This is a genomic window from Shewanella carassii, from assembly GCF_002777975.1.
GTDB classification, from domain to species: Bacteria; Pseudomonadota; Gammaproteobacteria; order Enterobacterales; family Shewanellaceae; genus Shewanella; species Shewanella carassii.
Genome location: NZ_NGVS01000014.1, coordinates 114,663 through 172,333 on the forward strand (window position 1 = coordinate 114,663; position 57,671 = coordinate 172,333).

General features: G+C 52.8%; 50 protein-coding genes and 1 riboswitch (2 of these 51 cut by a window edge). Of the genes, 33 read left to right on the forward strand and 17 right to left on the reverse strand.

Going from position 1 to position 57,671, the window contains the following annotated elements:
- From CBE72_RS09140 to CBE72_RS09160, 5 genes are all read left to right on the forward strand, one after another.
- On the forward strand, window positions 1–2,076 hold the 3' portion of the coding sequence (locus CBE72_RS09140) for a molybdopterin-dependent oxidoreductase (RefSeq protein ID WP_100143265.1). It extends 777 nt beyond the left edge of the window; 2,076 of the gene's 2,853 nt are visible here — the last part of the coding sequence; its start codon lies beyond the left edge, outside the window; the stop codon is at window positions 2,074–2,076.
- Window positions 2,077–2,105: 29 nt separating this feature from the next.
- Window positions 2,106–2,675 (forward strand): formate dehydrogenase FDH3 subunit beta, encoded by a 570-nt coding sequence (fdh3B, locus tag CBE72_RS09145; protein ID WP_100143266.1) that lies wholly within the window; start codon window positions 2,106–2,108, stop codon window positions 2,673–2,675.
- Window positions 2,676–2,728: 53 nt separating this feature from the next.
- Window positions 2,729–3,709, forward strand: a complete 981-nt coding sequence (locus CBE72_RS09150; RefSeq protein ID WP_100143267.1) for a formate dehydrogenase subunit gamma — start codon at window positions 2,729–2,731, stop codon at window positions 3,707–3,709.
- A 426-nt stretch (window positions 3,710–4,135) separates the two neighbouring features.
- On the forward strand, window positions 4,136–5,722 hold the full coding sequence (locus CBE72_RS09155; RefSeq protein WP_100143268.1) for a methyl-accepting chemotaxis protein: 1,587 nt from the start codon (window positions 4,136–4,138) through the stop codon (window positions 5,720–5,722).
- Window positions 5,723–5,975: 253 nt separating this feature from the next.
- Window positions 5,976–7,313, forward strand: a complete 1,338-nt coding sequence (locus CBE72_RS09160; protein ID WP_100143269.1) for a coproporphyrinogen III oxidase family protein — start codon at window positions 5,976–5,978, stop codon at window positions 7,311–7,313.
- Window positions 7,314–7,388: 75 nt separating this feature from the next.
- Here the strand turns inward: CBE72_RS09160 and CBE72_RS09165 are convergent, their stop codons facing one another.
- On the reverse strand, window positions 7,389–7,805 hold the full coding sequence (locus CBE72_RS09165; protein WP_100143270.1) for a GFA family protein: 417 nt from the start codon (window positions 7,803–7,805) through the stop codon (window positions 7,389–7,391).
- Between the two features lie 32 nt (window positions 7,806–7,837).
- Window positions 7,838–9,655, reverse strand: a complete 1,818-nt coding sequence (locus tag CBE72_RS09170; protein ID WP_100143271.1) for a M14 family metallopeptidase — start codon at window positions 9,653–9,655, stop codon at window positions 7,838–7,840.
- Between the two features lie 429 nt (window positions 9,656–10,084).
- Between CBE72_RS09170 and CBE72_RS09175 the strand changes: the two genes are divergently transcribed.
- The 6 genes from CBE72_RS09175 (at window position 10,085) to urdA (ending at window position 17,667) form a co-directional block, all read left to right on the forward strand.
- On the forward strand, window positions 10,085–11,737 hold the full coding sequence (locus tag CBE72_RS09175; RefSeq protein ID WP_100143272.1) for an HAL/PAL/TAL family ammonia-lyase: 1,653 nt from the start codon (window positions 10,085–10,087) through the stop codon (window positions 11,735–11,737).
- A 472-nt stretch (window positions 11,738–12,209) separates the two neighbouring features.
- On the forward strand, window positions 12,210–12,950 hold the full coding sequence (locus CBE72_RS09180) for a response regulator transcription factor (RefSeq protein WP_100143273.1): 741 nt from the start codon (window positions 12,210–12,212) through the stop codon (window positions 12,948–12,950).
- A 1-nt stretch (window position 12,951) separates the two neighbouring features.
- Window positions 12,952–13,614 carry a response regulator transcription factor gene (locus tag CBE72_RS09185; protein ID WP_100143274.1) on the forward strand — a complete coding sequence of 221 codons (663 nt, stop codon included), beginning with the start codon at window positions 12,952–12,954 and terminating at the stop codon, window positions 13,612–13,614.
- A 1-nt stretch (window position 13,615) separates the two neighbouring features.
- Entirely contained in the window at window positions 13,616–14,827 is a 1,212-nt protein-coding gene (locus CBE72_RS09190) for a sensor histidine kinase (protein WP_100143275.1), read from the forward strand.
- Window positions 14,828–15,105: 278 nt separating this feature from the next.
- Window positions 15,106–15,870 carry an outer membrane protein OmpK gene (locus tag CBE72_RS09195; RefSeq protein ID WP_100143276.1) on the forward strand — a complete coding sequence of 255 codons (765 nt, stop codon included), beginning with the start codon at window positions 15,106–15,108 and terminating at the stop codon, window positions 15,868–15,870.
- A 42-nt stretch (window positions 15,871–15,912) separates the two neighbouring features.
- Window positions 15,913–17,667, forward strand: a complete 1,755-nt coding sequence (urdA, locus tag CBE72_RS09200) for a urocanate reductase (protein ID WP_100143277.1) — start codon at window positions 15,913–15,915, stop codon at window positions 17,665–17,667.
- Between the two features lie 130 nt (window positions 17,668–17,797).
- Here urdA and mtnC read toward each other — a convergent pair whose 3' ends face one another.
- The 3 genes from mtnC to CBE72_RS09215 form a co-directional block, all read right to left on the reverse strand.
- Window positions 17,798–18,478 (reverse strand): acireductone synthase, encoded by a 681-nt coding sequence (gene mtnC / locus CBE72_RS09205; RefSeq protein WP_100143278.1) that lies wholly within the window; start codon window positions 18,476–18,478, stop codon window positions 17,798–17,800.
- 169 nt (window positions 18,479–18,647) lie between these two features.
- A complete protein-coding gene (locus tag CBE72_RS09210) occupies window positions 18,648–21,779 on the reverse strand; it encodes an efflux RND transporter permease subunit (RefSeq protein WP_100143279.1) in 3,132 nt (1,043 codons plus the stop codon).
- Between the two features lie 13 nt (window positions 21,780–21,792).
- Window positions 21,793–22,935 (reverse strand): efflux RND transporter periplasmic adaptor subunit, encoded by a 1,143-nt coding sequence (locus CBE72_RS09215; protein ID WP_100143280.1) that lies wholly within the window; start codon window positions 22,933–22,935, stop codon window positions 21,793–21,795.
- Window positions 22,936–23,406: 471 nt separating this feature from the next.
- Between CBE72_RS09215 and CBE72_RS09220 the strand changes: the two genes are divergently transcribed.
- Both CBE72_RS09220 and CBE72_RS09225 read left to right on the forward strand, forming a co-directional pair.
- Window positions 23,407–24,354, forward strand: coding sequence for a LysR family transcriptional regulator (locus CBE72_RS09220; RefSeq protein WP_100143281.1), 948 nt, complete (start codon window positions 23,407–23,409; stop codon window positions 24,352–24,354).
- Between the two features lie 139 nt (window positions 24,355–24,493).
- Window positions 24,494–25,231: a TorF family putative porin gene (locus CBE72_RS09225; RefSeq protein ID WP_054744273.1), complete on the forward strand. Its 738-nt coding sequence runs from the start codon at window positions 24,494–24,496 to the stop codon at window positions 25,229–25,231.
- A gap of 139 nt (window positions 25,232–25,370) precedes the next feature.
- Here CBE72_RS09225 and CBE72_RS09230 read toward each other — a convergent pair whose 3' ends face one another.
- Window positions 25,371–25,832 (reverse strand): GNAT family N-acetyltransferase, encoded by a 462-nt coding sequence (locus CBE72_RS09230; protein WP_100143282.1) that lies wholly within the window; start codon window positions 25,830–25,832, stop codon window positions 25,371–25,373.
- A gap of 86 nt (window positions 25,833–25,918) precedes the next feature.
- Window positions 25,919–26,578, reverse strand: a complete 660-nt coding sequence (locus CBE72_RS09235; protein ID WP_100143283.1) for a 7-cyano-7-deazaguanine/7-aminomethyl-7-deazaguanine transporter — start codon at window positions 26,576–26,578, stop codon at window positions 25,919–25,921.
- A 168-nt stretch (window positions 26,579–26,746) separates the two neighbouring features.
- Between CBE72_RS09235 and CBE72_RS09240 the strand changes: the two genes are divergently transcribed.
- The gene (locus CBE72_RS09240; RefSeq protein WP_100143284.1) at window positions 26,747–27,493 is read left to right on the forward strand and encodes a substrate-binding periplasmic protein; all 747 of its coding nucleotides are present in this window, start codon (window positions 26,747–26,749) and stop codon (window positions 27,491–27,493) included.
- Here the strand turns inward: CBE72_RS09240 and CBE72_RS09245 are convergent.
- Window positions 27,490–28,848, reverse strand: coding sequence for an isochorismate synthase (locus CBE72_RS09245; protein WP_100143285.1), 1,359 nt, complete (start codon window positions 28,846–28,848; stop codon window positions 27,490–27,492). The genes CBE72_RS09240 and CBE72_RS09245 overlap by 4 nt on opposite strands.
- 354 nt (window positions 28,849–29,202) lie before the next feature.
- Here CBE72_RS09245 and CBE72_RS09250 point away from each other — a divergent pair, with 354 nt between their 5' ends.
- From CBE72_RS09250 to CBE72_RS09285, 8 genes are all read left to right on the forward strand, one after another.
- The gene (locus CBE72_RS09250; RefSeq protein ID WP_100143286.1) at window positions 29,203–31,287 is read left to right on the forward strand and encodes a TonB-dependent receptor plug domain-containing protein; all 2,085 of its coding nucleotides are present in this window, start codon (window positions 29,203–29,205) and stop codon (window positions 31,285–31,287) included.
- 2 nt (window positions 31,288–31,289) lie between these two features.
- Entirely contained in the window at window positions 31,290–32,639 is a 1,350-nt protein-coding gene (locus CBE72_RS09255; protein WP_100143287.1) for an ATP-binding cassette domain-containing protein, read from the forward strand.
- A complete protein-coding gene (locus CBE72_RS09260) occupies window positions 32,629–33,312 on the forward strand; it encodes an energy-coupling factor transporter transmembrane component T (protein WP_229671979.1) in 684 nt (227 codons plus the stop codon). Before CBE72_RS09255 ends, CBE72_RS09260 begins: the two co-directional genes overlap by 11 nt.
- The gene (locus CBE72_RS09265) at window positions 33,299–33,853 is read left to right on the forward strand and encodes a core component of ECF transporter (RefSeq protein ID WP_100143289.1); all 555 of its coding nucleotides are present in this window, start codon (window positions 33,299–33,301) and stop codon (window positions 33,851–33,853) included. The genes CBE72_RS09260 and CBE72_RS09265 overlap by 14 nt, the downstream gene beginning before the upstream one ends.
- Window positions 33,854–33,866: 13 nt before the next feature.
- Window positions 33,867–34,598: a DNA-binding protein gene (locus CBE72_RS09270; protein ID WP_100143290.1), complete on the forward strand. Its 732-nt coding sequence runs from the start codon at window positions 33,867–33,869 to the stop codon at window positions 34,596–34,598.
- On the forward strand, window positions 34,599–34,814 hold the full coding sequence (locus CBE72_RS09275; RefSeq protein WP_100143291.1) for a hypothetical protein: 216 nt from the start codon (window positions 34,599–34,601) through the stop codon (window positions 34,812–34,814).
- A 448-nt stretch (window positions 34,815–35,262) separates the two neighbouring features.
- Window positions 35,263–36,444 carry a cyclic di-GMP phosphodiesterase gene (locus CBE72_RS09280; RefSeq protein WP_100143292.1) on the forward strand — a complete coding sequence of 394 codons (1,182 nt, stop codon included), beginning with the start codon at window positions 35,263–35,265 and terminating at the stop codon, window positions 36,442–36,444.
- 75 nt (window positions 36,445–36,519) lie between these two features.
- Complete coding sequence (locus tag CBE72_RS09285; RefSeq protein ID WP_100143293.1) at window positions 36,520–37,137, forward strand: paraquat-inducible protein A; 618 nt, start codon at window positions 36,520–36,522, stop codon at window positions 37,135–37,137.
- Here CBE72_RS09285 and CBE72_RS09290 read toward each other — a convergent pair.
- Genes CBE72_RS09290 through CBE72_RS09305 form a run of 4 tightly spaced genes read right to left on the reverse strand, consistent with a single transcriptional unit; the run spans window position 37,128 to window position 42,682 of the window.
- Window positions 37,128–37,433 (reverse strand): DUF3240 family protein, encoded by a 306-nt coding sequence (locus tag CBE72_RS09290; RefSeq protein WP_025009174.1) that lies wholly within the window; start codon window positions 37,431–37,433, stop codon window positions 37,128–37,130. The two genes, CBE72_RS09285 and CBE72_RS09290, sit on opposite strands and share 10 nt — an antisense overlap.
- The gene (locus CBE72_RS09295) at window positions 37,430–40,483 is read right to left on the reverse strand and encodes an efflux RND transporter permease subunit (protein WP_100143294.1); all 3,054 of its coding nucleotides are present in this window, start codon (window positions 40,481–40,483) and stop codon (window positions 37,430–37,432) included. The genes CBE72_RS09290 and CBE72_RS09295 overlap by 4 nt, the downstream gene beginning before the upstream one ends.
- A gap of 1 nt (window position 40,484) precedes the next feature.
- Window positions 40,485–41,507 (reverse strand): efflux RND transporter periplasmic adaptor subunit, encoded by a 1,023-nt coding sequence (locus tag CBE72_RS09300; RefSeq protein WP_100143295.1) that lies wholly within the window; start codon window positions 41,505–41,507, stop codon window positions 40,485–40,487.
- Window positions 41,504–42,682, reverse strand: coding sequence for a TolC family protein (locus CBE72_RS09305; protein ID WP_100143296.1), 1,179 nt, complete (start codon window positions 42,680–42,682; stop codon window positions 41,504–41,506). The genes CBE72_RS09300 and CBE72_RS09305 overlap by 4 nt, the downstream gene beginning before the upstream one ends.
- 150 nt (window positions 42,683–42,832) lie before the next feature.
- Here CBE72_RS09305 and CBE72_RS09310 point away from each other — a divergent pair, with 150 nt between their 5' ends.
- Complete coding sequence (locus tag CBE72_RS09310) at window positions 42,833–43,357, forward strand: helix-turn-helix transcriptional regulator (protein WP_054744282.1); 525 nt, start codon at window positions 42,833–42,835, stop codon at window positions 43,355–43,357.
- Window positions 43,358–43,761: 404 nt separating this feature from the next.
- Here the strand turns inward: CBE72_RS09310 and CBE72_RS09320 are convergent, their stop codons facing one another.
- Together CBE72_RS09320 and CBE72_RS09325 are read right to left on the reverse strand one after the other, a co-directional pair.
- On the reverse strand, window positions 43,762–44,685 hold the full coding sequence (locus CBE72_RS09320; protein ID WP_100143297.1) for a YeiH family protein: 924 nt from the start codon (window positions 44,683–44,685) through the stop codon (window positions 43,762–43,764).
- Window positions 44,686–44,912: 227 nt separating this feature from the next.
- Complete coding sequence (locus CBE72_RS09325) at window positions 44,913–45,467, reverse strand: aldolase/citrate lyase/malate synthase family protein (RefSeq protein WP_025009178.1); 555 nt, start codon at window positions 45,465–45,467, stop codon at window positions 44,913–44,915.
- 146 nt (window positions 45,468–45,613) lie between these two features.
- Here CBE72_RS09325 and CBE72_RS09330 point away from each other — a divergent pair, with 146 nt between their 5' ends.
- Window positions 45,614–47,152: a DUF3612 domain-containing protein gene (locus tag CBE72_RS09330; protein WP_100143298.1), complete on the forward strand. Its 1,539-nt coding sequence runs from the start codon at window positions 45,614–45,616 to the stop codon at window positions 47,150–47,152.
- 104 nt (window positions 47,153–47,256) lie between these two features.
- Here the strand turns inward: CBE72_RS09330 and CBE72_RS09335 are convergent, their stop codons facing one another.
- The 3 genes from CBE72_RS09335 to CBE72_RS09345 all read right to left on the reverse strand — a co-directional run bounded on the left by CBE72_RS09335 (window position 47,257) and on the right by CBE72_RS09345 (window position 51,548).
- Window positions 47,257–47,574 carry a hypothetical protein gene (locus CBE72_RS09335; protein WP_100143299.1) on the reverse strand — a complete coding sequence of 106 codons (318 nt, stop codon included), beginning with the start codon at window positions 47,572–47,574 and terminating at the stop codon, window positions 47,257–47,259.
- 151 nt (window positions 47,575–47,725) lie between these two features.
- Window positions 47,726–49,636: a methyl-accepting chemotaxis protein gene (locus CBE72_RS09340; RefSeq protein WP_100143300.1), complete on the reverse strand. Its 1,911-nt coding sequence runs from the start codon at window positions 49,634–49,636 to the stop codon at window positions 47,726–47,728.
- 262 nt (window positions 49,637–49,898) lie between these two features.
- The gene (locus tag CBE72_RS09345; protein ID WP_100143462.1) at window positions 49,899–51,548 is read right to left on the reverse strand and encodes an electron transfer flavoprotein-ubiquinone oxidoreductase; all 1,650 of its coding nucleotides are present in this window, start codon (window positions 51,546–51,548) and stop codon (window positions 49,899–49,901) included.
- Between the two features lie 232 nt (window positions 51,549–51,780).
- Window positions 51,781–51,916: riboswitch (molybdenum cofactor riboswitch) on the forward strand.
- Between CBE72_RS09345 and moaA the strand changes: the two genes are divergently transcribed.
- The 9 genes from moaA to CBE72_RS09390 all read left to right on the forward strand — a co-directional run.
- Window positions 51,904–52,884 carry a GTP 3',8-cyclase MoaA gene (gene moaA, locus CBE72_RS09350; protein ID WP_100143301.1) on the forward strand — a complete coding sequence of 327 codons (981 nt, stop codon included), beginning with the start codon at window positions 51,904–51,906 and terminating at the stop codon, window positions 52,882–52,884. (Overlaps the previous riboswitch by 13 nt.)
- Before the next feature lie 71 nt (window positions 52,885–52,955).
- The gene (gene moaB / locus CBE72_RS09355; protein ID WP_100143302.1) at window positions 52,956–53,486 is read left to right on the forward strand and encodes a molybdenum cofactor biosynthesis protein B; all 531 of its coding nucleotides are present in this window, start codon (window positions 52,956–52,958) and stop codon (window positions 53,484–53,486) included.
- Complete coding sequence (gene moaC, locus CBE72_RS09360; RefSeq protein WP_025889198.1) at window positions 53,479–53,955, forward strand: cyclic pyranopterin monophosphate synthase MoaC; 477 nt, start codon at window positions 53,479–53,481, stop codon at window positions 53,953–53,955. Before moaB ends, moaC begins: the two co-directional genes overlap by 8 nt.
- Window positions 53,956–53,959: 4 nt before the next feature.
- Window positions 53,960–54,208 (forward strand): molybdopterin synthase sulfur carrier subunit, encoded by a 249-nt coding sequence (gene moaD / locus CBE72_RS09365; protein WP_025889200.1) that lies wholly within the window; start codon window positions 53,960–53,962, stop codon window positions 54,206–54,208.
- Between the two features lies 1 nt (window position 54,209).
- Window positions 54,210–54,668, forward strand: a complete 459-nt coding sequence (gene moaE / locus CBE72_RS09370) for a molybdopterin synthase catalytic subunit MoaE (RefSeq protein WP_100143303.1) — start codon at window positions 54,210–54,212, stop codon at window positions 54,666–54,668.
- 12 nt (window positions 54,669–54,680) lie between these two features.
- The gene (gene modA / locus CBE72_RS09375; protein ID WP_100143304.1) at window positions 54,681–55,481 is read left to right on the forward strand and encodes a molybdate ABC transporter substrate-binding protein; all 801 of its coding nucleotides are present in this window, start codon (window positions 54,681–54,683) and stop codon (window positions 55,479–55,481) included.
- Window positions 55,482–56,147 (forward strand): molybdate ABC transporter permease subunit, encoded by a 666-nt coding sequence (gene modB, locus CBE72_RS09380; RefSeq protein ID WP_039034615.1) that lies wholly within the window; start codon window positions 55,482–55,484, stop codon window positions 56,145–56,147.
- Complete coding sequence (locus tag CBE72_RS09385) at window positions 56,144–57,238, forward strand: ABC transporter ATP-binding protein (protein WP_100143305.1); 1,095 nt, start codon at window positions 56,144–56,146, stop codon at window positions 57,236–57,238. The genes modB and CBE72_RS09385 overlap by 4 nt, the downstream gene beginning before the upstream one ends.
- A gap of 122 nt (window positions 57,239–57,360) precedes the next feature.
- On the forward strand, window positions 57,361–57,671 hold the 5' portion of the coding sequence (locus tag CBE72_RS09390) for a YgiW/YdeI family stress tolerance OB fold protein (RefSeq protein ID WP_100143306.1). The gene runs 52 nt beyond the window's last position; only the first 311 of its 363 coding nucleotides appear in the window; its start codon is at window positions 57,361–57,363; the stop codon falls past the right edge of the window.

Sequence of the window (57,671 nt, forward strand, 5' to 3'; positions counted from 1 at the left end):
TCCCGTACCGCAGCTCATGCCGATCTGCACTGTGCCATCCGTCCGGGTACCGACATTCCGTTTATCTACGGTATGTTGTGGCATATCTTCGAAAACGGTTGGGAAGATAAGACTTTCATCAAAGAACGTGTGTTCGAGATGGAAACTATCCGTGAAGAAGCCAAGAAGTTCCCACCTAAAGAAGTGGCCAATATTACCGGCTGTAGCGAAGAGTATCTGTACCAGGCCGCCAAGATGATGGCCGATAACCGTCCAGGCACTGTGATTTGGTGTATGGGTGGTACTCAGCACCACGTAGGTAATGCGAACACCCGCGCATACTGTATCCTGCAGTTGGCTCTGGGTAACATGGGTGTTTCCGGTGGTGGTACCAACATCTTCCGTGGTCACGATAACGTACAGGGCGCTACCGACTTGGGTCTGCTGTTCGATAACCTGCCAGGTTACTACGGCCTGACCACTGCGGCATGGCAACACTGGACCCATGTATGGGATCTGGATATGGAGTGGATGAAGAGCCGCTTCGATCAGGGTACTTACCTGGGCCGCGAACCTATGACGACTCCGGGTATTCCTTGCTCCCGTTGGCACGACGGTGTACTGGAAGACAAGCAGAAGCTGGCACAGAAAGACAACGTGCGTCTGGCCTTCTTCTGGGGTCAGTCTGTCAACACTGAAACCCGTCAGCGCGACGTGCGTGATGCACTGGACAAGATGGATACAGTTGTTGTTGTTGACCCATTCCCAACTATGGCCGGTGTTATGCACCGTCGTAAGGATGGCGTCTACCTGTTGCCTGCAGCGACTCAGTTTGAGACCCGTGGTTCCATCTCCAACTCAGGCCGTTCTATCCAATGGCGTGAACAGGTTATCGAGCCGCTGTTCGAGTCCAAGACAGATATCGAAATCATGTATCGTCTGGCGCAGAAACTGGGCTTTGCCGAGCAGTACACCAAGCGCATCAAGAAAGAGAATGGTCTGCCTCTGATCGAAGACATCACTCGCGAAATCAACCGCGGTATGTGGACTATCGGTATGTCCGGCCAGAGCCCTGAGCGTATTAAGGCTCACACCATGAACTGGGGTACTTTCTCCAACAAGACTCTGGAAGCCGAAGGTGGCCCATGCAAGGGCGAAACCTATGGTCTGCCTTGGCCATGTTGGGGTACACCTGAGATGAAGCATCCAGGTACCCAGATCCTCTATAACACAAGCAAGCACGTCAAAGACGGCGGCGGTAACTTCCGTGCCCGTTACGGCGTGGAATATCAAGGCAAGAACCTGCTGGCCGAAGGCTCCTTCTCCAAGGGCGCCGAAATCCAGGACGGTTATCCTGAGTTCTCCGACAAGCTGCTCAAGCAATTGGGCTGGTGGGATGAGCTGACTGCCGAAGAGAAAGCTGAAGCCGAAGGCAAGAACTGGAAGACCGACCTTTCCGGCGGTATTGTCCGGGTTGCCATCAAGCACGGCTGTATCCCATTCGGTAACGCCAAGGCCCGTTGTATCGTGTGGACCTTCCCCGATCAGGTGCCTGTGCACCGTGAGCCACTGTACACCTCCCGTCGTGATCTGGTCGCTAAGTACCCGACTTACGACGATATGCAAGTACACCGTCTGCCGACTCTGTACAAGTCTATCCAGGAGAAGGATGTCAGCGGTAAGTATCCTCTGGTACTGACTTCTGGTCGTCTGGTGGAGTACGAGGGTGGTGGTGAAGAATCACGTGCCAACCCATGGCTGGCCGAACTGCAACAGGAGATGTTCGTTGAGATCAACCCTGGTGATGCTGCCGACCGCGGTATCCGCGACGGCGAGAAGGTATGGCTGGAAGGCGCCGAAGGTGGCCGGATACTGGTTCAGGCCATGGTGACCCCAAGGGTTCAACCTGGTGTGACCTGGATGCCTTATCACTTCGCCGGGATCATGCACGGCGAGAGCCTGGAGCCCAACTATCCGGAAGGCACTGTGCCTTACGTATTGGGTGAATCCTGTAACACTGCGCTGACCTACGGTTATGACCCAGTGACTCAGATGCAGGAAACCAAGGCGTCGCTTTGTCAGATCGTCAAAGCATAAGTGCAGCTTAAGCGAGGAGAATTGCCACTATGGCTACAATGAAATTTCTGTGTGATACCAAGCGCTGCATCGAATGTAATGGCTGTGTCACCGCCTGTAAAAACGAAAACGACTCCGCTCTCGAGTGGGGTATCCAACGTCGCCGCGTGGTGACCATCAAGGATGGTCAGCCCGGCGAGGCCTCTATCTCTGTGGCTTGTATGCATTGCAGCGACGCGCCTTGTATGGCCGTATGTCCTGCCAACTGCTTCTACCGCACCGACGATGGCATAGTGCTGCACAACAAAGATACCTGTATCGGTTGTGGTTACTGTCTCTATGCCTGCCCATTCGGCGCGCCTCAGTTCCCGAAAAAGGGTGCCTTCGGTTCCCGCGGCAAGATGGACAAGTGTACCTTCTGTGCCGGTGGTCCTGAAGAAAACCATTCGGAAGCCGAGCGTCAGAAATACGGTGCCAACCGTATTGCTGAAGGTAAGTTGCCTATGTGCGCCGAGCTCTGTGCAACCAAGGCCCTGCTGGCCGGTGATGCGGAAGTGGTTTCCGGCATCTACCGCGAGCGTGTGGCTTATCGCGGTGCCGAAAACGGCGCCTGGAAGTAACAGACGGCACGAATATCCGGCCCGGCTTAGCCGGGTCGGTGAGAGAGGTTAATATGAACAAATGGTTCAAACACATAGGCTTGGCTATTGCGCTCATGTTCAGCGCCGTATGCTTCGCCAATGGTGCCGATGCACCTGTGGAACCACAAGCGAGCGATGCCCAGATCTGGGCTCAGCTCAAGGATGGGGCAACGGGGTATACCACGTCTCACAGCCAGTTCCACAACCAGCCGATCAATACCTATGATCTGCGGGTACTGGAGCTGCGCAGCGACTGGCTGGCTCCGGGGTTGATGTTGGCCCTGTTTGGCATGATCATCATCTTTGCTCTGTTTATCATGGTTAACGGTATTTCCAAGTTGCACCATGGTTTCTCCGGCAAGATGGTATATCGCTGGTCCAAGTTTGACGTGAGCATTCACTGGCTGGGGGCGATCCCCTGCTTGCTGCTGATCCTCACCGGCTTGGTACTGCTGGCCGGGCGTTTCTTCTTCCAACCTTATTTGGGGGAAGGCTTCTGGGCTTCACTGGTCAATGGCGCCAAGCAAGTGCACGACGTGATGGCGATTCCCTTCATGTTCGGTTGGGCGCTGATGACGCTGTTGTGGGCCAAGAACCAGCTACCTAAGATGTACGACGTCAAGTGGTTCATGGTGGTGGGCGGTTACATCAACTTCGGTCCTTTCAAGGGCAAACACCCTGATGCCGGCTTTGCCAACGCCGGTGAGAAGATGTGGTTCTGGGCCTTTGCCTTCTTTGGACTGATCATCTCAGCCTCAGGCATGTTGCTGTTGTTCCCCAACCTGTTTGAACCCAGCCGTACCCTGAGCCTGATCGCTCTGGTATTGCACTCAATCAGCGCCATCATCATCTGTGCCTTCTCCATAGTGCATATCTTCATGGCGACAGTTATGTCTGAGGGTGGTATGGAGTGTATGGTTTCCGGTTACTGTGATGAAAACTGGGCGACTCAACACCATAACCTGTGGTATGACGAGATTAAGGCCAACGGTACTCTGAAATACAGAGACTGAGGTCCATTCTTCCGCTGAAAAGCCGTGTCAGTCGACACGGCTTTTTATCAATAATGAAAAATACCTAAATGATTTTTTTATTTTTGATATTTAAACCTGGATTGAGATTCATTAATCATAAATACGAGGTGTATTTATATAATTAACTGTTTTTTATGGCTAATTTAAATCATCCCCAGTCATGCCCTCCGTTTTTTCGTCTAAAAATGTAACAAAGTTACAAATTAACCCCTCTTCACGGTTAACTTTTTTATTTTCTGCTCGCAAACATGGACATAAAAATAAAACAGTACTATGTTTTTTTTATGGGATGCACAGAGTGTGTCTGCATTTGGAGTGGATTGATTATTTAATCGCCATTAAGTAAGATCATTCTACAAACGTAACAAAGTTACGCATCTTTCCTTCATTCAATCAGATACCATCATGATCAATAATACTCGAACCAGTGTGTTATCAATGCTGCCGTCTTTGCTATCCAGTGTGCTACTGATAGTGATCGGCATCTTTGCATACCGTGCATTTTTTCAGCTCAACGATGTCAGCGAACGTCTGGTAAACAATAACAATTTGTCAGAGACTTTCGCCGGTGTTCGTGAGGAGTTTTACCAACTGAGATTGGCGTCTTTGGTACACAATACCGAGGGTGTGCGTAGCCACCAAGCCAATGTACATGGTTTGATAGCCAACCTTGCCAATTTTGATACCGGCTTTATGAGCAATGCCGATTCACGGATTGCCAGCCTCAAGCCTGGGATCGATCGTTATACTCGGCTCTACTTTGATGAGTTGGCATTGGCTGAAAGAACCGGTACCGAGCCGGAGCTATCTCCTGAGCGCCGGGATCTGGGCCCTGAGGTCAGTAATGAGATCAACCAATTGGTTGCACAGATCACTGACCGCAACCAAGAGTTGGGCGAAAGAACCGTTGCCGAAGTCGATAAGGCCGAAGCCATTCTTTTAGGGTTGATTCTATTTGCGATAGTGACCTCCTTGGTGATGGCGCTGATGATGAGCCGTCATCTGGTGGCGATCATTACCCGTATTCAACAATCAGTTGCCAAACTGGCGGTCGGCGACTTGACCCACAAGATAGGGATCAAAGGTCAGAACGAACTTTGTACTCTGGCGGCCGATTTGGATCAGCTTAGCGACAGATTACAAGCCATGATCCGTGAAATTGCCCAAGCCTCTGAACATATGGCGCAGCAGGTGGGTGAACTCAATGTTCAATCTGAGGCCAACTCGGCCGCATTGCAGGCCCACGCTTTAGAAACCGACCAGGTCGTTACCGCAGTTGAAGAGATGAGCGCTACCGCTCAAGGGGTTGCCAACGATGCCGCCTCTGCTGCACAGCTGACAGACAAGGCCAGAAACCAAGGTGATGAATCCCGTCAGGCAGTTGAGCAAGCTTCCAACAATGTGATGGCACTGGTACATGAAGTCGACAGTGCCTCTCAAACCATTGCCGAGATGGATGAGAGCACCCGCAGAATTGCCGGTGTGCTGAATGTGATTGGTGAGATTGCCGAGCAAACTAACCTGTTGGCATTGAACGCCGCTATCGAGGCGGCCCGTGCCGGTGAACAGGGACGCGGCTTTGCCGTGGTGGCCGATGAAGTCAGGGCGTTGGCGGCACGTACTCAGGCCAGCACTTCAGAGATCAACAACATGTTGGAGCAACTGCGTCAAGGCGCCGATTCCGCGGTGAATGCCATGAATCGTACCCGCCAGAGCTGTCAGGCTACCGCCGATACCACGACTCTGGTGGCCGAAAGTCTGCAGGGGCTGACCGAGCATGTGTTTGATATCAATGGCCTCAGCACTCAGATAGCTACGGCTGCTGAAGAGCAGAGTTCGGTTTCTGAAGAGATTACCCGTAACCTCAGTGTTATTCGCGAAATGGTAGAAGAGTTGAATCAGAGCGGTAAGGCGACACTTGACAGTACCGAGGCGCTGGCCGCCGCTAAAGATCAGCTTGCAGCCGTGGTTAGACAATTTAAACTCAATTAAAATCAGGGGGCTACGGCCCCCTTTTCTATTATGAGCCCTCAACCCCTCTAAAGACGGATTTTCATCCGTCATCACTAAAACATGATCTGCTTAACAAAAAGATACAACCGATGCTGATAGGAATTGTTAACTTCTAGCCAGTTCACGGTTTAGCTACTCCACAGGAGGTAGTCTACCCACAGCTGGCAGTACCTTGGGATATCACTTAATGGACTGTGATTCTTAAGGATTAGCAAAACTAACAGGAAGCCTTATGTCATCTATAATTCAAACCCTCGATCGCCAACTGGCCACACCTTACCAAGCCAATATTACTGTACCCAACTGGATGTTGGGGGCCATGGAACGGGTGATGCAGTACTATGTTGACAAGAATCTGAGGCTGGACACTATTTCTGCTGATGTGATGCCGGCGCCGATAGAGGGCAAGAAGTACATGCTCTATGCCCATGTGCCTTTCTGTCATACGCTCTGTTCCTACTGCACCTTCCATCGTTTTCTGTTCAAGGAAGACAAGGCTCGCGCTTATTTTGTGGCGCTGCGCAAAGAGATGGATATGGTCAAGCAGTTGGGCTATGACTTCGAGTCCATGTATATAGGTGGCGGTACCACAACTGTGCTGGAAGATGAGCTGGCGCGTACCATAGAGTATGCCAAGACCCTGTTCCCTTCCATCAAGGAAGTTTCTTGTGAATCGGATCCCCAACACCTGGACAGTCCTGGCTTTAAACAGCTCAAGGGCTTGGTTGACCGCATGTCCATCGGGGTGCAGAGCTTCAATGATGACATCCTCAAGATGACAGACAGGTTGGAAAAGTTCGGTACTGGCCAGCAAACATTCGACAAGATCATGGCCGCCAAAGAGCTGTTTCCGATTATCAACGTCGATCTGATCTTCGGTTTCCGCGGTCAGACAGACGAAGTGATCCAACATGACTTGGATATGGCTTCCAAACTGGATCCGCGTCAGATCACCACTTATCCCTTGATGATCACTCACCAGACCCGTAAGAGTGTCAAAGGGAAACTGGCAGCACCGCAGGCCGATATGGCCAACCAGTACCGGATGATCCTCAATACTCTCAATGGTCAGTATAACCAGTTGTCGGCTTGGGCCTTTGGCAAGGCCAACGATGAAGGCTTTGACGAGTACGTGATCGACTACGACGAATACTTGGGCGTGGGCTCAGGTTCATTCAGTTTCCTCAACGATACCCTGCATGTGAATACTTTCTCGCTGCGCAAGTATCAGGAGCGGATCGCCAGCGGCAAGATGGGTGTTGAGCAGCAAAAGCAGTACAGCAAGAAAGATGTGATGCAGTATCGTTTCCTGCTAGGGATGTTCTCTGGCCGTCTGTCGCGCAAGTATTTCCGCGATACCTTTGGCGTTAATCTGGACACGGCCCTGTTCAAAGAGATGAGCTCGATGAAGTTGATTGGCGCTATCAAGAATGATCCTAAAAATCCGGATGAGCTGATCATTACAGACAACGGCAAGATGATGGGCCTGCTGATGATGAAAGAGTTCTATTCCGGTATGGATAATGTCCGGGCGCAGCTGCGTAAGCCACTGAAGCCTTGTGATATGTAAGCTTTGCCTCAATCAATGATAAAAAATCCGCCACAGAGCGGATTTTTTATTGCGCAATAAAGGTTCTGCCGACGGTTAGCCGCCTTGACTGCGATGACTGGGATAACGGGGGCAGTCGTCAGTAATCTGCAGCCAGGCGGGTTTGTCGGCGCAGTAGATATGATATCTGGGCACCACTCTGTCTGGGTCATCCAAAGAAGCAATGCTCAAGCTGATAAACTCGGGATGGTCGAGACTGCGATAACTCAGGCTGGTGCCACAGTTTGGGCAAAAGCCGCGGCGGATCTTGGCCGAAGAGGCATATTCCCGCACGGTCTCCCCCTGCCAGGTGAGTTGCTCCAGCCTGAAGTCCATCCAACTGCCCACCACAGCCCCTGTGCTCTTGCGGCATTGACTGCAGTAACAGTGGTCGGCATCGAACGGTTCACCCTCGAGGCGATAACGTATGGCGCCGCACAGGCAGCCTCCCTGTAACTCATTCTGCGGTTTCATCGCTCGACTCCTGGATAGCTTATCGTCAGGGCCTATCTGGCACGATAGACGGGATACGCCAGGTAAGCCTTGTCATAGTAAGGGCTGCGCTCGTAGAACCAACGCAACCTAGCCTTGGCATCGGCGGCAAAGGCCGGGTCTTTGAGCGCCTGGTCAAATTCGGCCTGAAGCGCTTTGGAGTTGGCCAGCATCTGTTGTGCCAAAGGCTCAACCGCATAGTCCTCAATATATTCGGTGCGGGTGAATATGGTGTTGAACAATCCCCACTGCAGCAGTGAGTCGGGCGATTGCGGCTCCAGCAGTATCATCGCCAGATCGCCGAGCGGCTGCTCAGTGCTTATCTTGACTGTGCCGACGGGCAAGGTGAGTTCAACCTTTTCCAGTTTGGCCTTGGCACTGACTCTCTGGCGGCCTTCATAGTCACTGGCGGCAAACTGGGGTTCGCTGAGGCGATACTGTTGCAGCTTCAGTGTTTGAGGTTGCTCCAGGCGAGTCATGCGAATGCCGTGCAGCGATAGCTTGGCAATCGCCTCTTGCCACTGGGGCGGAATATAGTAAGCGGCCGGGCGGCTGACCCGGATATCCGCCTCCGTGTTGCCTATTACCGGCAGGTTGGGATAAAGCTTGGGCTCGCCAGTCCAGCGTACCACTTGTTTGCCTGAAATGGGGCTCTGTTCCAATTGGTAGTCTATGCCTTTGAAATCCCAGCCCTGCTGCTTTTGTGACTTCCAGGTCAGGGTCACCAGCCGTGGGTAGCGGTACTTGTCTTTCTCTATCGCCGCGCGTAGCTTGGTCGCCTTGGCCCCCACCGTCTTGAGGGTTTGCTCCAGCATCACATAAGTGCCCAGTACCCTTTGCCGAAACGGCTTGAGGCTGTGGTTTTCAATCAATATGGTCGGCAGGTGTCTGGCATCGCCATAGCCGTTGGAATAACGGGCCGAAGCATTCCACAGTGACATGCCCTTGCTCAAGTCAGTATTGTCCAAGGCGAAGACCAGAGGTCCCGGGATATGACCTGCCTGGGTCAGCGCCTGTTCTATCGCCGGGCGATACTCCTGTTGCAGCCAGTTGTAGCCGGCGGGGCTCAGCCCCTGAGACAGGTTGTAACCAAAGGTCACATCATATTGGTAATCGATACCGTCGGTGACATGCACATCGATATACAGCTGTGGCTGCCAGTCGTTGATGGCGGTCAGCATGTGTTGCATCTCTATGCTGTCGGCCTTGGCGTAGTCACGATTGAGGTTGATGTTTTGGCTGGTGGTTCGCCAGCCCATGTTCAGTGGGCCGCGTTGATTAACCCGGTTGCTTTGGCTGGAGCGCTCGTGCGCATCGACACTGAAAATCGGTACAAACAGCAGGTTGACCTGTTCCAACAGCTCGGCCTTGTCGCCGACTATGATATCCCGCAATAACATCATGCCGGCATCTTTGCCGTCAATTTCACCCGAGTGGATCCCGGCTTGCACCAGAACATTGGGCTTATGGTTGCGTCTCAGCTGTGCCGGGGTGGCGGCACCTTCGGCGCTGGCCACTATCATCCAGATATCACGGCCCTGGGGGCTCTTGCCCAGGCTCACCTTGTTGAGCTTGTTGCTTTGGGTCATCAGCCTATCCAGCCAGGCAAAGGTCTGCTGATAGCTTGGGCTTTCAATACCGCCGGATTGTTCAAAAGGCGTGGCCCAGCCGTCGTCGGCTGGACGCATTAAGGCCTCGCTGGCACCACTCCAGGGTTTGAGCGGCGGCAAAATGGCATCATTGATATAGGTGTTGGCTTGGATGGCTGGTTCGGCAAGTGCGGCGCCGGGTAACGTCGCGACAGCGAGCCAGAGCAGGGACAGCATGCGCATGAAAGGCTCCGGGGTACAGGATATTGTTATTGTGTAAACGCTCTATCTTTCACCAATTTACTGAACCCTGCAAGTCACTCAAGGTGACTGATTCAACTTAATTAGGGTTAAGCAAGATGGCTGCAGAACCCTGCCTAATTTCAGCTACGTCAAATTAGTGTCAAAAAATATCTTGGATGGCCGAAAATTTATATATTTGCAATCTATTCGAAATAACCACAAATGGGCTCTTTTTAAGTTATTTTCATTGTTGTAATTTCTTGTTCGAATTAATTGAGATGACGTTTGTTTTTATTTTTTGAATATAAATATTAAATATCTTATATCAGTAAAGTAGAGGCTTGATGTGGCTGCCTTCCATTTGTCGATTTTTGTATGTGGCAATCACATTAATAGATCCTGATTAAGTAAGATTTTGGAGAAATGTCGATGAAAGGCATATCAAATATATTGATAGTATCTGCAATGGTTTTACCGCTTGGATGCGCTTCGGCTGCAGAGGTAATTACCCTGGATGGTCAGTCACTCCAGATTGAACAGCTGTTGCAATTGAAAGAAAAGAATGTCCAAGTTGCTTTGACCAAAGAGGCTAAGCAAGTCATCAATGCCAGTCACGAATTACTCATTGATTCTGCTCGTCAAGGCACGCCGGTATACGGGCTCACCGTTGGGGTAGGCAAGAACAAGGATACCCCGGTATTCGGTAAAGACGGTTCCCTGAGCGCCGAAGCCCGTAAGCTATCGGAAGACTTTAATCGTGACATGCTGTTCACTCACTCGGCAGCCAGCGGTCAACCCATAGCGCCGGAAACCGTGAAAATGGCGATGGCGATTCGGTTGAATCAGATAGCCACTGGGCATGTTGGTGTGCAGCCAGATGTGGCCCGCATCTACCAAGAGTTTATCAACGAAGATATTATTCCCGTTGTGCCGGAAGATGGCTCTGTGGGGTTGAGTGACATCCTGTTGGCCTCACACATAGGCGCCGCCATGATGGGTGAGTGGGATGTGTTCTACAAAGGCCAGCGGATGTCGGCGGCCAAGGCGATGAAGCAAGCCGGGATCAAGCCGCTGGTACCTTTCGGGAAGGATTCACTCTCTATTCTGTCCAACAACGCACTGGCAACGGCACAGGTAATCAATGCTATTGGTGATGCCCGTCAGATCATCCAATTCTCTCCCCGACTCATTGCCGCGGCTCTTGAAGGGATCAACGGTAATATCAGCCCCTTGTTGCCTCATACTCTGGCAGCCAGACCTATGCCAAATATCGAGAAGGTAGGTCAGGAGATTCTGGCCAATCTGGAGGGAGGATATCTATTCCAACGCGATGAGAAACGGCCGTTGCAGGATGCGCTCTCCTATCGTGGTGCTCACTGGCCTGTGGCCCATGCCATGTCGCAGTTGCAGCAGTTGGAAACCTTGGTGAATATTCAGATCAACAGCTCTGATGATAACCCTACGGTTTACATCAATGCCAACCCCGGACGTTACGCCGATGCTCCTCAAGTGGCGCAATATTTTACCAAGGGTGGGGTCTCAGGAGCGGTTAACTCCTCGGCCAACTTCGATACCATCCAATTGGCGTCCCAGACCGAGGCCTTTATCAATGCCATGGCGCAGTTGGGCAAATACTCCAGCAACCGTCAGATCAAGTTGATTGATCCCTACTTCACCGGTTTGCCAAGAGCCTTGGTCGACCCTGATGATGCCAATGGTCAGGCCTTCTATACCCTGCAAAATGGTTTCACCGCGCTGTTTGCTGAGATTGCCCATGCTGCCAATCCAGTGTCTTTCTATGGTATTGCCAACCAAGGGGGTATCGAGGATAACTTCAGCAACTACTTCCAGGCCGGTAAGAACCTCACCAAGGTCGTCGATGGCGTGGCACGCATCTATGGCTTTGAGCTGATGCAGGTGGCCCAGGCGATGGACCTACAGAAAAAGGTTAACCACAAACAGCTTTCTCCTCAAAATGAACAGTTGTTGAAAGCGCTGCGTAAGCAGGTGGCATACTACGATAAAGATAGAGTGTTCACGCCTGACATTGAGGCATCTACTCAGTTCTTGATGAAGTTCTAACGGCATCTTATTGCATTGACGCAAGCCCCGACCGGATTCGCTCCCGTCGGGGTTTTTTATTGCAAAAGAACCCGCAAGGACTAATACGACTGTTTCCGCCAGATAAGCTTATTGATTTAATGTGTAATCATCTGATTTTAATGGTTATTAGTCTTTTTTTTGCGGTTTTTCTTATTATCGATTTTGAACTAACGCCACTAAGCAACGATATAAGCAAAGATACAATTGATGGGAGCTTTGGGGGACGATTCTCTGGAGAAGGAAGCTTGGGAAACTGTAGGTTTAATCAAAATAAACCTGTTACAGGCCCGAAAGCATAACCAAAATTATGTGAAAATATCGTCAAAAACCGCGCCTGACTTTACATGAGTTACATTTTTGCAGCCCAATCTAAATATCTGTTTCAGTTGACTTTGTTCAATTCATAACCTGAGTTATGTTGGCTTCGATTCTTATTCTTGAGGAGCGCCGCATGAGTACAGTGATCGACAAGGTTACATTTGCTGAAACCAACAGCAGTCCCTTAGAGGTTCTGCAAACCGTCAGTCCTTTGATTGCCAGATTGGGATTTAAGGGGTTTTGGTTTCGGGGATTACCTTGTCACGCCAAGGAGTCTTTGGAGCAACCTGAAAGTCAGGAGTTATTTGCCCCTGTATGGCTACGTAAGCCGATAGCCTCTCTGGCATCCACGAGCAGGATAGCGGCGTTGCAGCAGTTCTATTTGGAACACTTTGCCCGTAGTGACAGTAATTTTGTCGAGTCGTTGAGCGCCGACAAGGCCTGGCGTTATCGCTGGCAAGAGGGGGATCCGGTAAAAAAACTATTCACCAAGCATGGTTATGATACCGTGCTTAGCTTCCCCGTGCCCAGTTACGCTAATCCGACCTGGTTTGGCCGTTTTATGCTGTTGGGTTCAGGTCATCCGGATCCGGAACCTGAGCGTTTGCAGCAGACCCTGATCTTGGCTCAGAGTCTATTGTTTGAACACGATAGACAGAGGTTCAACCCGTTTTTACAGAGCCGGATCTTCAAGGCTAATGCCAGAAAAGTGCTGAGAATGGCGGCAACCGGGTTACAGAATCACGAAATCTCTGATCGGCTGCACATTAGTGTCCGCGGGGTTGAATACCATATGGAATCAATGCGTAAAAAACTGGGCGCCAGTAACAGGGCAAACCTGATCCATCTGGCCCATCAATTTGAGTTGATCTGATATGTTAATACTGCTGGTCGAAGATAACCGTCTGTTGGCAAACAATATTATTCAGTACCTGGCGATTAAGGGCATTGAGTGTGACTATGCAGAAACCTTGGCCCAGGCCAACGGGCTGCTGAGGCAACAGCATTTCGATGTAATAGTGTTGGATCTCAACTTGCCGGATGGTGACGGTATCACTGCCTGCACGGGATGGAAGGCAGAGTGTATCGCGACTCCAGTGATTATGCTTACCGCTCGCAGTGGCCTGGATGACAGGTTGCATGGCTTTGATGCCGGCGCCGATGATTATCTGATCAAGCCGTTTGCCATGGAAGAACTGGTCGCTCGTCTCAAGGTGGTGGCACAGCGCCGCCCGGCACCGCCAAAACTACAATTGGGTGAGTTGGAGATGGACTTTGGCAAGCACGAAGCCTATCGCCAGGGACAGTTGTTGTCTTTGAGTCGCACCGGCTGGCAGATACTGGCTTTATTGGCGCGCCGCAGTCCGGAAACCGTGGAGCGGGAAGAGATAGAGCGCATGCTCTGGCCCGATTGTCCGCCAGATAGTGATAGCCTGCGCAGCCATTTGCATCTGCTGCGACGAGTGGTGGATAAGCCGTTCGACAGCCAGTTGATCCACACCATTCGCGGGGTTGGACTCTGCCTGAGGAGTGACTGAGATGATGCCCAAGTTCAGTCTCAAACGCAGTTACCAGATTTACGGTTTGGTATTTTTGGCGGTGACCTTGGCCATCAACAGTATCATTCCCCTTTGCATGATGTGCACCGGCATGTTTTCCATGCATGAGATCACCCTGCATAATGCGGGTCAAGCGGCCGAAGCCGTATTTCGACAAGGCAGTACTGAACTGGATACCGATAATATCAGTGTGTTTGCCGACTGGCAGCGGGTACCTGATAAGATCAAGGCTATCAATGATTTTCAGCCTCCAACCGAAGAAACCGGCATTCGCTATCAGCATCTAGATGGTCCCTATATCGATGCCTTGAGCGTGCATTACACTGCTTCAGGGCAGCCGCTGTATCTGTGGCTGCACTATGATGCCACCCATGATCTTGTCTTTGCGCCGAAGAACATGACCGCTATCTTGTTGTTGATCGTCATGACCTTTGGGGTGGTCGCCAGTCTGGCGTTTCATATGCAAAAACAGGTGATCACTCCGGTACATAAAATAAGCCAAGCGATCAAGCAACACGACTGGCAAAGCATGAATGGCTTCAGCTTTCCCAAGCAAGGTTATGCCGAGCTGCAATCGATAGTGGATGCCCTTAACACCTCACTGCAACAACTGCAAAACGCCCAGCAGAGGGAGCTTAACTTTCTGCGTTTTGCCAGTCATGAACTGCGTACTCCTGTAGCTATCTGTCAGTCATCTTTTGAACTACTGACCCTGCAATGGGGTAAACTGACCGGACCGGTGCTGGCCGCCAGCCAAGCAACGGCGCAGATGAAATCCATCATAGAAACCTTGTTATGGCTCACCAATAAGAGCAGTACCAAGCTGGAAAAACAGCCATTGGTGCCGGCGAAGTTGTTGCAGCAGTTGGCTGCTGAGCAGGAACACGCTCAAGGTAAACCCGGTTTGATTCAACTTGACTGCGACGATACCCAATTACTGGTGTTGAAAGAACCCTTGTCCATCATGCTCAACAATCTGCTGCGTAATGCGCTCGAACACGGTTCTGGCTGGGTGCAGGTTGAACAACGTGGTAATCGTATTCGGGTCAGTAATTCCACGCTCCAAGATGGTTTGGGTGGGTTTGGTTTGGGGTTGATGTTGGTCAAACGGTTGGCCAGACAATTGGGTTGGCAATTTAAAGAATATCGGCCGCCCCAGATGTTTATTGCCGAGATAGAAATTACAGATTAGAGGAAAGTGTGAGTTAAATCCTATATTTAAAGTATGGCTGTTATTATTTTGGCGAGAGACGGCATTAGCCGTCTCTTCTTATTATATTTGACGGAATTTTCACTTAATTTATGTTCTTTTATTATCTACTTCCTTAAACCACAGAGTTTATATTTTTAAGGATTGTAATCGACCAAGATCACAGCCGTTGTAGGCTGAGTTTAATTACTATTTTCTTGTCCAATTCATGTGTTTAAAGTTTTCAACTACTTGGCATTTAATTTGTCTGAGGAAATATTATGAACTCAAAATGGTTGTTGAGTGGAGTGGCGCTGGCGATGGCGTTTGCTGCCAATGTGCAAGCCGATGTGACCAAAACCAGTCTGGATCTTGGTTATAAATTTTATACCAGTGATACCGAGGATGATAACCCTGGCGTCTTTAACCAGCCTTTTCTGAAGCTAAGCCATTTAGGTCTGGCTGATTGGGGCAGCTATTTCGCCAATATCAAGCTTGAAAACCCGGGTGAAGTTGCGGAAAACCAGAAGAATCAAGATGGTAAAACCACTATAAAATCCTTGGCGATCATCGAGCATAAGCTGGGTGAGAGCGGATTCAACTTTTGGGCGCAAAACTTCGTTTCTTCCAGTCAAACCCTGATGGAAGACAATCTGTATCTGGGGGTTACTCATAACAGCAAGCTTGGCGATTTGGCACTGAACTACGGGGTCGGCTTCAACTATACCTTTGGTCATTTTTCACCAACAGATGAGAATTTTAATGACATCTCGGGTTATGCCCTGGTGCTAAATGCCAAGTATCCGCTGAGTTTTGCCGGATTAAAGCACAGACTCTCCGTCAATTATGAGGCGCAGATAGATAGGGATGAAGAGCACCAGAAGCTGTTCAGTTATGACAGTTATGGGCACCAGATCATTTTGGGTTGGCAGACCAACTTTACCGATGCCTTCTACGGCAAGCTGCATTTGACTCAGTACGAAAGCTGGGGTGCGCAGTACAACGATGGTATCGAGTATGGGTTGGCATTGGGATACCAGTTTTAACAATGGAGCCAAGCTCCCTTTTTTAATCGACAGGAACTGAATATGCAGTTGAACAAATCCGTTTTGGGCGTGGCCATATCCACTGCCGTGGTGATTACCGGCTGTCAGGTGACCCATGAGATCATCAAGAGTCAGGGGACTGCCCAGGGCAAGCATGGTGAAATCCTGGTAGAAACCAGCATCCAGGATGGCCGTATCGTGGCTATCGATGTACTGAAGCAGAAAGAAAACCCGGTATTGGCTGCCGCCGCATTCAAAGATGTGAAGCAGGCGATCATAGATAACAACTCTGTAGATGTTGACGGGGTTTCCGGTGCGACCGTGACCTCTAATGCTCTCAAGCAGGCCGTGGCGGCCAGTATTGAAGCCGCGGGTGTGACCCTGGTTGCAGCCAGCGCTACCGCCAAGCATGGTGAAGCCCTGACACCGGCCGAATACACCTACGATGTGGTGGTGATAGGCTCTGGTGGTGCCGGTTTCAGTGCCGGTCTGGAAGCCATGGAAGCCGGCGCTTCTGCCGTTATCATTGAAAAGATGCCCATCATCGGCGGTAACTCGCTGATCTCCGGCGCCGAGATGAACGTGGCCGGTAGCTGGGTACAAAAGAACATGGGGATTACCGACTCCAAAGAGCTGTTTATGCAAGACACGCTAAAAGGAGGCGACTTCAAGGGTGATCCTGAGATGGTTAAGGTATTGGTAGACAATGCCGTTGATGCTGCCGAATGGCTGCGTGACTACGTCAAGGTCGAATACTATCCTAACCAGTTGTTCCAGTTCGGTGGTCACAGCGTCAAGCGCGCCTTGATCCCTAAAGGCCACACGGGCGCCGAAGTGATCGGCAAGTTTGCCAAGAAAGCCGAAGAAGTCGGTCTGCCTATTCACACTAACACTACCGCCGAGCGTCTGTTGATGGACAATAATGGTCGGGTTGTCGGTGTTGAAGCGACTAAAAATGGCAAGAAGATCACTTATCATGCCAAGCGCGGTGTTGTGGTAGCTACCGGTGGCTTCTCTGCCAACGTGGCTATGCGTAAGCAATACAATCCAGAGCTGGACGAGCGTTATGGTACGACAGGTATCTCAGGTGGTACAGGTGACGGTATTGTCATGGGTGAGAAGATCCACGCCGATACCCGTAACTTGGGTTATATCCAAACTTATCCAATCTGTAACCCAGAGACTGGCGCTATTGCCCTGATCGCCGACTCTCGCTTCTTCGGCGCGATTCTGGTCAACCAAAACGGTGAGCGTTTTGTGGAAGAGCTGGAACGTCGTGACGTGATCTCCCATGCGATTCTGGAACAGCCTGGTCGTTACACCTATGTACTGTGGAACAAGGACATCGACGATGTAGCCGGCACTATTGCGATGCACCAAGGCGAGTACAAAGACTTTACCAGCCGTGGCCTGATGTATGAAGTCGACAGCATTGAAGAAGCCGCCAAGGTGTTCAACATTCCGCTGGAAAACCTCAAGAAGACTATCAAGGATGTGAACCACTACGCGAAAATTGGTAAGGATGAAGCCTTCAATCACAGAGCCGGTCTGGTGGATTTGAGCAAGGGCCCATACTGGATCCTGAAAGCCACACCATCTGTACACCACACCATGGGTGGTCTGGTAACCGATACCAAGACCCACGTGTTGAACGAGCAAGGTAAGGTGATCCCAGGTCTGTTTGCTGCCGGTGAGGTAACTGGTCTGACTCACGGTACTAACCGTCTGGGTGGTAACGCCTATACTGACATCATCGTATTTGGCCGTATTGCGGGTCAGCAGGCCGCTGCTAACTGAGCTTCATTGACCGTTTCGAATAGGAGCTGACTCATACAGTTGAGAAGGGAAAGCTCCTGTCAGGAAAGGCATTTAAAACAACAAGGGGAGCCAATGGCTCCCCTTTTATCTACTTATCATTAATGCATTATCAGTCGATCTTCAGCTCGGAGAAGCTCTTCACTTGACGGAAATCGCCGGTGCGTTGTCCCGCTTCACGTGTCATCTGACAAGTGATCATCCCCGCCGCCGCTGCGGCCTTGAGTTCTTCCAGAACGTCAGAGACAAACAGTATCTGCTTTGGACTTAGACTGATGGTGTTGATGATGTTGCTGTAGGCTTGTTTATCCAGCTTGCCGCCAGTACGGGTATCGAAATGCCCATTGAACAGCTCGGTCAGATCGCCGCCATCACTGTGACTGAACAGCAACTTCTGGGCTTCTACAGAGGCGGAGGAGAAACTGTACACTCTCAGCCCTTGAGCTCTGTATTCCTTGATAGCCTCAATGAAGTCAGGGTAGATATGGCCGGTAAACTCATTCTTGGCATAGCCCTGTTTCCAGATCAGCCCCTGCAGCGTTTTCAGCGGTGTGGCCTTGCGGTCTTCGGCTACCCACTGCTGGAGTATTTCCGTTACTCGCGGCAGATCGGCATCTGGCTCCAGCGCCATCTCCTTGGTGTCACTGATGCAGTTTTCTACCAGAATATTATCCTGATAGCGCTCCAAAAATTCCGGCAATGCCTCGGCCGAATAGGGGAAAAGCACATCCTGAATAAAGTTAAGATCTGTCGTAGTGCCGGCGGTGTCGACGACTATGGCTCTGATACCCATAAGGTGAATTACTCCAAAAAGTGCTGTTTTCTGTGCAGATCCTAAGCTTTATTAGCGCGCTTGACCAGCTTCTTTAACCCTTTGTTGCCTACCCATATTCCAATTTGAAGTATTTGTACCTGCAACAAAAAGCCCGGCATATCAGCCGGGCTTTATGGTGATTACTGAATTACTCAGCCTGTTTTCGTAGTTTGCGTTCTTCACGCTCTCGCTTACTGAATAGGCGCTCTACCACCACGAAGAAGAGTGGGATAAAGAAGATACCCAGGAAGGTTGAGCTGATCATACCGCCCAGCACCCCAGTACCGATGGCGTTTTGACTGCCTGAGCCTACGCCCGTACTGACTGCCAGTGGCACAACCCCGAGGCCGAATGCCAGTGAGGTCATCAGAATCGGCCGCAGACGCACCCGCACCGCATGCAGGGTCGCATCGACAAGCTTGGAACCTTGTTCATAGTATTCCTTGGCGAATTCCACGATCAGAATGGCGTTCTTAGTTGCCAGACCCACAGTGGTCAACAGACCTACCTGGAAGAACACGTCATTTGGCAAGCCACGGCCATTCATGGCGATCAGGGCACCGATAATACCTAGAGGTACCACCAGAATTACCGCGAAAGGTACAGACCAGCTTTCATACAGAGCCGCCAATACCAGGAATACTACCAGAATTGACAGCGCGTAGAGCGCAGGCGCCTGGTTGCCTGACAAACGTTCCTCGTAGGAGAGGCCGTTCCATTCGATACCAAAACCGGGTGGCAGCTGCTTGACCATGTCTTCCATGATGTTCATCGCCTCACCTGTACTGAAGCCAGGAACCGTTGCCCCCTGGATGTTCATCGCCGGTAGACCATTGAAGCGTTCCAGACGCGGTGAGCCATACTCCCAGCTACCGGTAGCAAAGGCAGAAAAGGGCACCATGTCTCCCTTGGCGTTGCGTACATACCAGGAGTCCAGATCTTCAGGCTGCATTCGGTATTTGGCTTCAGCCTGAACATAAACTTTCTTCACCCGGCCACGGTCAACGAAGTCGTTGACATAGGAACCACCCCAAGCGGCAGAGAGCACATTGTTGACATCACCTATGTTGACGCCCAGCGCTCGCAGCTTGGCATGATCTATATGCAGCTGATACATGGGTGCATCTTCCTGACCATTGGGGCGTACGCCCACCAGGTTGGGATTCTGAGCCGCCATACCCAGCAGTTGGTTACGAGCTTGAACCAGCTTTTCGTGTCCTTGGCCGTTTTTGTCTTGTAGGAAGAGGTCAAAACCGTTGGCCGTACCCAGCTCGATTACCGCTGGTGGCACGAAGGCAAACACAAAGGCTTCCTTCATCTGGCTGAACACCGCCATGGCACGGCCTGCGACAGACTGAACATCACTGCCGGGAGCAGTACGTTCTGACCAGTCTTTCAGCCCAACGAAGGCGATACCCATGTTCTGACCCTGACCGGCGAAACTGAAGCCCGCCACACTCAGAACCGACTTAACGTTATCATCTGCCAGGAACTGATCTGAAACCTTTTCCAGCACCTTCAAGGTGCTTTCCTGAGTGGAGTTGGTTGGCAGAATCGCTTGGGCAAAAAGAATGCCCTGATCTTCGTCCGGCAAGAAGGCGGTTGGCATGCGGATAAAGATCCAGCCGACGGCTACCACCAGTGCCAAGTAAACTGCGCTCATGCGGACAGAGCGTTTTATGATACCGGCAACAGTGCCTTCATATTTGCCCGTCATGCGATCGAAGCTGCGGTTAAACCAGCCGAAGAAACCGGTTTCGGCGTGGGTATGTCCTTTCTTCAGCGGTTTGAGCATAGTGGCGCAGAGTGCCGGCGTCAGCACGATTGCTACCAATACCGACAGTGCCATCGCCGATACGATAGTGATGGAGAACTGACGATAAATCACCCCGGTGGAACCCGACATGAAGGCCATAGGAACAAATACTGCCGACAACGTCAGACCAATACCCACCAAGGCGCCGGTGATTTGTCCCATGGACTTCTTGGTCGCTTCTTTGGGACTGAGGCCCTCTTCGGACATTACCCGTTCAACGTTTTCCACCACCACGATGGCGTCATCCACCAAGAGGCCGATGGCCAATACCATGGCGAACATGGTCAGGGTGTTAATCGAGAATCCGGTGAAAGACAGGATGGCGAAGGTACCCAGCAATACTACCGGCACCGCAATCGTTGGGATCAAGGTAGCGCGGAAGTTTTGCAGGAACAGATACATGATGACGAACACCAGCACCACGGCTTCCAGCAGGGTATGAACCACACCTTCGATAGAGTTTTTCACGAATGGAGTAGTGTCATAGGGATACACAACCTGCATGCCGGCTGGGAAGAAGGGTTTCATCTCTTCCACTTTGGCGCGCACGGCTTCGGCGGTATCCAGCGCGTTGGCGCCAGTGGCCAGTTTGATCGCCAGACCCGTGGCAGGGCGTCCATTATAGAGTGATTCGATAGAATAACTCTCTGAGCCCAGTTCGACCTTGGCAACATCGCCTAGATAGACGTTGGCACCAGAGGTACTCGATTTGAGGATGATGTTGCGGAATTCCTCAGGCGTTTGCAAACGGCTCTGAGCCGAAATAGTCGCATTCAGTTCCTGACCTTGCACCGCTGGAGCGCCACCCAATTGACCGGCAGAAACCTGAGCGTTCTGCTCCCGGATCGCGGCGATCACATCCAGAGTCGTCAGGTTATAGTTGGTCAGTTTCAGTGGGTCGACCCAGATACGCATTGAGTATTGGGCACCGAACAGGGTAGTTTCACCTACACCAGGCACACGGCTCATAGGATCCTGAACGTTTGAGCCCACGTAGTCGGCGAGGTCGGCCTTGGTCATGGAGCCATCTTCGGAAATAAAGGCGACCACCATCAGGAAGCCCGAACCGGACTTGTTAACCCTGATACCTTGAGCCGTTACTTCCTGAGGCAGTAAGGCCATGGCGGCCTGCAGCTTATTCTGTACCTGAACCTGGGCGATGTCGGGGTCCGCCTCGGCGTTAAAGGTCAGAGTGATTTCGGCGTTACCGAAGCTGTCACTGGTGGACTTGATATAGCGCAGATGGTCGAGACCTGTCATGCGTTGTTCAATCACCTGAGTGACAGAATCTTCCACCGTCTTGGCCGATGCACCTGGATAGTTGGCGGCAACCACAATGGTTGGCGGCGCAATGTCCGGGTACTGGGAAACCGGCAGGCCCTTAATAGCCAGGACACCTGCCAGCATGATAATAATGGCGATCACCCATGCGAAGATGGGGCGATCGATAAAGAAACGTGCCATAACTTCCGCCCTGTTATTGCTGGTTTGCTGTCATGGGTTTAGCCGTCACAGGCATGCCGGGACGGATTTTCTGCAGCCCTTCGACAATCAGCTTGTCACCTGGCTTGAGGCCATCGGTAACTCGCCATTGATTATTGATGACATTGGCTGTTTTGATGACGCGAGCTTCAACCTTGTTTTCGGCGTTAACCAACATGGCCACTGCTTCACCCTTAGGATTACGGCTAATCGCTTTTTGTGGCACCAGAATCGCTTGAGGATCGATGCCGGTATTGAGGTTAGCACGTACATACATGCCTGGCAGCAGGGTGTGATCCGGGTTCGGGAACTCGGCTCTCAGAGTCACAGACCCCGTATTCTCATCGACACTGACTTCGGCAAACTGTAAGCGCCCCTTGTGATCATAGACAGAGCCATCTTCCAGCAGCAGAGTGACTTCGGCATCTTTGGCCGCTTCCAGCTTACCGGCTTTCAGCAGACTCTTGAGGCGCAACATCTGGGTGCTGGACTGAACGATATCCACATTGATGGGATCCAGCTGTTGGATGGTCGCCAAGGCTTGAGCCTGGTTGGCGGTCACCAGAGCACCGGCGGTAACGCTGGACTTACCGATTCGGCCCGAAATAGGCGCCTGAACTTCGGTATAGTTGACGTTAATGGTTGCAGTATTGATGGCTGCCTTGGCCACTTCTACCGCCGCCAGCGCTTCTTTATAGGAAGCATCTGCCTTGTCGTACTCTTCTTTACTTATGTATTTGGTCTTGAGCAGTTCCTGGTAGCGAATATGAGTCGACTTGGCTGAAGCCAATGCCGCTTCGGCGCGGGCCAGCTCAGCCTTGGCGCTCTGCAGAGACGCTTTATAAGTAGAAGGATCGATCTGATACAGGGACTCGCCCTGCTTTACATCTCCGCCTTCGGTGAAACTACGTTTTAAAATGATGCCATTGACTTGAGGCCGTACTTCGGCTTCAAGATAAGCTATGCTGCGCCCTGGCAACTGCACTTGCAGCGCCTGCGGAGCCGACTTGACTTCGAGGACACTGACTTCCATAGCGGGGGCCGCCTGATTGCTTTTGGCTTGTTCAGCTTCCGACCCACAGGCCGTCATCCATAACGCCATACTTACAACTGAGGCAACTTTTAATACATGCCGCATGATAACTCCTAATCAGTATCTGCTTGCCGGGAAGGGAATAATGTCTCGCGTGACAGCTTTCCTGGCGCAGTTAGTCAGCAAAAATGTCGAACCTATATTTATCGCACAAGCATTCTGTCTCAACAAGCTACAGGATAAGCGAAAAGTGTAAATGATTGAAAACTTTTTAATCAATAAACGACACTATTGCCATTTATTTACATTTAGTTGTGATATTTATGATTTCAACAACTTATGTTTCCAGTTTCGGTGTTTCCTTAACTAGGTCTGCATCCATTTTTTTGTCTGGGGACACCTTGCTCTTCCCGGTTACAGCAAGTGTTTTGAGGAGGGCGTGAACAAGGCTGAAATGAGAGAAATATCTCTGTTTCATGCTGGATCCCCCTCCGAGAGGCGAGTATTCTACTACTGTCACTATTATTTTATTAGTCACATAGAAATAAACCCACTGTCCCACAGGTGCAACAATAAATGGATCTAAACAGGGTACAAATATTTGCTCAAGTTGTTGAGCAGGGTAGCTTTACCGGTGCCGCCAAGGCGTTGGGGCTCACCAAGACCACCGTCAGCCGTAAAGTCGCCGAACTGGAAAAGGCGACCGGTGTTCAACTACTGTTCAGAACCACCCGGGCACTGAGATTAACCGAAGCCGGCTCTGAGTATTACAATAAGATCACCAAGATTCTGGTAGACCTGGAAAATGCCGAAGCCCAACTCAGTGCCAACCAGCAACGGGTCAAGGGTAATTTGAGGGTAGTCTGTCCGATTGAGATGGGGCAGTTGTTTCTCGGTCCGGTATTTGCCCGTTTTCTCGAGGCCTATCCGGATATCACCATAGAGGCTGAGCTGACCAACCGTAAGGTGGATATGGTTGAAGAGGGGATAGACATACTCTTCCACCTTTGTGGCATCGAAGATTCACGCCTGCAGCATTACCAACTGGTGAAGACCAGTACTACCCTGATGGCCAGCCCGGATTACCTCAAACGCCATGGTACTCCGCAGACTCCGGATGATCTCTGGCATCACAAGGGTATAGAGCAGGGCGGGATCCAGCTTATCAATGATGGCTGTTGGAAAATTTTCGATGGCAAGCAATGGCAGGTGATCACTCCTGAGGTGCAGCTCAAGGTCAATAATATTACTCTGGCTCGGGAAGCGGCCATCGCTGGCCTGGGGATCACTTGTCTGCCGCCGATGATCGCCGATGAAGCCTTGCAAAAAGGGACTCTGGTTACTGTGCTCGAAGATTTCCCCATGGAACACAACACCTTGCTGCTGTCTTATCCCAAACGAGCCTATTTGCCACGTAAATACATTATTTTTATAGATTTTATCTATCAGGCCTTGTTCGGTTACTGGGGTAACATGCTGCTGGAGATCCCCGAGTATGTGAAGCGCCCCGAAGGCTTCGAATAAGCCAGAATGACTGCGACGTTGCCGCAGTCATTCATAATTATTCACATTCATTCCTCCATGGTTCATTCAGCTAGATAACCTTGTTCACAACTTCTTCTTACTATCCAGGCTAACAACACTCAAGCTCTGGTGGATAAAGATGAACCCAACTCATAAGCTGTTTTTATCAGGTTTGCTGCTGTGCAGCAGTTCTATGGCACTGGCAGACGAAGCTCCCCGTTTCGCCGGTGGCAGTTTTGCCGGCAATCTGACCTTTGCCTCTGACTATGTGTTCCGTGGCGAGTCGGAAACTCTGGATGGCGATGTGCCAGTCGTTCAGGGGACTTTTAGCTGGAACCATGACGCCGGCTGGTATGCCGGGGTATTTGCCTCCAACATTAAGTTTGCCGACCCCAACCTCGAAATCGTTACAGCACCTTTCATCGGCAAGAGCGGTGAGTTGGGTGATTCAGGCTTCACCTATGATGTCATGCTGTTCTCTTACCTCTATCCGGGCGCGTCCTACTCCAACTACACAGAACTGTGGTTGAAACTCGGCAAGTCTTTCGGTCGAGCCCATCTGCAACTGGAAGTAACGCCGACTGTGGATGATTGGTTTGGTGTTGATGGCTGGCATGGTGTCAACTATGCCCTGCATCCAAGCTATAGCTTCGAGAACGGTATCAAGGTTTCCGGCTCAGTAGGTTATCAGGACCTGAGCGGTAATGGCGCCGAGGGATGGGGACACTGGAACCTGGGGGTAAGCAAGGAGTTCTATGGTTTCAACCTGGACTTACGTTACCACGGCAGTACGGTTGAATCAGACCACAAAGTTTATGGTACCCAGACAGAAATCTTCGATGACAGGTTAGTAATAGGTATCAGCAAAGCGTTTTAATGACTGCTTCCCTGCAGTTTTTAAGAGTACGCCATTTGGCGTACTCTTTTTTTTAGGGAAAGTGCGAACAAGTTCCATCTGTGCTCTGCGTCGTTAACAGGCTTAGATGCAAGGCGTGGTTCGTAGTAGCAAGACGTTCTTAGCACATGCTCTTTTCAAGATAGAGGCGGTTGTCGGCAACATGCCCGGGTTCGGCGCGGAAGTCCACCACCTGATACTGATGGCTGATCAGCATATTCAACATAGAGCGGAACTGGTTGCGGGTCTTAACCTGGATCTGTTTATACCCGGCCTGAGTGGCCCAACGTTCCTGAGCTTCCAGCATGCTACGCGCCAGCCCCAGACTGCGATAATCGGGTAACACACCGCCCAGCCAACTGTAAAAACACTGTTCGTCCAGCGCATAACCCAGTTTGAATCCAGCCAGCTCACCTTCCACAAAGGCCAACAACAATAAACAGGTGTTGCCTGTCAGTCGGCGTTCAAATTCTTGCTGTTGGTAGCCGGAATCAAACTCGGGGATCTGAGCACTCAAGGCCATGATCTCATTGATCTGTTGCTGATCAATCTCAGTAATAGCTTTGATTTCAATGGAGTACATCATTATTCTCTCAACGGGCCGCAAGTCTCACTGGTTGCGGGATAAAAACTGGCCAAAATTATAACAGGTCTGGCCAGTTGAATGCATCAGGAGAATTGCTGCTGGTTTTCCGTCTGTAAGATCTTATCTTGCAGCAGTCGCAGCAACACGCCATAGGCCGGCAGGAACAGTCCCAGACTGACCAACAACTTAAAGCTGTAGTCCACTGCGGCGATTTCCGGCCAGTTGGCGGCCATGAAGGGGTCACTGGAGGCGAAGAAGGCGATACTGAAGAACACCAGAGTATCCACCAGGTTGCCTATCAGGGTTGAGGCCGCCGGAGCGACCCACCAGGCACACTGGCGGCGAATTCGGGCAAACACCGCGATATCCATCAGTTGGCCCACTAGATAGGCGGCAAAACTGGCAAAGGCGATGCGGAATACAAAGGTGTTGAAGTCCGATAGTGCACCTAGCCCCTGAAAATTGCCCTGATGAAACAGTACGCCCATGGCGTAGGAGATCAGCAAAGCCGGTAGCATGGCCTTGAAGATGATCTGCCGGGCGGCGGCTTGGCCGAATATCCGTACCGTCAAGTCGGTTGCCAGATAGACGAAAGGAAAGCTGAAGGCGCCCCAGGTTGTGTGGAAGCCGAATAGCTGAAATGGTAGCTGCACCAGATAGTTACTGGCACTGATAATCAGAATGTGAAAACTGACCAAGAGGATCAGCGCGCGTTTGAGCTGCGCATTGGTTAACATTAACATATTGTGACCTTTTTAGTTGGTTGGGCGGGGTGAGGGAACCCGCATCTTCGGTTTTACCGAAAGGGCGCACATTATAGTGCCCAGAATCAGGCTGACAAGAGGGGAGCGTAAAAAATGTCCAGTCCATCTCAAGCTACTCTACACTGAAAAGGAAGACAGGAGAGTAAAATGAATCGAATCTGCTGCCTGTTGTTGGCCTTGCTAGTTTTTGCCAGGCCTGCGATTGCCGAACCGACCAAGATCCAGGTCGCCACCGCCAGTTGGGGCGGTTATACCGAAACCAATGGCGAAGGTTATTATTTTGAGTTGTTGCGACGGGCTTTCCCCGCGCCGGAATGGCAACTGGAAATTCAGTTTGTGCCCTTTCCCCGTTCCCTGTATATGCTGGAGCGTGAACAGGTGGACATGGTGTTGGGGCTTTATCTGGGAGATATTTCCAAGGGGGTCTACAGTGCTCAAAAGGTCGAAACCGAGGTGATAGATGCCGCAGTGACCCCCGAGCTGGCCAGTGTTTGGCAAGGGATAGACTCTCTGACTTCTCGCCGGGTTCAAGCCCTGATCGCCTATCGTTTTTTTACCCTGACTCAGGTCCCCATGTACTATCAGGAAACCAGCAGCCTGCTGGAGATGTTACGGCAGGTCAATGTCGGCAAAATCGATGCGGTGCTCGACTATAAACCGGATATGCTGCCGTTATTGCAGCAACTCGATCAACCTAGGAGATTGGTTATTATAGAGGACGTGTTGCGGGCCGATGTCTACTTTGCCTTTGCCAAAAACCCTAAAGGGCTCAAGTTAAAACAGATATTTGACCAGCAGTTTGCCGAACTGGAGCAGTCGGGTGAGCTGGAGGCTATCAAGCAGAGATGTATGGAGCAATTGCAATTGCGGATGCAGGAGCCACCCCCACCTTAAAAATCCAACAGAATCGACATTATGGTGGCGAGCTTATTCTCTAACTCTTGCCATTCGGCTTGTGGATCTGAGCCTGCGACTATACCGGCACCGGCAAACAGATTGATGCAGCCGGGTTCCAACAGGGCACAACGAATGGCTACCGCAAACTCACTCTCATATTTATTCAGATAACCGCAGGCTCCGGCGTACCAGCCGCGCATATAACCTTCCCGTTGGCGCAGAAAACTGATGGCCGACTCCCGCGGCAGGCCGCCGACGGCCGGGGTTGGGTGCAAGGCTTGCAGCAGTTGAAAATCTTTTACTCCGTGTCGCAGCTCGGCGCGAATCGATCTGTGTAAGTGTTGAATATGGTTGAGTTTAAAGATGGTTGGCGTCTCATCGGCGCCGACATAACGGCTCAGCGGGGTCAGCGCCTTGACAATATGCTCCCTGACCAACTGATTTTCATGGCTATTCTTGCTGTCATCCAACAGTTGTTGCGCCAGACGCTCATCTTCTTCCGGTGTTAGGCCGCGAATGGTGGTGCCGGCCAGGGCTTCGGTATACAGCTCTTGCTGCTGGCGGCGATAGAGACGCTCGGGCGAACAGGAGATAAAGCTGCGCAGTGGGCTGAATTCGAAACCAAACTGAAAACTATTGGGGTTGCGCCCCTGCCAGCTGGCCAATACTTGCCAGGGATCCGGCGTGTCTTTCACCTGCAGCTGAGTCAGGCGCGACAGCACCACTTTGGGCGTGTTCTGGTTGAATCTGGGGGCGGTAACCTGTTCCACCAGTGTCTTCCAGCGCGGGTAGTCAGGTCTGTCATTGCGTGACAACTGTTCTGTCTTGGTCGGTGGTGTCATGGGCCGGGCTGGCATTAAAGCATCCAGCGCGGCTTGTGCCAGGGTTATTTCCGCTTGCTTGTCAGGCTGGCCCAAATTCAGGTTAACCAAGAGGCGGAAATGGTCCGAACTACGTCTCAGCTCGATTCTGGGTAACAGGAATCTGGCGCGACCAAACTCGGGCCAAGAGGCGATTTCGCGATCGAAGGCGACACCGCCATAGTAACGGATCTCCTGATTACTGGAGTAGGCGCGCTGCTTTTCATAGACTTCGGCCAAGGCCTCGTCTGTGACTTCATCCTCGAAGCGAAAATCCAGGCAGCAGCCGATGGCAGCCACTTCTTCGAGTCGGTCCCTTCCTTGCCAGTAGACCCTCGGATAGCTGGGCTGGGAGGCCAGCCAGGAGATCAGCGGAATCGCCTGTACCTCAGCAGCCAATTGGACAATAGGCTCTGCTGGCGTCAGTTTGGCCAGTTGACACAGTTTGTCTTTGAGTGACGAAATGGCCTGAGGCAGGGTAAGTGCTGACAAAGGGGGGGACTCCGAACAATCCGAACAAAGGGATCCGGAAGCAGAAAGCGTCCGGCTAACAGTATCTTTAACACAAACTAAAGTTCCACACTCCGAGTGTCAAGCCATCGAAGGGGCCTGTGTGACGTGTAGCATGATCCCATTAATCAGTTTAAGTTAATGTGATGTAAGTGGACATTTTTGCTCGGCAAATTGTCTGGGTGGGACAATCTGTCTTATCGGCATTCGGTTTCGTACTCCCTACGAACTAATATCTCGATCTATATTGGTTTTTGCTGTTATTCAGCTTGTGGCTTTTTTGGGCGGCGCCAGAATAGCCCGGATAATTCCAACCTGAAATGACAGAAGAGCCTTATGTCCCATATACCGGTAAAACTCTCTGCCCTCGCACTGGCGTTGGGCTGTGCCATGCAGGCCAATGCGGCCCCTATTGAACGTGATCCTTTGGTGGATAACGCAATGGATGTGATAGTGGTGCACGGTGAGCGTGCCAACGCTACCGAAGTTGCTACTACCAGTTGGAGCATTTCCGAAGAGGAAATCCAGGCACTGGGAGCCCAGAGCCTGGATGAAGTGTTGAAGAATGTCCCCGGCGTTTACGTGCGTTACGGCGGCGAGGGCACTCCAAGAGTGGATATCCGCGGTTTCAAGACCCGCCATGTGACCCTGTTGATCAATGGTGTACCGGCCAATAGCGCCGATGATGGTCAGTTTGATCCCAGCGTGATCCCAACTAGTCAGATTGCCAGGGTTGAAGTCTCCGTTGGCCCAACTTCAGTACTCTATGGCCCAGGCGGCGCCGGTGGTGTTATCAACATCATCACCAAACGAGGAAGCAGCGCTCCTGCGTTATCCGGCAACCTGGAACTGGCCAAGGATGACACCTTCAAGGGTGATATCAGTGCCGCCGGTTCGGGCGACAACTGGCAGGGGCTTATCAGTGCTGGTTATCAGCACACAGATGGTTTTCCTATGTCATCTGACTATCAAGTCACTGAGTATCAAGATAAATATCTACGAAACAATGCAGATAAAGAACTGACTAACCTGTACGCTCAAGGCAGCTACTGGCTCAGTGACAACACTCAACTGATTGCTAATATGGCACTGCGCTCAGGCGAGTGGGGCAAGCCACCAAGAGATGGCAGCGGTAGCGGTCGGGTCAAGTTTGAACGGGTCGATGACTATGATTCACAGACTTTCCAACTGGGTCTGGCACACAAGTTCAATGATACTTTCACTTTCCGTGGCTTTGGTTATCACAACCAGAGCGACACCTATGAAACCGTTTACGGCGATGACAGCTACGCCTCGTTGACCGAATCCCAGGACGGCCGCTCTACAGTGCAAGGCGCCAATCTACAGCTGATCACCGACTTCGACACCGCAGGCATGCTGACGACTTCAGTGATTGCTGAAAAGCAGAGCTGGGAAGCGGTAGCTGAAAGCCTGGGCTCCTCCAAGTCAGGCAGCCGCAAGGCCTCTGGTGGCGGTAAGGGATCCGGTGGTGGTTCTGGCGGTGGTTCGGGCTCCGGCGGTGGTAATGGTTCTGGTGGTGGCAGCGGCTCTGGTGGTGGTAGCAGTGCTAGCACTGAATTATTCGATGATTCGGCCTGGGTTTATACTGCGGCGGCCGAGTATCAGTTCCAATCAGAAGGCGATTGGGGCTTTACTCTGGGTGGTGCTTACCACGATATGGACAAGACCGAAGGCAACGAGAACGATTACTCGGCGCTGGCTTCAGGTTTCTGGCAAGCGGCCGATGAGACTCGTCTGAGCCTGAGTGCGGCTCGTAAGGTACGTTTCCCCTCGATGCGTAACCTTTATTCCCTATCTTCCGGTAACCAGGAGCTGGAAACGGAAATCTCCAAGCATGTTGAGCTGGGGCTGGAGCAGGGGCTGGGAATGAATACCGAGCTGCAGTTATACCTCTATCACACTGATGCCGATGATTACATTGCCAAAGATGTCAATGGCATGTACCAGAACATAGGCAACTATCGCTTCCAGGGTTTGGATACCGTGCTGTCCAACAACAGCATAGAGAATCTGGATCTGAGCTTGAGCTACAGCTATCTGAACGCCGAAGACAGAGACAGCAGCACAGGGTTTGATGGTCTGGACTATCGTCCCAAGCATCAACTGCGCTTCCAGTTGGGCTACAAGCTGCCGACCGAGACTCGTATCCACCTGAACGTAGAACGCATCATGGACCAGAACTACTACGATCAGGAGAAGATCGGCGGTCAAAAGGTGTGGCAGGAGAAATCCCTGGAGGATTACACCCTGGTGGACATCAATCTGGTACAGCCTTTGCTTAAAGACAACTTGGAACTCTACTTGCGAGCCACTAACCTGCTGGACGAGAATTACTATCAGAGCGATTCTCTGCCTCAGGCCGGTAGACAAGTCTTTGTTGGGATTAACTGGCAGATCTGATAATGCGCTTACTCGAACTCGAAGGGATCAATTTCAATTACGGCTGTTTGCAGCCTTTGATTTTGAGGGATCTGGATTTGAAAATAGAATCCGGCTCCTGCCACTGCATCAGTGGCCCCACGGGTTCGGGTAAGTCCAGTCTGCTGGCTCTGCTTGCCGGGCTGCAACATCGCCCCTGTGAAGGCGGTATTTTTAAGCGTCAGGGGCTGTTGGTGGGCCTAGTGATGCAAGACCCTCAAGTACAAATATTGCGCCAGACAGTTGGAGCTGAGGTGGCCTTTGCCCTGGAAAATCTCGGTGTACCCAGCGACCAGATGATCTCCCGGGTGCAGCATGCACTGCGCCGGGTGGGCTTGTTTGTTTCGCTGGAAACCCCAATTAGCAAGTTGTCTCTTGGACAGAAGTATCGCCTGATGATAGCCGCTCAGTTGGTGAGTGAACCGGCGGTTCTGCTGTTGGATGAACCTTGGGCGCAGCTGGATAATGCCGGTGTCGATGAGCTGCTGGCAGTGATCCGTAATCTGCTGGCTGAAGGGATGGCCGTTGTCTTGGTGGAACACAACGCGCAGGCTTTTGCCTCGGTTGTTGAACACTTCTGGCACTTGCACCAAGGTCGCCTGCTGCCCGGCAGTTATCGGGTCGAACCCGGCAGCCATTTGCAACGGCTGGAGCCGGATCGGAGCAGGGAACTGGTCAGTGCCACTTCATTTGAATTTCGTTATCAGGGGCATACGCCCCTGTTTGTGTGTCAACAGGGTCTGTCTTTGGGCGCCGGTGAGCTGGTGACCCTGACGGGTAACAACGGTTCGGGCAAGAGCAGTTTACTGAAGGCGATAGCCGGTATTCAACCCGCGGTAGCGTCACTGCCGTTGCGGGTCTTCGGTCGTAAGCCCAAACCAGGCATCTTTGGTTCTATGCTGGGGCTGTTGATGCAGCGTCCCAACCGTCAGTTGTTTGAGGCCACAGTGATCGAGGAGATGCAGTTTGGTCTGCGCCGCTTCGACCTGCCGCTTTCCCGGGCCGAAAACCTACTTGAGCAGCTCGACCTGCTGCATCTCGCCCAAAGCTCGCCCCATACACTGTCCTATGGTCAGCAGCATTTGATTGCCTTGGCCTCCATCGCCTGTGTGACCCCTAGCTTGATGCTGTTGGATGACCCCTTGGCTGGATTGGATGGCGAATATCTGGGGCGATTGTGGCAGATCCTCAACTACCTGCGTGAACAGGGGAGCAGCATAGTGATAGCCAGCCACAGACCCTTGCCGAACTTGCCATCCAGCCAAGTTTGGCGGTTACAACAAGGACAGCTGGAGATAGAGGTTACTCCGGAGGAGGTTGCCTGTGTGGGTTAAAGGACGGCGCCACGGCCGTACTTCTCCTAAGGGGTTGGATTTAGGCATGTGGGGCAGCGCCACCGCTCTGTTATTGGTAGTGACCTTGTCATCGGCGGCGTTTCTTCTACCTCAGGCGCAGCTTCCCTGGTTAGCCGCCATCAATTTGATCTTGGTGGTTCATGGCATGCTGCAGCGCGGCGCCATTGGCGGGGTGATCCGCTTTGTCTTGCTGCAACTCGGTTTTACTTTGGGGTTGTATGCACTGATGCACGGCGGCGAGCAGCTGGGCCAAGGCACCTTGGCCGTGGCCCGCATCACTCTAGCGCTGCTGCCGGGATGGTGGCTGTCGGTTTCCGTACGCCCGGAACGAATAGGCGAGGTGTTATGCTTGGTCATGCCGGCCAAATGGGCCTTTGTGGTGGCTGCCTCCATAGGCCTGCTGCCCTTTATGACCCAGGAGATCGCCGAGATCTATCAACTGCAGCGGCTGCGGGGGGCGCGAATTGCCCCCAAGCAACTGCTCAACCCCCGCAATTGGCCGGAGCTGGCCTACTGTGTGCTATTTCCCCTCTTGATCCAACTGCTTAAATTGGCCAAACAGATGGCGCTGGCCGCCAAGAGCCGCCACTTTGGCCACACTTCCAAGCCTACCCATTGGCGGGACAACCGGAGCGAACATGGCAACAAATAAAACTAAAGGATTTCAACTGCAGGATGCGCTCTTTATCGGCTTTTGCGCCACCTTGCTGGTGGCGGTCAAGAGCATGCTCAGATTAAAGCTCGGCCTGTCGGGACATTCTATGTTGCTGATGAGCTTTTTCTATCTCACCTGTTACGGCATTGTCGGACGCATGGGGGCCATGACAGCCTGCGGTGCCTTGGCCGGAGTGGTTGCCATGACCTTGGGGGTGGGCAAGGGCGGCCCGCTGATCTTGCTTAAGTTCGTGATCCCGGCCGTGTCGATGGACCTGGCGCTGCTGCTGTTGGCCAATGCGTTTAACTTGCGCTGGCGTTTCATCGCCTTGGCCTTGGTGGGTTGTATCGCCTGGGCCGCTAAAGGGCTGGTAGAGGATCTGCTGGTGGGCATGAGTGAGCAGGTGGCCTTGGTGCGTTTTGGTCTCAAGTGTTTACAAGGTGGGGCCTTTGCCATAGTCGGGGCGCTGCTGGTGCCCCCTGTTTTGAGACGCCTCAAGGCCCACGATCTTCTCCACAAAGATATTCAGACAGATTGATTAAGGTTGATTGATGAAAGATTGGCTGATTTGTATAGACGATACCGATGATATCGGCACTAAAGGCACGGGTGAGATAGCTTCTGAGATTGCTGAGTTGTTGACTCAACAAGGCGGGCAAACCTCCCTGGTGACCCGGCATCAGCTCTATGTGCACCCGGATATTCCTTACACTTCCCACAATAGTGCCATGTGCTTTGGTTATCGTGGCGAGCTTACCTTAGCGGCTATACGTGAAGTGGCCATAGCTCATCTGCTCAGGGAATCGGCCAGCGCCGCCGATCCTGGGTTGGCACTCTTGTCTCTAGCCGATTTCAGCGGCCAGGAAGCACTGATGGCTTTTGGCCGTGAGGCCAAGCAAGAGGTCAAGACCAAGGAGCAAGCCTACGGCTTGGCCGAACACTTGGGTATCAGTCTCAGCGAGCACGGCGGCACAGGGCAGGGTGTTATCGGCGCGCTTGCCGGCCTCGGGCTCAGGCTCACGGGTAATGATGGCCGGGTGAAAGGCCAGCTGAAATTAGGTCAGACAGATGACGCGGCGCCCTTCAGCGTTGCCGACATACTAAAGCGCTCTGAGCTCGATGGCGTATTGACCACAGATGGTGAGTGGTTGCCCGAAACCGACACTGTCTGGCTTAGCGGCAAGGTCAAAGCCGTGTGGGCCGAGCATAAGTTTGCCCTCCTGGTCAGCAAACGTGGCGCCGAGTGGCACAATGCCGGTAAACAACAGCTGAAGGAGTTCTGAATGCAGCAATGGTTTGAACTCAGGCAGGGTAAGCGATTGTTTCTCGGCGGCAACAGCAATCTACAGGCTGCCCGCGAGGTGGCTGTTCAATGTGCTTGTTTTACAGAGGATGACGAAGACGAGCAGATAGATGATGTGACCCGCTCCTGTTACAACTGCCAGTATCGCCGCTGGTTGAGTGAAGGGTTTCAGTGTCTTGGTCCGCTCTCTGAATGAGATTAGCCTCATAAAGCGACATTTTACCTCGATAGGTGCATAGGCAATTGGGGATTTGGCTTCTAAAATGAAGCCAAATCCGGGTGACCATATGGTTGGTAACGTCTCTTCTACCATTCTTCATCGGTGTTGACTCCTTCAGTGATAGGAAAAATCGGCTCACAACGAGAATCATGAAAGGTTTATCGGGATAAACTGACATGCTCTGTGTTGCGTTGGCCGTTTTTCTGCTTTTTTTTGAGGAACTGGCAACTAAAGGATTACCGTTGCTGTTTGTCTTGTTATAGCGAGTGACTCTGTTTGGGTATAGTCTGGTTATATCATGGCAAGTAAGCCGGTATTCTGATGGTTGTATGCTCCGGTTGGCGTAAACATCCATGGGAATCGGTATTAACCCGGAATAAACGTCTTTTGGTCTGTTACCAAGAGCCATTGCCGGAGTGAAAGAATGATAGATGCGGTACCGACAGCAGCTCTTTTGAAGTTGCCTGTCACTCAATTGGGGATAGGCATGTATGTGTCGGCCATTGAAAATAATGGCCAGCTGACTATCGCCAATGCCGGCCAGATCAAGAGCCGTCAGGCGATCACTAAGCTCAGTAACAGCGGCATTCGTTTTGTCTGGGTTGATGTTGAGCGTTCCAGCGAAAGCTGCGGTCTGAAAAAGCAACGCCCCGGCCTCAATAGCAATCCACGCAAAACCTCGATTAACCACGAATTGGCAATGGGGCAGGCCAAACAGCTGCTCACTGAAGCCAAGAGCTTGGTGCGCAAAGTCCTCAGTGAAACCTTCGAAGGAAAGGCGATAGAAGTCGAGCCGTTTGCGGCGCTGGCGGACAATATGATCGAGTCGGTGATGCTCGACTCGGATGCGATGAAATGCATATCGGCGCTGAGATCCAAAGATGCCTACTTACTGGAACATTCGGTCAATGTCGCTTTCCTGCTGATCACCTTTGGTAAATATCTCAAGCTGGAACGCGAGATGCTCAGACAGCTGGCTATCGGCGGTGTTCTCCATGATATCGGTAAGATCAAGGTGAATAACAAGATACTGCACAAGCCGGGCAAGCTGACGCCGGAAGAATTTGAGCATATGAAGTTGCACCAGACCTATGCCATCGAGATCATGGAACAGGCCAAGGGCTTGTCTCAAGTGAGCAAGGATGTGTGCCTGATGCACCACGAAAAACTCGATGGCAGTGGTTACCCAAGGGGTCTGAAAGGGGATGAGTTGACGCTGCATGGGCGTATGAGCTGTATTGTGGATATCTATGATGCCCTTACCGCCACCCGCTGTTATAAAGAGGCGATGAGTCCGGCTGCCGCCTTCAAAATTCTGCTCAGTCTGACCCCCTTCCATCTGGATGAGAGTCTGGTGTACGAATTCATTCGCTGTATCGGTGTCTATCCGGTCGGTTCTTTGGTGCAACTGTCCGATGGTCGGGTGGGCATAGTCTGGGAGTCCAAGAATAGAGATGCATTACATCCAGTAGTTAAGTGTTTCTATTCATTGAAATTTAAACGGTATACTGAAGTGACCATGGTGGATCTTTTAAAGTCGGATCTCAACATAGACAGAGGTGTGTCGCCCAGTTCATTGGATGTTGATCCCAAGCCTTTCTATTGATCTGGCTGCAAACTGGGTAAACTGATGGGCCCGCCGAGTGGTGGGCCTTTTTGTTGAGTTTGTGGAGTGACCCCGATGCGCCGAATTTTACCTATTATGACCCTGTTATTGTCGCTGGCCTTGCTGATCCCCGGGGTGACTCAACCTATTTTGACTGTCAGCGGCACGGTGGAAAAGGCCGAGCTGACCGAAGCCGGGTTGGACATGATTGCCGAAGCCGTCAGTGATGATTCCGGGCGCGACAGTGCCAGGGGAATGCTGGCGATGATCAGCGGTATGTTGGGGCTGAACAACCTTCAAGGTGAAATGGAGGTGTTCAACAAGACCCGCAGTATCTGGGGCACAGTGACCGAGCTGCATCAACACGGCAATACCCTGGTGGCGGCGCTGGTGATGCTGTTTTCCGTGATAGTGCCGACCTGCAAGCTGGGGTTGATGCTGCTGGCTCAGGCGCCGCTGTCCAGTAAGGTGCGGCAGATCATCGACAGTATTACCGCGGCCATTGCCAAATGGTCCATGGCCGACGTATTTGTGGTGGCGCTTATCATCACCTATATGGCCGGTAACGCCTCGGCCGGCATGGGGGATTTGGTTCACACCCACGCCAGCCTGGAGTCGGGCTTTTGGTTCTTCCTCGGCTATTGCCTATTGGCCATCGCCGGCCAGTATTGGCTCAAACCTCGTCAGTCCTGACCCAGCACGCCGTCTGTCGCTATCGGTACTATCCAATAGCGGCAGGGGTTGTGGCGGCAGACCTCCGCCAGGGTTTGCAGCAGCGCCTGCTGTGACTCTTGCGGGTGCATCACCTCAAACTTGTAGAATTCCCGATAACCTTCCACCTGTTCCTTGAGATTGAAGTGGCTGTGCTCGCGGCTGAAGCCACAGATATTGATCAGGCTGAAGCCGGAGAGGTAGTCCAGCGACATCAGAGTGTCGACCACATCGTCTTTTAGATTGTGCTGCACTATCAGCACCAAGAGTTGTTTCATTGACGTTTCTCCAGGGTTTGATACAGCAGTGGCAACAAATAGAGGGTGGTGATAGTGGAGGTGATCAGCCCGCCTATGACCACGATTGCCAGCGGCCTTTGGATTTCGGCGCCGGGCCCGGTGGCAAAGGCCAGCGGGATCAGGCCGAACATGGCGGTGGTGGCCGTCATCAGAATCGGCCGCAGTCGGCGGGCGGCCCCCTGTTCGACCCGCTCACTGAGGCTGGCAAACAGATGCCGCGACTGTTCATAGTAACTGACCATCACCACGCCGTTGAGCACGGCTACTCCCAGCAGGGCGATAAAGCCCACTGAGGCAGGCACCGACAGGTATTCGCCCGAGATAAACAGGCTGAAGATACCACCCATCATGGCAAAGGGGACGTTGGCCAGGATCAGCAAGGCCTTGGAGATATTGCCGAAGGTGGTGAACAGGATCAGGTTGATCAGCATCAGCGCCACGGGCACCACCAGCAACAGGTTACGGGTTGCCCGTTGCTGGTTCTCGAACTCGCCACCGAAATTCAGGCTGTAACCGCTGGGCAGAGACAGTTCAGCGGCCAGCTTGCCCTGTAGTTCTTCGACAAAGCCGACGATATCGCGGCCGCTGACATTGGTGGTGACCACGGCAAAACGGTTGCCTTGCTCGCGCTCAATCAGTATCGGCCCTTCGCGATAGCTTATTTGCGCCAGTTCGCCAAGGGGCCTGAGGCTGGCATCCGGCATCACCAATAGCCTTTGCTCCAGTTGCGGCAGGCTGTTGATGCCATCTGCTGCCTGGGCGATCAGCACGGGAGTTCGCTTCTTGCCCTGGATTATCTCGGTTATGGCCAGGCCTTCCAGTTGGCTCTTGAGATAGCGGCCAAACTCATCGGCACTCATGTTGTAACTGCGGGCCAAACCCTCCTTGAGACGGAGGTTGATAAAGGGGCTGCCTTCGGTCATGGCGGTTTTGACATCCTGACTGCCGCGAGTGGCGCTGGTCAGGTGTGCCGTCTCGCTGGCCAATCTTGAAAGCGTCTCAAGATCTTCACCGAAAATTTTAATCGCCACATCGCCTATGCTGCCGGTAAGCATCTCGGAGACCCGCATCTGGATAGGTTGGGTGAAGTTGAAATTGATCCCCGGAAACTTGAGCACTTCGGTGCGTATGGCATCAATAAGCTCCTCCTTGCTGGCAAAGCGCCACTCCTCCACGGGTTTAAGTTCCATGAAAACATCGGTTTCATTCAGCCCCATGGGATCCAGCCCCAGCTCATCGGCGCCGGTGCGGGCGACCAACTGGCGTATCTCGGGCACAGTGGCCAGCAGGTGCTGCTCTATCTGAGTATCCAGTGCCAGCGAGGCCTGCAGCGAAATCGATGGGGACTTCTCCAACTGCAGAATAATGTCACCCTCATCCAGGGTCGGCATAAAGGTTTTACCCACCTGAGTAAACAGCCCCAAGCTCAGTACCAGTGCCACCAGTGCCGTGGCGCAAAAAGCCTTACTGTGCTGTAACACCCACTGCAGAGTGAGCAGGTAGCGCGCCTTGAGCCAGCCAATGGCCTTGGGTTCGTTGGCCGCTTTTTCATTGACCAGATAGGAGGCCAGCACGGGGATCACCGTCAGCGACAGTGCCAGTGCCGACAGCATGGCAAACACTATGGTGATAGCCACTGGGGTGAACAGCTTGCCTTCGAGGCCGCTGAGAGTCAGTAGCGGTGAGAAGACTATGATCACTATCAGGGTGCCGGACACCACAGGCACGGCCACATCTTTGGTGGCGCGGTAGATGAGGTGCAGCCTGGGCAGGCGTTTGCCGCCGGCAATTTGGTTGACCATGTTCTCCACCACCACCACGGAGGAGTCCACTAACATGCCGATGGCGATCACCAGGCCGCCGAGACTCATCAGGTTGGCCGACAGATTGAAGTAACGCATCAGCATAAAGGTGGCCAGCGCCGCCAGCGGCAGCGACAGTGATACCACCAATGCAGCGCGCAAATTGCCGAGAAACAGCGCTAGCAGCAGAATAACCAATACCACGGCCTGAAACAGGGCATCTGAAATGGTGCCTATGGCTGTATCTATCAGGTTGGCCCTGTCGTAGAACACATTCAGCTGGCTGCCGGGAGGCAGAGTTTTTTCTATCTGGGCCAGCTTTTCCCGTACCAGTTTGATGACCTGATCGGTATTGGCATCCTTGAGGCCGACGATCAAGGCCTCTGTGGTTTCTTCACCATTACGGGTCACGGCGCCGTAGCGGCTGAGATGACCTATTTCGACTTTTGCAAGGTCTTGCAGGCGATAGCTGCCGCCCTGATTGGTGGCAATCACCAGTTGTTGCAGGGCCTCCAGCGAGTCGATGCGCCCTTCGGTGCGAACCGTCAGGTTATCTGTCCCGAGCGTGATGCGTCCGGCACCCGTGTTGCTGTTGTTGCTCTCAATACGGGCTATCAACTCTTCCTGGCTGATACCGGCCTGAGCCAGAGCGACGGGATCCGGGGTGATCTGCAGTGTCTTGGCAAAACCGCCGAGAATGTTGACATCGGCGACTCCGGGCACGGTACGCAGCAGCGGCCTGACTTCCCATTCCAGCAACTGACGGCGCTCCAGTAGCGACAGCGAGGGATTCTCCAGCGAAAACATAAAGATTTCACTGAGCGGGGTGCTCATGGGGGCAACGCCGCCTTCCAGATCGGCGGGCAACTTGTCCCATACCGCCGCCAAGCGTTCACTCACCTGTTGTCTGGCCCAGTAAATATCTGTGCCTTCGTTGAAGTCCAGGGTGATATCGGTAATTGCATACTTGCTGGTGGAACGCAGTATCGCCTGCTTGGGGATCCCCAGTAGCTCAGTCTCAACAGGTACTGTCACCTGGGCTTCTATCTCTTCGGCTGTCATGCCGGGAGCCTTGAGGATGATTTTCACCTGGGTCGGCGAGATATCCGGGAAGGCGTCCAGCGGCAGCCCCAACCAGGAATAGGCGCCGGCACCACAGAGCAGCAGCGCTGTTATCAGGGTAAACAGCCTTTGAGTCAGGGAGAAACGGATAATGGCACTGAGCATGCTATTCGCCCCCCAAACCCAGGAGTATGCCTTTGACGGCCGCCACTGAGTCGCTCAGCACCTCGGCACCGACCAGAGTTTCATTGGGTGCCAGAAAGTAGCTGTCGGCGCTGGCACCTATAACCTGCACGTCGGTTGGTCGCAGTTTATTTTGGCTGTGACTCAGCACCTGGCTGCCAGTGCCCCAGGAATAGAGACTCTGCTTGGGCACCACCAGGGCATTGATGGCCTGCAGCGGAATAACCTGCAACTGCTGCCCGGGTTGCAGGCCGCAGCTTGGGGGAACGGCCTGGCTCCAGGCATCGACAAAGCCCTGTTTGGCCAACTGGTCCTTGCGGCTTATCTGCAGTTGGCACTCTCCGGCCATCACGGCATTGACACTGTCTTTCTGGGCCAGGGGTAAACGCAGCTTAAGCCTGAGTTCGTCGGCGGGCAGTATCCCCAGCAGTGGGGCGCCGCTCATCAGTGGCTCACTGCTATCGCCGTATTGCAGCAGTCCGGTCATGGGCGCGTGCAATATCAGAGTCTCGGGATTGTCCCCCGGCTTAAGCAATTCACTGAAGTGCTGCAGGTGTTCATATTGCAGCAAAGCGTCGAAATACTGCCGGCTTATCTGCGACCAGGTTTCGGCACCTATGGCGCCGTTGGCCCGCAGCTTTTGGTTGCGATCATAGCGTTGCTTAGCGAGCTTGAATGCCGCTTCGGCGGCGGCAAATTGCAGTTGAAAGTGGGCAATTTCGGCGCCCTTAAGTTGCACCAGCGCTTGGCCTTCATCGACCCATTCTCCTTCGGCCACCAACCAGCGTCGCTGTTGGATGGTTTCCGGTGCTGTGAGATAGAAGCTGCTGCCGGGCTGAGCCGCCAATATTGCCGGTACAGGGGCGGCCTCTATCTGTTGCACCTGGTCCACTGAGGTGAAGCTGAGTGTCAGCTTGCCTAGGTCAGCAACCGAGATTTCCTGCGCCCACAGCGGGGAGAAGAACAGTGTCGACACCAGTGTGCCAACCAGGGTTTTAGCGGTCATAGGGTAACTCCGAGCGCTTGCAGTTGTTGGGAATGCAGCTGGGCTTGTGCCAGATGGTTGAGTGACAGCCTGGCTTGGGTATCCAGGGCCTCAAGATGGCGCCGCAGCCAGGACTCATACTGGGCTGGGCCTTGTTCGGCGGTGGTCAGCAGGGTTTGGCTGAGCTGTTTGCTCAGCTGCAAGGCTTGTTCCAGCCCTTGCTGCTCTTGTTGTAGCTGAACTTGACGACGTTTGAGTTGCTGCAACTGCAGTTGGCTCTGCAGTAACTGCTGTTGTTGTTGTTGCTCCAGTTGCAGCCTTTGTTGCTGCAGTTCGCCAAGCTGTTGCTGGTTCAGGCCGTTGCCAACAGGCAAGGGGATCTCCAGTGCCAGACCCAGAGACTGTTCATCCTGTCCCAGAGTTGCAGTGTTTTTGGCCGTGACAGACACCAGCCAAGGAGTGTCATCTCCTTCGAGTTGGGCGTTTGTGGTGAGCTGCTGACGTTGCTGCTGCAGCGCCAGCAATTGCCACATGGGATGCCCGGCTCCTGCATCATCCGGCAGGGGGGTGTCACTTTCATCCAGCGATGGCAGCTGTTGCAGCCCGGTCAGGCGTATGAGTGCCTCATTGGCTTCTTGTTGTTGTTGCTCCAGTGGGAGTTTAGTGAGCGACAGCTCCAGCAGTTCTCGTTTTAGCAGCAGTACCGCAGTTGCCGGCATTTCACCACTTCGGCTCAGGGCCTGTTGCCGCTGCAGCAGTTGCTGCAGTACCTGTTGCTTGTGGCGCAGTTGCGCCAGCTCCTGTTCGGCTTGTGCCTGTTGCCACCAATACTGACGCAACAGGCCTGAGAGATAGAGGCGCTGCAGTTGGCTCTGCAATTCCAGCATGCGTTCGTTAATGGGCTTGAGCTTGGCATTCTGGCGCTGCATGGCCGGCGACTGAAAAGGCAGGTTGAGCGAGAGCTCCTGCTCATAGCTGTTGTGGCTTTCCAGGCTGCCAAGATGGCTCAAACTGATGCTTGGCAAGCCTGTCAGCCAGTCCGAGCTGTGATATATTGGAGCCAATTGTGCCGAAGATGTGTGCAGCCTGTTTTGACTCAGGGACAAAAGGGCGTCTCTGTCTGTTTCCGGGGCCGCTCTAAGCTGAAACACCATTAACAGCAGGCTACAACCCAGATAGAGGGGGCGGATTTTCATGGGAGTGTCTCTTGGGGAAATATCAGCCGCCAGCCTGGCACTGATTTGGCCTGTCGTCTTCGGCAACCTGTATCATATTTGCGCTTATGGGACATATGTACCATAAGTTAACCACATGTTTTTGAAGATTATTAATCGGGAGTCGTGCCAATGAAGGATCTGGTGATGATAGTGCTGCTCAGCGTGATCATGACGCTGAATCTGCTGGATGTGTTGTCAGACATGCAGCTCGGAGTGCCGGTTTATCACTTGGTCGTCGAAGGTATTTTGGTGGCGCTTTCCGCCTGTGGCGCCCTGTATATCAGTTTTGATCTGCTCCGCCGCAGCCGTGAGATGCAGCTACTTAAGTCAAAGTTGGCCAATGCCGATGCCAGGATCTGCAATATCTCCAGTCGAATGCAAGCCGCCCGCCAGGAATACACCCAGGCGGTACAGCAACAATTTGAGCTCTGGTCGCTGACCCGCAGTGAGCAGGAAGTGGCTTTATTACTGTTGAAAGGCTTGAGTTTCAAAGAGATTGCCAGTGTTCGCAGCACCAAGGAGAAGACGGTGCGGCAGCAGGCCTCGGCAATTTACGCCAAGGCGGATGTCGATGGCCGCCATACCTTCTGTGCCTGGTTTATGGAAGACTTTATTCAACCCGTTGCTAGCGCCGATACTTCACAGGCGGCCTAAGATGCGGGTGGCATCTGTCGTTTTGGAGCGACTTTACACGAGTTTCTTGAAGCCAATCCTGCGGCGGCTGAGCAAGTAGGATTAGGCATTTCCCCGGCAACTTTCCTTCTTGCTAGCAGGCTATCCCCGTCTCAGAGAGCGGGTTTCCTGCCAGTTAATGTATATAAAAAGGAATAAAAAATTTTTTCTTAGTGCTTTGGGTTCTTTATTATTGAGAATCGATATTGGCACCCAGGCTCCACAGACACCAATAATAGCGGCATTATTTAACTGTGGAGGTGGCGGTGAAGCCTGGCTATATCCTGCTGTTTCTTTTGCTGGTGGTACTGGCATCGACTCAGACCCAAGGCTTGTTGCGGGCTCTGATAGAACTCAGTGCCTTCGTAGGCTTTTGTTACCTGTTTTCAACCCTGCCAGAGAATATAGCCAAGAGACGAGCTGCCGATAAGCAGCCAGAGGATCACGCCGAGAAGTAAGGGCTTACTACCGCTCTGTTGTAGTTTCCTGAAGGTGATACCACAGCCAATCAGGAACAAACACACTACCAGGGTGCGCTTCGCCAGCTCAAATAGCTCCTGATAGATAAATTGACCCTGAGGAAACAAACTGGTGATAACGATAGCCAGGCAGTAAAACAGAATAAATCCGGGAATATTGAGTTTCCCCTTGCCACCAAATAACAAGGCGCTGATTGCCGCCAGAGGCACTATCCACAAGGCACGTGCCAGTTTGATGGTGGTCGCTGTCTTAAGTGCTTCTTCACCGTAGGTGGATGCGGCGCCCACCACGGACGAGGTGTCATGAATGGCGATGGCGCTCCAAACTCCGAAGTCATGTTGGCTTAATTGCAGCAGATGACCTATCACGGGAAAAACGAACAGGGCAACCGAGTTGAGTACAAAGACGCAGGCCAGGGCAATGGCGGTTTGTTCGTTGCGGGCATTGATAGCCGGTGCCACCGCGGCGATGGCGCTGCCACCACAGATGGCGGTGCCACTGGCAATCAAGTGACCGACTCGCCTATCCAACCCCAAAACCCGAGTCAACGCCGTGCCCGCCAGCAGTGTCAGCAATATTGATCCCAGGATTAACGGCAAATTGCCTACAGAGGCGTCGATCGCCTGTTGCAGCGGAATACCAAAACCCAGGCCGACAATGGAGATGGCCAGCAGTTTTTTGGTCAGTTTCCCCAGATCCCAGTCCGATGGCAACCAGCCGAGATTAGCCAGCACAAATCCCACTAAGAGTGCCAGAGGTGAGGAGATTGAGGGGTGTAGGCAGGCGATGGCAAGCAGGCAAAACAGCCACTTTTTCTGCAGTTGGCTCATGGACAAGAGATAGCAAGATTCCGGGAGCGTTAGTATAAGTGAGGCAAAATGCTAGGAAAACTAAAATTAACTTAATATCCAGCGTAAGTTTTACTGAATCTCTGACTAAGACAACAGGATCAGGGAAGCCAGTTCCCCGATCCTGAGTCGATGTCACGTCTGGCACAAGTTTGCTGTGCCTTTTGCTGTGTCTAATAAGGCCAAGTGCCTATGACGCTCTGTTGCGATTAGACCCGTGAAGACAACTGATATTCATGGCCATCTTTAGTGGTAAAGCGTTTGCAACTCTTGTTGCTGCGTGGTTGACCGCCATCATTATGCAACAGGCTAATCCACTCACGCTTGAGGCTGTTGTCCTGACAGCGGCCATCGATGAGACAGCGTTCCAGCTGAATGTCTTCAATGGCGGCACAGTCGCGGCTGCCGATGCAGCCCTGACGATCGAAGCTCAGTTCCAGGTGACAGCCGCAATCATCCTTGAGCAGTATGGCTTCTGGCTCGCTGCGGTGGCCGCTCAGGGCGACAAACTGTTGTGGCTGTTTGAGGCCACACTGGCTGCCATCGGCAAAGCAGGCCAAGAGATGCTGATAGTAAACCACATAGCAAACCACCTCGGCATGTGAGCCGTTTGCCAGTGGGAACAGCCGGTCAAGCAGTTGCTTGGCATTGGCCATCTTGTCGGCGATATGGCGTTCACCGAGTGCTTCCACGGCAAAGACGGCTTCGGCGATGAAAGGGTTGTGCTCTTGATTGATTTTTTGCTGCATAGTGGAGATGTTCATCGTCTCGCCCTCGTGTTTTGCTTTCCTTGACCTGATGGCACTGTCGCCTCATGGCCGGACAATTCCTGTAAATTGCTTAATTTGTAGGCTAGCGTTTTTTTGATTACAATTTCACAATAAAAATTTTACAGTGTGAATTTTACAAAATGCGCCAAGACCAAAGCCTGATCCGTAAGTCACATTTTCTGGGTACTAAAATAAGAAACCTCAGAAAGCGCAATCACTTAACTATGGAAGACTTGTCGGCACGCTGTGTCAGGGTCGATCCTGAGTCGGCGCCGTCTGTGTCATACCTGTCGATGATCGAAAGGGGCAAGCGTGTTCCCAGCGCTGGTATGCTGGCGGTCATAGCCGCAGTTTTTCAGAAAGAGGTGAGTTGGTTTCTGGACGATGCGCCTGAGGAGCAGGCAATCACCCCGGACAAGGGGCGACGCGGCGGGGTCATTGGTATGCCGCTGGAGCCGGGCTTCCTGTTTTCCAATGATATCCTGCAGATAGCCATTCCCGAGATGCTGTCACAAACGGGGATCAGCGGCCGCCAGTTTGCCCACCTGTTGATCCGCGCCCATCAGGAACACCATCAAAACCATTTCCCCGATCTGGAAAGGGCCGCCGAAGAGGTGGGTAAGAAGCGCCTGCCCTTGTCGGTAGAAGAGATGCTGGATCTTGCCGCGGCGCAGGGACTGAAGATCCAATGGTTCGCCCGGCCGGCAAAACTGCTGACGGATGCCCAGGGGATCAGTGCCGGGGAGTTGGTGACTTCCTACATGGAGCCGCCGGGAACGCTATTTCTCAACGAGATCCTCAAGTCTCAACCTACTAGGCTCAAGTACGATTTGGCGGTGCATATAGGTCACTGTGTGCTGCACAATCGCGATGGGCTGAGCAATGTGTTGACCGTGGGCCGCAGTGGTTTCAGTGAAACCGATCCCCAGATCCAGAGTTCGTCTCTCAATGCCCAGGATATACTCCAGGCTTGGCGTGGTTTTGAGGCCAGTTTCTTTGCCGGGGCCTTGCTCTGCCCCAAGGTGGCATTCAGGCAACTGCTGGACAGGTACGGCTACGAGATAGATGCTCACCGATTGGCTGGGGTTTCTCCTTCGGTAGCGATGCGGCGTATGACAGTGGTTTCACCTTATCCTCACTGGCATTACTTCGATGCCTATGCGCCGGGCAAGCTAAAAGCTGTATATCGCGGCAATGGTATTCCGCTGCCCTGGGGCAATATGCGGGCGGTGGCCGATCCTTGTCAGCACTGGGCGGTATTTCGGATGATCACCGAGCCCAAGGAAGGCAGTTCGGCGCAGATATCCATTCTGGATGTGGAGCAACAACCCAGGATCTATTGCTGTGAATCGGTCAAGGTCAAAGACTTGGCCGGCAATCATCATGTGCTCTGTGCCGGAATAGATCTCAATCCTGCCATTGAGGCCCAGGGGGAGGATGCCTTGTCATTGGCGCAAGATCTTAAACAGGCTTGTGTCGAGCAGGGGGGAGAAGGCGCCATTCCCAGAAAGATAAAACAGCAACTGCTGACTGTAGCGCGGATCCTCAATATCAATTGGGTCGAGCGTGGTATCGCCGGTGATGCCAGATTGATCTGCTCCAGAGGTGCGGTTTGCCCAAGACGCCCCACCTGTTATGGCGAGCAGCCAGAGGTGAGCTTTCCCTGGCCCAAACAATAACCTTGGAACACTAGCACAACCTTGGGTTGGCAAACACAGACTATAGATAACTTATATTCATCCATGGTGTGTTTTGAATGGCGCAGTTATTAACGGGTTTTAGCTTACTCCAATATGGCCATTACAAAGCCTATGGTTAACAGAATGGCCATGATCAGTCTAAGGTTGCTCTGTTGTTTCTGATAGCGAATAATCACAGGATCTTGGCTGTTGGCCAGAGTGCCAGACTCCAGCGACTGTTTGACTCTTATCGCTATATTGGATGAATCATTTTCATCTGTATGAGTAAGTTCAGGATACTGAACCCGTATATGTTTCAATAGTTGCTGCCAACGCCAAAGCTGCAAGACAAAGAAGAGTCCTGCCAGAATAAACATCAGCCAGGCGATATGTGACAGCGCCCATTCTATCTGTGGTTCCATGAATACTCTTTTATTAGCCGAAAGATAGTTGCGGCTATGTTATACCAATCAGTAGTAAGATTCAGAAGTGGCATGTGTACTCAAGGCGTTGCGGGAATGAGGTTCAGTATTCCCAACGGCAGTGGCAAGGCTGCCGTTGGGGAACCTGAGGTTAAACCTTGAAGCGGGCGACTAAAGTATCCAGCCTGCGGGCCAGATTGTTGAGTGCATCGCTGGCTGCTGCTGCGGCTTCAGCTGTTTGGGCAGTGCGCTGAGTTATCTCATTGATCTCACTGACGTTACGATTGACTTCCTCCACAACGGTGGATTGCTCCTCTGTGGCTGCCGCGACTTGGATGTTCATATCGCTTATCTGGGCAATTTGTCCCGAGATACCACTGAGCGCCTGACTGGCTTCATCCACGGCCTGCACCCCTTCATGGGAGCGATTGCGACTCAGCTCCATGGCACTGACGGCTCTGGCGGCTTCGGCCTGCAACTTATCTATCATCACCTGCACTTCATCGGTTGAGGCGGCGGTGCGGGAAGCCAGGTTGCGAACTTCATCGGCCACAACCGCAAAGCCACGGCCGGCCTCACCGGCTCTTGCCGCCTCAATGGCGGCGTTCAATGCAAGTAGATTGGTTTGCTCCGAGATGGCACGGATCACATCCAGAATGCCGCCGATGGACTTGGTGTGGGTCGCCAGCGACTCGATCACTTCGCCGACCTGAGCCACATCCTGCGATAATTGATTAATGGTATCCCTGGCATGGGTTACTACCTGTTGGCCCATTGCCGATTCGCTGTCGGCCTCTTTGGCTGTCAGCGCCGCCTGCTCGGCGTTGGCGGCAATCTCGTTAACGGTTGCCCCCATTTCGTTGATGGCGGTTACCACCATCATGGTACGTTCCTTCTGATCCTGGCTGTCGTTCATGGTCTGCTGGGCCTGCGCCGAGACATCCTTGGCGGATAGCCCTAACTGTTCGCTGGTAGCGGCCACTTCAATGACAGATTCCTGGATCTTGGAGATAAAGCTGTTGAAGCCTTTAGCGAGTTGGGCGATTTCATCCTCGCCGTCTACCGGCAAGCGTTGGCGTAAGTCGCCTTCACCTTCACCTATGTCGCGGAACATTTCGGCGATATTACTGATGGGGCGGCTAACAGAGCCGGCTACTAGCACGGCCAAGAAGATGAAGCCAGCGGCAATCAATACTGTCCATAACAGAATTTGATAGGCGGCCTCTTGCAACAGGGCAAAGATCTCTTCTTGCGGAACCTGAGCCACCACATACCAATCCATGGAGGGGATATAGCTGCTGGCAACCAGCATGTCGGTACCATCGACTTCGGTTTCGAGTAATTGGAAGTCACCCTTATTCAACAGCTTGCTGGTGCTGCCCGGGTAGAGATCCTGTAGATTTTTGTTATTCATCAAGCTCTTGTCAGGATGAAGTTGGATCTTGCCCTGATTGTCGGTGAGGAACACATAACCGCTTTGCTCTATCTTAAAGGAGTTGAGCAGGCGCACCATATCATCGAGAGACTTGGCCAGTCCCACCAAACCTCGGCCATCTGGCTGCTGATAGTTGATGAAAAGCTTCACTTCACCGTTGGCCTCGGTGAACACATTCATCATACGTTCCCGACGACTGTCTCTATAGACGAAGAACCAGCCATCCTGTTGTGGATTGAGGATCCGCAGGAAGCCGTCTTGGGTATAGTAGGCTCCGGTTTCTCGGTCGGCATAGGCGGCTTGAACCAGATGATATTGGCGAATCAGTCCCTGTAGTTGTGAAATGACCAGAGGCTCTTCAGCTTCCGGGCGTCCCTGCTCCAGCCAGTGGGTGAGTAATGGGCTGTGGGCCAGTTGTTCTGCGGCATGCATTGAGGGGCTGATCTCCAGATCCAATTTGTTGCGGATCTGCAGCATTAAGCTGGGCAGTTCTGAGCCTAGCATGCGTTGTTCGACGACTTCGCGGGCGCTACGTTGGCTGAGAATGCCAACTAAAATAGTCGACATCAGCACGGCCAGAGTCACCGTCAGTAAAATCTTTTGTTTGATGGTAAGCATGAGTTTCATAACGATCGCCTGTTCCATAACTGTTATTGCGTGGAAAACGGCGCCAACTTCGAGTCTGGTCGGCCTGAATGCCACTTGGCAGGGACTTCCCCTTAAGTCTTTGTAGAGTATAGGTGGGTCAGTTGTTTTATGGAGCTGGATCTTATTATGTGGGGATGAATTATGGACAAAAAAAACTCTTGTATCAATAGGGACTAATGTTGCCGGGGGTAAATAAAAAACGCGCCTTAAAAGGCGCGTTTTTGTGGTTTACAGTCATCAATTACATATTGGGGTAGTTAGGGCCACCACCACCTTCTGGCGTTACCCAGGTGATGTTCTGGCTGGGGTCCTTGATGTCACAGGTCTTGCAGTGAATGCAGTTCTGGCTGTTGATCACAAACTTGGGTTGTCCCTCGTCTTCAACCACCTCATAGACCCCCGCAGGGCAGTAACGCTGCGCCGGCTCATCGTATTTCACTAGGTTGACCGCAATAGGGATGTTGGCGTCTTTCAAACGCAGATGGCAGGGCTGATCTTCCTCGTGGAAGGTATTGGACAGATACACGGAAGAGAGCTTGTCGAAGCTAAGCTTGCCGTCCGGCTTGGGGTAGTCAATCTTGCTGTAGGCGCTGGCCTCACCCATCTGGGCATAGTCGGGATGCTCGTCCCTCAGGGTGACAGGGAACTTACCGCCAAACCAGTTTTGATCGATATAGTTAAAGGCGCCCCCCATGAAGGTGCCGAACTTGTGCATGGCCGGGCCGAAGTTACGCGAGCGGTAAAGCTCATCAAAGAGCCAGCTCTGCTCCAGCCGCTCCTGGAAGCAGTCAAGATCTTTACCGCCTTCAACCCCGGCGATAAGGCCTTCGGCCAGAGTCTCGGCCGCCAACATACCGCTCTTGATGGCGGTGTGGGTGCCCTTGATCTTGGCGAAGTTGAGTGTCCCGGCATCACAACCTATGACCAGACCGCCGGGGAAGCTCATCTTGGGTAGAGAGTTGAGGCCCCCCTTGGTAATGGCGCGGGCACCATAGCTCAAACGCTCGCCGCCGCTTAAGGTCTTGGCGATGACAGGGTGGGTCTTGTAACGCTGAAATTCATCGAAAGGGCTCAGATGCGGGTTCTTGTAGTTGAGGTCGATGATCAGTCCCACGGCAACCTGGTTGTCTTCCATATGGTAGAGGAAACCGCCGCCGCTGGCACCTTCCTGCAGTGGCCAGCCGCCACTGTGAACCACTTTACCCTGTTGGTGTTGTTCGGCCGGGATCTTCCAAATCTCTTTGAAGCCTATACCGTAATGTTGTGGTGTCTTGCCGTTATCCAGGTGGAATTTTTCTATCAGTTGCTTGCCCAGATGGCCACGGCAGCCTTCGGCAAACACAGTATATTTGGCGTGCAACTCCATGCCCGGCATATAGCTGTCTTTGGGCTGGCCATCGGCGCCTATGCCCATGTCGCCAATCAGTATTCCCTTGACGCTGCCGTCTTCATTGAGCAGCAATTCGCTGGCGGCAAAACCGGGGAATATCTCCACTCCCAGGCCTTCGGCTTGCTCGGCCATCCAACGGCAGAGATTACCGACGCTGATAATATAGTTGCCATGGTTGTGCATGGTCTTGGGTACTAGGCTGTTGGGCAGATGTTTGCCATCTTCGGCCGACTTGAGCAGATAGATCTCATCTTCTGTAACCTGGGTATGCAGGGGGGCTCCCAGTTCTTTCCAGTCACCGAAGAGTTCTTCCAATACGCTGGGTTCAAAGACGGCACCGGAGAGAATATGCGCGCCAACTTCAGAGCCTTTTTCGACCACACAGACACTGATCTCTTTGCCGCTGTCTTTGGAGATCTGCATCAAACGGCAAGCCGCAGCCAGTCCGGCTGGGCCTGCACCGACGATAACAACATCGAATTCCATTGATTCGCGTTCCATCATGTCACCTCTATCCTTCAAAGTCCCCCGATGTAAACGGGTGTTTTATTTTTATCCAGCTCCAACCTTACCTGAAAATCTATTCAGGGCACAGTATTTGATCGGAAAGCAGACGTTAGTTTTGATGAAATTTCTGAGTGAAGCTTGTCACAAAAAGTCCACGCAGATTTGAACCAGATCGGGAAATACATTTTTAGGGGTATGGTTCACCCCCCTTTTCGTCCTATAATTGGCGCAGACGGTTCTCCGAGCTTTTGGTCCTACGTCAGTGAAGATATGGTCCTTTAGCCGTGGCAATTTTGCCACCGGGGTGAGCAAAGAAATGCCCTCACCTCCCTGACTTGGAAAGGTGATCATGTCCCAATTACAAGACAATTTTGGTCGAAGATTTCACTATTTGCGGATGTCAGTCACTGACGTCTGTAACTTCAAATGCAGTTATTGCCTGCCGGATGGTTATCGCCCGGAGGGCAAGCCCTCTTTTATGACGCTCAGCGAGATTGAGAATCTGGTTGCCGCCTTCGCCAAAGTAGGTACCCGCAAGGTACGGATCACAGGTGGCGAGCCTACGCTGCGCAAAGACTTTACCGATATCATCCGCGCCGTTGCCGACAACAGCGAAATTCACACTATCGCCACTACCACCAATGGTTATAGGCTCGAGAAGCACGCCAAAGAGTGGTATGACGCCGGGCTGAGGCGGATCAACGTGTCTGTGGACAGCCTAGACCCCAGGATGTTTTATCAGATCACCGGCGAGAACAAGTTCGATGAGGTCATGCGTGGTATAAATGCGGCGCTGGAAGCCGGCTTTGAGCGGGTCAAGATCAACGCCGTGCTGCTCAAGGATCTCAACGACAAGGATCTGCCGCGTTTCCTGCATTGGATCAAACATACCCCCATAGATCTGCGTTTCATCGAGCTGATGGAAACCGGTTTGGGTCACGACTACTTCAAGGCGCATCACTTGGCTGGAGCCGATATTAAGGCCAGACTCGAGGCCGAAGGTTGGCAGTATGATCAGCCCGCGGCCGAAGATGGTCCGGCGCAAAACTTCAGCCATCCTGATTATCGTGGCCGTATTGGGCTCATCATGCCTTATGCCAAAAACTTCTGCGCCAGCTGTAACAGGTTGCGGGTTTCTGCCAAGGGTAAGCTGCACCTGTGTCTGTTCACCGAACATGGTGTCGATCTTCGGGATCTGCTTCAGAGTCCTGAACAGCAGGATGAGTTGATTGCCCGTTTGCATCAGCAGTTGCAACAGAAGAAAGAGACTCACTATCTGCACCAAGGCATTACCGGTGTGACCCAACATCTGGCCTCTATCGGCGGTTGAGGGGGGGCGCTCGTCTGGGCGCCCGATACCTATCATCGCCATCTCGGTAGCATTCAGCAGCAGGAACTGACATGGGACATTGCATTCATACCCATTTTGAGCCCTTGAATATCGCCATTCTTACCCTTTCAGATAGCCGGGATCTGCAGACGGATACCTCGGGGCGTTTTCTGGTACAGGCACTGCAGGAGGCTGGGCATAACTTGGTCGAGCGTAAGCTCTGCCCGGATGATAAATACCAGATGCGCGCCATCGTCAGCCAATGGATAGCCGCGGCTAATGTTCAGGTGATCATCACCACCGGCGGCACCGGCTTTAGCGGCAGAGACAACACCCCGGAGGCGCTGCGGCCGCTGTTTGATGCTGAAATAGAAGGCTTTGGTGAACTCTTTCGCCACATCACTTACACTGAGCTGGGCACTTCTACTGTGCAGTCGCGGGCATTGGCCGGTATCGCCAATCAAACGGCACTGTTTTGTCTGCCCGGTTCCACCGGCGCATGTCGTACGGCCTGGAACAAGATCCTCAAAGAGCAGCTGGATGCCCGGCACCGGCCCTGTAACTTCGTATCCCATTTGAAAAAGGTTGCTATAGATGACTAATGCCTTTACCCATATCAATGCCGACGGCAACGCCCATATGGTGGATGTGACCGAAAAGTCGATCACCGAGCGCGAAGCCCGTGCCGAGGCTTATATTGAGATGTCAGCCGAGACGCTGCAGATGATCATGAGTGGCAGCCACCATAAGGGCGATGTGTTCGCCACTGCCAGAATCGCCGGCATTATGGCCGCGAAGAAAACCTCAGAGCTGATCCCTCTGTGCCACCCCTTGATGTTGACCAAGGTCGAGGTGGATCTGCAGGCCGAGCCGGAGCAAAACCGGGTTAGGATCACCAGCCTGTGTAAGCTGGCTGGCAAAACCGGGGTTGAAATGGAAGCCCTGACGGCGGCCTCGGTTGCGGCGCTGACTATTTACGATATGTGTAAAGCGGTGCAGAAAGATATGGTGATTACCCAGGTAAGACTGCTGGAGAAACGCGGCGGTAAATCCGGTCATTTTAAGGTGTAACGATATGATTAAAGTGCTGTTTTTTGCTCAAGTACGCGAATTATTGGGAACGGCTGCCATTGAAGTCGAGAGCCAGCCGGGTTTGACGGCCGAGGCGCTGCGTGCCCAACTGGCGGCCACAGACGACAAGTGGGCCAGAGTGATGGCGTCCGACAAGCTGTTGGTAGCCGTCAACCAAACTCTCAGCCCTTGGCATACAGAGATCAAAGCGGGTGACGAGGTGGCCTTCTTCCCACCGGTAACCGGAGGTTGAGATGCAAAGCGATCGTATTTTGGTACAAACCGCCGACTTTGATGTCCCGGCCGAATATGCCCGCATCGCCGCCGACAACAGCGATGGCGCCGTGGTGACCTTTGTTGGCAAGGTGCGCGACTTCAACGATGGCAGCACGGTTACCGACCTGACGCTGGAACACTATCCCGGGATGACAGAAGCCGTTTTGGGGCAAATCGCCACTCAAGCCCGTGAGCGCTGGCCGCTGAATCAGCTGACCATCATTCACCGGGTTGGCACTATGCATCTTGGCGAGCAGATAGTGTTTATCGGTGTCAGCAGTGCCCACCGCAAGGCGGCGTTTGCGGCTTGTGAGTTTCTCATCGATTTCCTCAAGACCAAGGCACCATTCTGGAAGCTGGAGGCCGGTGACAGTGGCCAACACTGGGTTGAGGCCCGCGATGCCGACGAGCAGGCCGCCAAGGCCTGGGAAAAGTAACCGGAGCGTGTGATGGTGCTATTGGAGCGATTGCTGAATTTGACGACCAAGGCCGTGCTGACCGCGCTGGCACTGCTTGGTCTGTGTCTGCCGGCTGCGGCGGCGCAAAGCGTTCATGTGGCTGCGGCGGCCAATATCAAGTTTGCCCTGGATGATATCGCCGAGCGCTATCAGCAACAGACAGGACGCCAACTCAAGATCTCCTACGGTTCTTCCGGTAACTTTGTAGCGCAGATAAAACATGGTGCGCCGTTTGAGCTGTTTCTCTCGGCCGACGAGCGTTATGTCGAGGCGCTGGCTGACGCCGGCATCACCCGTGACAAGGGTGTGGTCTACGCTTACGGGCGCTTGGCACTGGTGGCTCCCAAGAATTCGCCACTGAAACTGGATCAAGAATTACTGGGGCTGCAACAAGCACTGGCCGCCGGGCAGATCAAGCGCTTTGCCATCGCCAACCCGGATCATGCTCCCTATGGCGAGCGCGCCCGTGCGTTGCTCAAGCAAAAGGGTTTGTGGCAGGAGTTGCAGGCCAACCTCATCTATGGCGAAAACGTTTCCCAGGCGGCGCAGTTTGCCTTGAGTGGCTCGACTCAAGGCGGCATAGTTGCCTTGTCGCTGGCGGTAGCACCGCAGTTTCAGGCGAGAGGTCGCTATCTGGCGTTGCCGGTAGATTCCCATGCCCCGCTGACCCAGCGGATGGTGCTGCTTGAGAAAGCCGGCGACGATGCCAAAGCCTTTTACGACTATCTGCAGGGGCCGGAAGCGCGACAAGTGTTCAGCGCCTATGGCTTTGCCCTGCCCGAGGGAAGCTGAATGGATTGGCAGTCGCTATGGCTCTCGGTCAAACTGGCTGCTATCAGTGTCTTGGTGCTCTTGCCGCTTGCCATCTTGTTGAGCCGCTTGCTGGCCTACCGTGAGTTTCGCGGTAAGTCCTGGATAGAAGCGCTGATCATGGTGCCCCTAGTGTTGCCACCTACGGTGATCGGTTATTACCTTTTGGTAGGGCTTGGCAGTGAAAGCTGGCTGGGTCTATGGCTACAGCAAACCTTGGGAGTGCAGCTGGTATTTCATTTCTCCGGCCTGGTGGTCGCCTCGGTACTGGTCAATATTCCCTTTGCGGTGCAGCCGATTCAAAGAGCCTTTGAAGCTATTCCACAGGATGTGCGTGATGCCTGCGCCTGTTGCGGCATGAGTCGCACTAAGCAGCTATTCAAGGTGGAGTTGCCCTTGGTGTGGCCGGGGATTTTGACGGCCCTGGTGCTGTGTTTCTCCCATGTGCTCGGCGAGTTTGGTGTCGTCTTGATGATGGGGGGCTCCATCGCGGGAGAGACCAAGACGATTTCCATCGCCATCTATGACAGTGTCCAGGCATTTGACTTCGCCTCGGCCGGTACTATGTCGCTGGTACTCTTGCTGTTTGCCATCACCACATTGGCATTGACCACAGGGCTGTCGCGGCGGCTCGGGAGATTGAAATGACCCCGACAGATTTGCATGTCAGCGTTCATCAAACCAAGGGGATCCCACTGCAGGCCGACTTTGTTTGCCGTGCCGGTGAAGTCCTGGCCGTGGTGGGGCCCTCCGGTGGCGGCAAGACCACGCTGCTGAGGATGATTGCCGGGCTCAATAAGCCGCAATCCGGCAGTATCCGCTATGGTGATAGACCCTGGTTTTCCGAGACGGTGAACCTGAGCCCACAGCAGCGCCATCTGGGGTTTGTGCCGCAGCACTTTGGCCTGTTTCCCAATCTGAGTGCGGTCGACAATGTTATCGCCGGGCTGGATCATCTGCCCAAAGCCGAACGCCGGGCCAGAGCGCTTGATTGGCTGGAGCGGGTCAATCTGCACGGTTTGCCGGATCGTTTGCCGGAGCAGTTGTCCGGTGGCCAGAGACAAAGGGTGGCACTGGCCAGAGCGTTGGCGCGTGAGCCGTCGGTATTGCTGCTGGATGAACCTTTTTCTGCGGTCGATCGCGAAACCCGTGAGCGCCTGTATCTGGAGCTGGCTCGGCTCAAGTCACAGCTGCATATTCCGGTGATCATGGTGACCCATGACCTCAACGAAGCCTTGTTGCTGGCCGACCGCATGGTGCTTATCAGCCAAGGGCAGTTGCTGCAACAGGGTGTGCCCCATGAAGTGCTGGCTAAACCCCGCAACGAGGCGGTTGCCCGGCAGATGGGTCTTAGAAACCTGTTTGACTCAGAAGTGGTGGCCCTGGAGCAGGAGCGGCAACTCACCTGGCTCAAGTTTGGCGAGCAACTGATTGCCTGTGACTATGATGCGCGCCTGAATCCGGGAGACAGGGTGCGTTGGGTAGTGCCCAATCAAGGCGTCAGATTCAACTCCATCAGCCGTGGCCGCCTGTGCCGCAGCTTCAATAAACTCAATGTCAGGCTCGAATCCCTACTGGTGATGGGCGAGTCTGTGCGCCTGCTGGCGGCAATCGAAGGCGTGGATCAGAATCTCAGCGCCGAAGTGCCGTTACATCTGGCGCGCAAGCTGGGGCTGGTTGCCGGCATGCAGACCGAAGTCGCGCTCAAATCCGAACAAATTCATATCCTTGAGTCTTAAGGCATACAGTTTTTCACGACTGTTGTTGATTAGATGATCAAAACTTAATTTAGCTTCCATCCTGGGTTCAAATGCTGAAATTTATACTACAGCCATTGAAACAACCACAAGGGTGAAACAAGATGCAAAAGTTAGCTTATTTATTGGTATTATCATCATTTTGCAGTGCCGCGGCTCTGGCTGCTTATACAGGGCCTGGAGCTGAAAACCGGGTCAATAGTGCGTCTCAGGTCGAGCAGGCCAATGACGACTCTAAAGTTGAACTGACTGGATACCTGGTGAAGAGCCTGGGCGATGAAACCTATCTGTTCCGTGATGACTCGGGTGAAGTGAAAGTCGAAATCGATCATGACCTGTGGCGCAATATTAACGCCGATGTGAAAGAAAGCACTCTGGTTAAATTGATTGGTGAGGTCGACAAGGAATGGAACGG

Bases quoted from the DNA above. Each gene is read 5' to 3' on its own strand.
- fdh3B (WP_100143266.1), top strand. From the start codon at position 2,106: ATGGCTACAATGAAATTTCTGTGTGATACCAAGCGCTGCATCGAATGT.
- CBE72_RS09150 (WP_100143267.1), top strand. From the start codon at position 2,729: ATGAACAAATGGTTCAAACACATAGGCTTGGCTATTGCGCTCATGTTC.
- CBE72_RS09155 (WP_100143268.1), top strand. From the start codon at position 4,136: ATGATCAATAATACTCGAACCAGTGTGTTATCAATGCTGCCGTCTTTG.
- CBE72_RS09160 (WP_100143269.1), top strand. From the start codon at position 5,976: ATGTCATCTATAATTCAAACCCTCGATCGCCAACTGGCCACACCTTAC.
- CBE72_RS09165 (WP_100143270.1), bottom strand. From the start codon at position 7,805: ATGAAACCGCAGAATGAGTTACAGGGAGGCTGCCTGTGCGGCGCCATA.
- CBE72_RS09170 (WP_100143271.1), bottom strand. From the start codon at position 9,655: ATGCGCATGCTGTCCCTGCTCTGGCTCGCTGTCGCGACGTTACCCGGC.
- CBE72_RS09175 (WP_100143272.1), top strand. From the start codon at position 10,085: ATGAAAGGCATATCAAATATATTGATAGTATCTGCAATGGTTTTACCG.
- CBE72_RS09180 (WP_100143273.1), top strand. From the start codon at position 12,210: ATGAGTACAGTGATCGACAAGGTTACATTTGCTGAAACCAACAGCAGT.
- CBE72_RS09185 (WP_100143274.1), top strand. From the start codon at position 12,952: ATGTTAATACTGCTGGTCGAAGATAACCGTCTGTTGGCAAACAATATT.
- CBE72_RS09190 (WP_100143275.1), top strand. From the start codon at position 13,616: ATGATGCCCAAGTTCAGTCTCAAACGCAGTTACCAGATTTACGGTTTG.
- CBE72_RS09195 (WP_100143276.1), top strand. From the start codon at position 15,106: ATGAACTCAAAATGGTTGTTGAGTGGAGTGGCGCTGGCGATGGCGTTT.
- urdA (WP_100143277.1), top strand. From the start codon at position 15,913: ATGCAGTTGAACAAATCCGTTTTGGGCGTGGCCATATCCACTGCCGTG.
- mtnC (WP_100143278.1), bottom strand. From the start codon at position 18,478: ATGGGTATCAGAGCCATAGTCGTCGACACCGCCGGCACTACGACAGAT.
- CBE72_RS09210 (WP_100143279.1), bottom strand. From the start codon at position 21,779: ATGGCACGTTTCTTTATCGATCGCCCCATCTTCGCATGGGTGATCGCC.
- CBE72_RS09215 (WP_100143280.1), bottom strand. From the start codon at position 22,935: ATGCGGCATGTATTAAAAGTTGCCTCAGTTGTAAGTATGGCGTTATGG.
- CBE72_RS09220 (WP_100143281.1), top strand. From the start codon at position 23,407: ATGGATCTAAACAGGGTACAAATATTTGCTCAAGTTGTTGAGCAGGGT.
- CBE72_RS09225 (WP_054744273.1), top strand. From the start codon at position 24,494: ATGAACCCAACTCATAAGCTGTTTTTATCAGGTTTGCTGCTGTGCAGC.
- CBE72_RS09230 (WP_100143282.1), bottom strand. From the start codon at position 25,832: ATGTACTCCATTGAAATCAAAGCTATTACTGAGATTGATCAGCAACAG.
- CBE72_RS09235 (WP_100143283.1), bottom strand. From the start codon at position 26,578: ATGTTAATGTTAACCAATGCGCAGCTCAAACGCGCGCTGATCCTCTTG.
- CBE72_RS09240 (WP_100143284.1), top strand. From the start codon at position 26,747: ATGAATCGAATCTGCTGCCTGTTGTTGGCCTTGCTAGTTTTTGCCAGG.
- CBE72_RS09250 (WP_100143286.1), top strand. From the start codon at position 29,203: ATGTCCCATATACCGGTAAAACTCTCTGCCCTCGCACTGGCGTTGGGC.
- CBE72_RS09255 (WP_100143287.1), top strand. From the start codon at position 31,290: ATGCGCTTACTCGAACTCGAAGGGATCAATTTCAATTACGGCTGTTTG.
- CBE72_RS09265 (WP_100143289.1), top strand. From the start codon at position 33,299: ATGGCAACAAATAAAACTAAAGGATTTCAACTGCAGGATGCGCTCTTT.
- CBE72_RS09270 (WP_100143290.1), top strand. From the start codon at position 33,867: ATGAAAGATTGGCTGATTTGTATAGACGATACCGATGATATCGGCACT.
- CBE72_RS09275 (WP_100143291.1), top strand. From the start codon at position 34,599: ATGCAGCAATGGTTTGAACTCAGGCAGGGTAAGCGATTGTTTCTCGGC.
- CBE72_RS09280 (WP_100143292.1), top strand. From the start codon at position 35,263: ATGATAGATGCGGTACCGACAGCAGCTCTTTTGAAGTTGCCTGTCACT.
- CBE72_RS09285 (WP_100143293.1), top strand. From the start codon at position 36,520: ATGCGCCGAATTTTACCTATTATGACCCTGTTATTGTCGCTGGCCTTG.
- CBE72_RS09290 (WP_025009174.1), bottom strand. From the start codon at position 37,433: ATGAAACAACTCTTGGTGCTGATAGTGCAGCACAATCTAAAAGACGAT.
- CBE72_RS09295 (WP_100143294.1), bottom strand. From the start codon at position 40,483: ATGCTCAGTGCCATTATCCGTTTCTCCCTGACTCAAAGGCTGTTTACC.
- CBE72_RS09300 (WP_100143295.1), bottom strand. From the start codon at position 41,507: ATGACCGCTAAAACCCTGGTTGGCACACTGGTGTCGACACTGTTCTTC.
- CBE72_RS09305 (WP_100143296.1), bottom strand. From the start codon at position 42,682: ATGAAAATCCGCCCCCTCTATCTGGGTTGTAGCCTGCTGTTAATGGTG.
- CBE72_RS09310 (WP_054744282.1), top strand. From the start codon at position 42,833: ATGAAGGATCTGGTGATGATAGTGCTGCTCAGCGTGATCATGACGCTG.
- CBE72_RS09320 (WP_100143297.1), bottom strand. From the start codon at position 44,685: ATGAGCCAACTGCAGAAAAAGTGGCTGTTTTGCCTGCTTGCCATCGCC.
- CBE72_RS09325 (WP_025009178.1), bottom strand. From the start codon at position 45,467: ATGAACATCTCCACTATGCAGCAAAAAATCAATCAAGAGCACAACCCT.
- CBE72_RS09330 (WP_100143298.1), top strand. From the start codon at position 45,614: ATGCGCCAAGACCAAAGCCTGATCCGTAAGTCACATTTTCTGGGTACT.
- CBE72_RS09335 (WP_100143299.1), bottom strand. From the start codon at position 47,574: ATGGAACCACAGATAGAATGGGCGCTGTCACATATCGCCTGGCTGATG.
- CBE72_RS09340 (WP_100143300.1), bottom strand. From the start codon at position 49,636: ATGAAACTCATGCTTACCATCAAACAAAAGATTTTACTGACGGTGACT.
- CBE72_RS09345 (WP_100143462.1), bottom strand. From the start codon at position 51,548: ATGGAACGCGAATCAATGGAATTCGATGTTGTTATCGTCGGTGCAGGC.
- moaA (WP_100143301.1), top strand. From the start codon at position 51,904: ATGTCCCAATTACAAGACAATTTTGGTCGAAGATTTCACTATTTGCGG.
- moaB (WP_100143302.1), top strand. From the start codon at position 52,956: ATGGGACATTGCATTCATACCCATTTTGAGCCCTTGAATATCGCCATT.
- moaC (WP_025889198.1), top strand. From the start codon at position 53,479: ATGACTAATGCCTTTACCCATATCAATGCCGACGGCAACGCCCATATG.
- moaD (WP_025889200.1), top strand. From the start codon at position 53,960: ATGATTAAAGTGCTGTTTTTTGCTCAAGTACGCGAATTATTGGGAACG.
- moaE (WP_100143303.1), top strand. From the start codon at position 54,210: ATGCAAAGCGATCGTATTTTGGTACAAACCGCCGACTTTGATGTCCCG.
- modA (WP_100143304.1), top strand. From the start codon at position 54,681: ATGGTGCTATTGGAGCGATTGCTGAATTTGACGACCAAGGCCGTGCTG.
- modB (WP_039034615.1), top strand. From the start codon at position 55,482: ATGGATTGGCAGTCGCTATGGCTCTCGGTCAAACTGGCTGCTATCAGT.
- CBE72_RS09385 (WP_100143305.1), top strand. From the start codon at position 56,144: ATGACCCCGACAGATTTGCATGTCAGCGTTCATCAAACCAAGGGGATC.